The 56,217-nt window shown below is 68.5% G+C and carries 58 protein-coding genes and 1 tRNA gene (1 of these 59 only partly in view); 39 read left to right on the top strand and 20 right to left on the bottom strand.

The features are described 5' to 3' along the window. Together BQ8420_RS18275 and BQ8420_RS18280 are read left to right on the top strand one after the other, a co-directional pair. A partial coding sequence (locus tag BQ8420_RS18275) for a hypothetical protein (protein WP_235006345.1) occupies window positions 1-917 on the top strand: 917 nt, incomplete at its 5' end. A gap of 91 nt (window positions 918-1,008) precedes the next feature. Further along, window positions 1,009-1,668, top strand: coding sequence for a hypothetical protein (locus BQ8420_RS18280; RefSeq protein ID WP_087100350.1), 660 nt, complete (start codon window positions 1,009-1,011; stop codon window positions 1,666-1,668). Between the two features lie 31 nt (window positions 1,669-1,699). Here BQ8420_RS18280 and BQ8420_RS18285 read toward each other — a convergent pair whose 3' ends face one another. Next, on the bottom strand, window positions 1,700-3,364 hold the full coding sequence (locus tag BQ8420_RS18285; protein WP_369825516.1) for an FAD-binding oxidoreductase: 1,665 nt from the start codon (window positions 3,362-3,364) through the stop codon (window positions 1,700-1,702). Window positions 3,365-3,381: 17 nt separating this feature from the next. Between BQ8420_RS18285 and BQ8420_RS18290 the strand changes: the two genes are divergently transcribed. The 4 genes from BQ8420_RS18290 (at window position 3,382) to BQ8420_RS18305 (ending at window position 7,422) form a co-directional block, all read left to right on the top strand. Next, window positions 3,382-3,969 (top strand): TetR/AcrR family transcriptional regulator, encoded by a 588-nt coding sequence (locus tag BQ8420_RS18290; RefSeq protein ID WP_087100351.1) that lies wholly within the window; start codon window positions 3,382-3,384, stop codon window positions 3,967-3,969. Between the two features lie 82 nt (window positions 3,970-4,051). After that, window positions 4,052-5,575, top strand: a complete 1,524-nt coding sequence (locus BQ8420_RS18295) for a glycerol-3-phosphate dehydrogenase/oxidase (RefSeq protein WP_087100352.1) — start codon at window positions 4,052-4,054, stop codon at window positions 5,573-5,575. A 217-nt stretch (window positions 5,576-5,792) separates the two neighbouring features. Next, window positions 5,793-6,344, top strand: a complete 552-nt coding sequence (locus BQ8420_RS18300; RefSeq protein WP_087100353.1) for an ATP-binding protein — start codon at window positions 5,793-5,795, stop codon at window positions 6,342-6,344. Window positions 6,345-6,522: 178 nt separating this feature from the next. After that, entirely contained in the window at window positions 6,523-7,422 is a 900-nt protein-coding gene (locus BQ8420_RS18305; RefSeq protein WP_087100354.1) for a bile acid:sodium symporter family protein, read from the top strand. 4 nt (window positions 7,423-7,426) lie between these two features. Here the strand turns inward: BQ8420_RS18305 and BQ8420_RS18310 are convergent, their stop codons facing one another. Both BQ8420_RS18310 and BQ8420_RS18315 read right to left on the bottom strand, forming a co-directional pair. Then, entirely contained in the window at window positions 7,427-8,071 is a 645-nt protein-coding gene (locus BQ8420_RS18310; RefSeq protein ID WP_087100355.1) for a response regulator transcription factor, read from the bottom strand. After that, complete coding sequence (locus BQ8420_RS18315; RefSeq protein ID WP_087100356.1) at window positions 8,059-9,276, bottom strand: sensor histidine kinase; 1,218 nt, start codon at window positions 9,274-9,276, stop codon at window positions 8,059-8,061. Before BQ8420_RS18315 ends, BQ8420_RS18310 begins: the two co-directional genes overlap by 13 nt. A gap of 518 nt (window positions 9,277-9,794) precedes the next feature. Here BQ8420_RS18315 and BQ8420_RS18320 point away from each other — a divergent pair. From BQ8420_RS18320 to BQ8420_RS18330, 3 genes are read left to right on the top strand one after another with little or no spacing between them, the layout of a single operon-like run. Next, window positions 9,795-10,052: a hypothetical protein gene (locus BQ8420_RS18320; protein WP_087100357.1), complete on the top strand. Its 258-nt coding sequence runs from the start codon at window positions 9,795-9,797 to the stop codon at window positions 10,050-10,052. A gap of 8 nt (window positions 10,053-10,060) precedes the next feature. After that, window positions 10,061-11,653, top strand: coding sequence for an alpha/beta hydrolase (locus tag BQ8420_RS18325; RefSeq protein ID WP_087100358.1), 1,593 nt, complete (start codon window positions 10,061-10,063; stop codon window positions 11,651-11,653). A gap of 38 nt (window positions 11,654-11,691) precedes the next feature. Further along, on the top strand, window positions 11,692-12,420 hold the full coding sequence (locus BQ8420_RS18330; protein WP_087100359.1) for a hypothetical protein: 729 nt from the start codon (window positions 11,692-11,694) through the stop codon (window positions 12,418-12,420). 70 nt (window positions 12,421-12,490) lie between these two features. Here the strand turns inward: BQ8420_RS18330 and BQ8420_RS18335 are convergent, their stop codons facing one another. Together BQ8420_RS18335 and BQ8420_RS18340 are read right to left on the bottom strand one after the other, a co-directional pair. Next, the gene (locus BQ8420_RS18335; protein ID WP_087100360.1) at window positions 12,491-12,988 is read right to left on the bottom strand and encodes an LURP-one-related/scramblase family protein; all 498 of its coding nucleotides are present in this window, start codon (window positions 12,986-12,988) and stop codon (window positions 12,491-12,493) included. A 114-nt stretch (window positions 12,989-13,102) separates the two neighbouring features. Beyond that, window positions 13,103-13,561: a hypothetical protein gene (locus BQ8420_RS18340; protein ID WP_087100361.1), complete on the bottom strand. Its 459-nt coding sequence runs from the start codon at window positions 13,559-13,561 to the stop codon at window positions 13,103-13,105. Between the two features lie 158 nt (window positions 13,562-13,719). On the opposite strand from BQ8420_RS18340, the gene BQ8420_RS18345 reads away from it, so the two are divergent. The 3 genes from BQ8420_RS18345 (at window position 13,720) to BQ8420_RS18355 (ending at window position 16,166) form a co-directional block, all read left to right on the top strand. Then, window positions 13,720-14,421, top strand: coding sequence for an exonuclease domain-containing protein (locus BQ8420_RS18345; RefSeq protein WP_087100362.1), 702 nt, complete (start codon window positions 13,720-13,722; stop codon window positions 14,419-14,421). Between the two features lie 71 nt (window positions 14,422-14,492). Further along, window positions 14,493-15,284, top strand: coding sequence for a hypothetical protein (locus tag BQ8420_RS18350; RefSeq protein WP_087100363.1), 792 nt, complete (start codon window positions 14,493-14,495; stop codon window positions 15,282-15,284). 30 nt (window positions 15,285-15,314) lie between these two features. Further along, the gene (locus BQ8420_RS18355; RefSeq protein WP_087100364.1) at window positions 15,315-16,166 is read left to right on the top strand and encodes an ATP-binding cassette domain-containing protein; all 852 of its coding nucleotides are present in this window, start codon (window positions 15,315-15,317) and stop codon (window positions 16,164-16,166) included. A gap of 42 nt (window positions 16,167-16,208) precedes the next feature. Here BQ8420_RS18355 and BQ8420_RS18360 read toward each other — a convergent pair whose 3' ends face one another. The 7 genes from BQ8420_RS18360 to BQ8420_RS18390 form a co-directional block, all read right to left on the bottom strand. After that, a complete protein-coding gene (locus tag BQ8420_RS18360) occupies window positions 16,209-16,925 on the bottom strand; it encodes an ABC transporter ATP-binding protein (RefSeq protein WP_087100365.1) in 717 nt (238 codons plus the stop codon). Next, entirely contained in the window at window positions 16,926-17,729 is an 804-nt protein-coding gene (locus BQ8420_RS18365) for a hypothetical protein (protein WP_087100366.1), read from the bottom strand. 31 nt (window positions 17,730-17,760) lie between these two features. Beyond that, window positions 17,761-18,555 carry a hypothetical protein gene (locus BQ8420_RS18370; RefSeq protein ID WP_160049345.1) on the bottom strand — a complete coding sequence of 265 codons (795 nt, stop codon included), beginning with the start codon at window positions 18,553-18,555 and terminating at the stop codon, window positions 17,761-17,763. Between the two features lie 146 nt (window positions 18,556-18,701). Next, on the bottom strand, window positions 18,702-19,562 hold the full coding sequence (locus BQ8420_RS18375) for an ATP-binding cassette domain-containing protein (protein WP_087100368.1): 861 nt from the start codon (window positions 19,560-19,562) through the stop codon (window positions 18,702-18,704). A 30-nt stretch (window positions 19,563-19,592) separates the two neighbouring features. Then, window positions 19,593-20,537, bottom strand: a complete 945-nt coding sequence (locus BQ8420_RS18380; protein ID WP_235006346.1) for a hypothetical protein — start codon at window positions 20,535-20,537, stop codon at window positions 19,593-19,595. 1 nt (window position 20,538) lies between these two features. After that, window positions 20,539-21,105 carry an RNA polymerase sigma factor gene (locus tag BQ8420_RS18385; protein WP_235006347.1) on the bottom strand — a complete coding sequence of 189 codons (567 nt, stop codon included), beginning with the start codon at window positions 21,103-21,105 and terminating at the stop codon, window positions 20,539-20,541. Between the two features lie 174 nt (window positions 21,106-21,279). Further along, window positions 21,280-21,351, bottom strand: a tRNA-Arg gene (locus BQ8420_RS18390). A gap of 119 nt (window positions 21,352-21,470) precedes the next feature. Between BQ8420_RS18390 and BQ8420_RS18395 the strand changes: the two genes are divergently transcribed. The 25 genes from BQ8420_RS18395 (at window position 21,471) to BQ8420_RS18515 (ending at window position 46,386) form a co-directional block, all read left to right on the top strand. Continuing rightward, a complete protein-coding gene (locus BQ8420_RS18395) occupies window positions 21,471-21,869 on the top strand; it encodes a response regulator transcription factor (protein WP_087100436.1) in 399 nt (132 codons plus the stop codon). Beyond that, complete coding sequence (locus BQ8420_RS18400) at window positions 21,866-22,981, top strand: DALR anticodon-binding domain-containing protein (RefSeq protein ID WP_087100369.1); 1,116 nt, start codon at window positions 21,866-21,868, stop codon at window positions 22,979-22,981. Before BQ8420_RS18395 ends, BQ8420_RS18400 begins: the two co-directional genes overlap by 4 nt. A 122-nt stretch (window positions 22,982-23,103) precedes the next feature. After that, window positions 23,104-24,489, top strand: coding sequence for a diaminopimelate decarboxylase (gene lysA / locus BQ8420_RS18405; protein WP_087100370.1), 1,386 nt, complete (start codon window positions 23,104-23,106; stop codon window positions 24,487-24,489). A 71-nt stretch (window positions 24,490-24,560) separates the two neighbouring features. Then, window positions 24,561-25,847, top strand: coding sequence for a homoserine dehydrogenase (locus BQ8420_RS18410; RefSeq protein WP_087100371.1), 1,287 nt, complete (start codon window positions 24,561-24,563; stop codon window positions 25,845-25,847). 218 nt (window positions 25,848-26,065) lie between these two features. Then, window positions 26,066-27,124 carry a threonine synthase gene (gene thrC, locus BQ8420_RS18415; protein WP_200815980.1) on the top strand — a complete coding sequence of 353 codons (1,059 nt, stop codon included), beginning with the start codon at window positions 26,066-26,068 and terminating at the stop codon, window positions 27,122-27,124. 50 nt (window positions 27,125-27,174) lie between these two features. Beyond that, entirely contained in the window at window positions 27,175-28,113 is a 939-nt protein-coding gene (gene thrB, locus BQ8420_RS18420) for a homoserine kinase (protein ID WP_369825517.1), read from the top strand. A gap of 438 nt (window positions 28,114-28,551) precedes the next feature. Further along, complete coding sequence (gene rho / locus BQ8420_RS18425; RefSeq protein WP_087100374.1) at window positions 28,552-30,579, top strand: transcription termination factor Rho; 2,028 nt, start codon at window positions 28,552-28,554, stop codon at window positions 30,577-30,579. Between the two features lie 241 nt (window positions 30,580-30,820). After that, a complete protein-coding gene (locus BQ8420_RS18430; RefSeq protein WP_087100375.1) occupies window positions 30,821-32,641 on the top strand; it encodes an L-lactate permease in 1,821 nt (606 codons plus the stop codon). 198 nt (window positions 32,642-32,839) lie between these two features. After that, entirely contained in the window at window positions 32,840-33,049 is a 210-nt protein-coding gene (gene rpmE, locus BQ8420_RS18435; protein WP_087100376.1) for a 50S ribosomal protein L31, read from the top strand. Between the two features lie 109 nt (window positions 33,050-33,158). Then, window positions 33,159-34,229 carry a peptide chain release factor 1 gene (gene prfA / locus BQ8420_RS18440; RefSeq protein ID WP_087100377.1) on the top strand — a complete coding sequence of 357 codons (1,071 nt, stop codon included), beginning with the start codon at window positions 33,159-33,161 and terminating at the stop codon, window positions 34,227-34,229. Then, complete coding sequence (prmC, locus tag BQ8420_RS18445) at window positions 34,226-35,089, top strand: peptide chain release factor N(5)-glutamine methyltransferase (protein WP_087100378.1); 864 nt, start codon at window positions 34,226-34,228, stop codon at window positions 35,087-35,089. Before prfA ends, prmC begins: the two co-directional genes overlap by 4 nt. Window positions 35,090-35,171: 82 nt before the next feature. Then, complete coding sequence (locus tag BQ8420_RS18450; protein WP_087100379.1) at window positions 35,172-36,005, top strand: L-threonylcarbamoyladenylate synthase; 834 nt, start codon at window positions 35,172-35,174, stop codon at window positions 36,003-36,005. An 11-nt stretch (window positions 36,006-36,016) separates the two neighbouring features. Continuing rightward, window positions 36,017-37,183 (top strand): MraY family glycosyltransferase, encoded by a 1,167-nt coding sequence (locus BQ8420_RS18455; RefSeq protein ID WP_087100380.1) that lies wholly within the window; start codon window positions 36,017-36,019, stop codon window positions 37,181-37,183. 224 nt (window positions 37,184-37,407) lie between these two features. Continuing rightward, window positions 37,408-37,830, top strand: coding sequence for a hypothetical protein (locus BQ8420_RS18460; protein ID WP_087100381.1), 423 nt, complete (start codon window positions 37,408-37,410; stop codon window positions 37,828-37,830). A gap of 105 nt (window positions 37,831-37,935) precedes the next feature. Then, window positions 37,936-38,166 carry a hypothetical protein gene (locus BQ8420_RS32340; protein WP_200815981.1) on the top strand — a complete coding sequence of 77 codons (231 nt, stop codon included), beginning with the start codon at window positions 37,936-37,938 and terminating at the stop codon, window positions 38,164-38,166. Between the two features lie 106 nt (window positions 38,167-38,272). Beyond that, window positions 38,273-39,103 carry a F0F1 ATP synthase subunit A gene (gene atpB, locus BQ8420_RS18470; protein WP_087100382.1) on the top strand — a complete coding sequence of 277 codons (831 nt, stop codon included), beginning with the start codon at window positions 38,273-38,275 and terminating at the stop codon, window positions 39,101-39,103. Window positions 39,104-39,227: 124 nt separating this feature from the next. Next, the gene (gene atpE, locus BQ8420_RS18475) at window positions 39,228-39,455 is read left to right on the top strand and encodes an ATP synthase F0 subunit C (RefSeq protein WP_017546078.1); all 228 of its coding nucleotides are present in this window, start codon (window positions 39,228-39,230) and stop codon (window positions 39,453-39,455) included. A gap of 51 nt (window positions 39,456-39,506) precedes the next feature. Next, window positions 39,507-40,055: a F0F1 ATP synthase subunit B gene (atpF, locus tag BQ8420_RS18480; protein ID WP_087100383.1), complete on the top strand. Its 549-nt coding sequence runs from the start codon at window positions 39,507-39,509 to the stop codon at window positions 40,053-40,055. Further along, window positions 40,055-40,876 (top strand): F0F1 ATP synthase subunit delta, encoded by an 822-nt coding sequence (locus BQ8420_RS18485; protein ID WP_087100384.1) that lies wholly within the window; start codon window positions 40,055-40,057, stop codon window positions 40,874-40,876. Before atpF ends, BQ8420_RS18485 begins: the two co-directional genes overlap by 1 nt. A 74-nt stretch (window positions 40,877-40,950) precedes the next feature. Further along, the gene (gene atpA / locus BQ8420_RS18490; RefSeq protein WP_087100385.1) at window positions 40,951-42,591 is read left to right on the top strand and encodes a F0F1 ATP synthase subunit alpha; all 1,641 of its coding nucleotides are present in this window, start codon (window positions 40,951-40,953) and stop codon (window positions 42,589-42,591) included. Window positions 42,592-42,594: 3 nt separating this feature from the next. Next, window positions 42,595-43,515: a F0F1 ATP synthase subunit gamma gene (locus BQ8420_RS18495; RefSeq protein ID WP_087100386.1), complete on the top strand. Its 921-nt coding sequence runs from the start codon at window positions 42,595-42,597 to the stop codon at window positions 43,513-43,515. Between the two features lie 5 nt (window positions 43,516-43,520). Further along, window positions 43,521-44,966 carry a F0F1 ATP synthase subunit beta gene (atpD, locus tag BQ8420_RS18500; protein WP_087100387.1) on the top strand — a complete coding sequence of 482 codons (1,446 nt, stop codon included), beginning with the start codon at window positions 43,521-43,523 and terminating at the stop codon, window positions 44,964-44,966. Between the two features lie 124 nt (window positions 44,967-45,090). Continuing rightward, entirely contained in the window at window positions 45,091-45,480 is a 390-nt protein-coding gene (locus tag BQ8420_RS18505; RefSeq protein WP_087100388.1) for a F0F1 ATP synthase subunit epsilon, read from the top strand. A gap of 22 nt (window positions 45,481-45,502) precedes the next feature. Further along, window positions 45,503-46,015, top strand: a complete 513-nt coding sequence (locus tag BQ8420_RS18510) for a DUF2550 domain-containing protein (protein WP_087100389.1) — start codon at window positions 45,503-45,505, stop codon at window positions 46,013-46,015. Window positions 46,016-46,080: 65 nt separating this feature from the next. Next, complete coding sequence (locus BQ8420_RS18515) at window positions 46,081-46,386, top strand: MTH1187 family thiamine-binding protein (RefSeq protein WP_087100390.1); 306 nt, start codon at window positions 46,081-46,083, stop codon at window positions 46,384-46,386. A 1-nt stretch (window position 46,387) separates the two neighbouring features. Here BQ8420_RS18515 and BQ8420_RS18520 read toward each other — a convergent pair whose 3' ends face one another. From BQ8420_RS18520 to nucS, 8 genes are all read right to left on the bottom strand, one after another. Further along, entirely contained in the window at window positions 46,388-46,984 is a 597-nt protein-coding gene (locus tag BQ8420_RS18520) for a cob(I)yrinic acid a,c-diamide adenosyltransferase (RefSeq protein ID WP_087100391.1), read from the bottom strand. A gap of 340 nt (window positions 46,985-47,324) precedes the next feature. Beyond that, entirely contained in the window at window positions 47,325-48,707 is a 1,383-nt protein-coding gene (locus BQ8420_RS18525; RefSeq protein ID WP_235006350.1) for a M20/M25/M40 family metallo-hydrolase, read from the bottom strand. 355 nt (window positions 48,708-49,062) lie between these two features. Beyond that, on the bottom strand, window positions 49,063-49,728 hold the full coding sequence (locus BQ8420_RS18530; protein ID WP_087100392.1) for a DUF1707 domain-containing protein: 666 nt from the start codon (window positions 49,726-49,728) through the stop codon (window positions 49,063-49,065). 66 nt (window positions 49,729-49,794) lie between these two features. Continuing rightward, entirely contained in the window at window positions 49,795-50,433 is a 639-nt protein-coding gene (locus BQ8420_RS18535) for a response regulator transcription factor (protein ID WP_087100439.1), read from the bottom strand. 26 nt (window positions 50,434-50,459) lie between these two features. Further along, window positions 50,460-51,758: a sensor histidine kinase gene (locus tag BQ8420_RS18540; RefSeq protein WP_087100440.1), complete on the bottom strand. Its 1,299-nt coding sequence runs from the start codon at window positions 51,756-51,758 to the stop codon at window positions 50,460-50,462. 5 nt (window positions 51,759-51,763) lie between these two features. After that, entirely contained in the window at window positions 51,764-52,630 is an 867-nt protein-coding gene (locus BQ8420_RS18545) for an ABC transporter permease (RefSeq protein ID WP_087100393.1), read from the bottom strand. Then, entirely contained in the window at window positions 52,627-53,493 is an 867-nt protein-coding gene (locus BQ8420_RS18550) for an ABC transporter ATP-binding protein (RefSeq protein ID WP_087100394.1), read from the bottom strand. Before BQ8420_RS18550 ends, BQ8420_RS18545 begins: the two co-directional genes overlap by 4 nt. Window positions 53,494-53,612: 119 nt before the next feature. After that, window positions 53,613-54,290 carry an endonuclease NucS gene (gene nucS / locus BQ8420_RS18555; RefSeq protein ID WP_087100395.1) on the bottom strand — a complete coding sequence of 226 codons (678 nt, stop codon included), beginning with the start codon at window positions 54,288-54,290 and terminating at the stop codon, window positions 53,613-53,615. Window positions 54,291-54,396: 106 nt separating this feature from the next. Here nucS and BQ8420_RS18560 point away from each other — a divergent pair, with 106 nt between their 5' ends. After that, entirely contained in the window at window positions 54,397-55,608 is a 1,212-nt protein-coding gene (locus BQ8420_RS18560; RefSeq protein ID WP_087100396.1) for an MFS transporter, read from the top strand. Between the two features lie 56 nt (window positions 55,609-55,664). After that, window positions 55,665-56,217, top strand: partial view of a 3-hydroxybutyryl-CoA dehydrogenase gene (locus BQ8420_RS18565; protein ID WP_087100397.1) — the 5' portion only. The gene runs 659 nt beyond the window's last position; the window shows 553 of its 1,212 coding nt (coding positions 1-553); it begins with the start codon at window positions 55,665-55,667; its stop codon lies off the right edge, out of view.

Raw genomic sequence — 56,217 nt, forward strand, 5'->3', positions numbered from 1 at the left:
TCCCCGGACAGCCCGGACAGCCCGGGCAACCCCCGCAAGGCCCGCCGCCCGGGTACGGGCAACAGCCGCCCCAGGGGCCGCCCCCCGGCTACGGGCCGCAAGGGCCCGGTCCGCAGGGCCCGCCGCCCGGTTTCGCCCCTCAGGGTCCGCCTCCGCAGGGTCCGCCGCCCGGATACGGACAGCAGCCCCCGCAGTACCCGCCGCCCGGGTACGGGCCGCAAGGGCCCGGCGGCCCGGAGCAGCCCAAGAAGAAGACGGGGCTCATCATCGGTGGCGCCATCGGTGCGGTCGTGTTGATCGGCGGGATCGCCGGGATCGCGGTGTGGGCGTCCTCCGGCGGTGAGTACGTGTCCATGCCCGACGACTGCGCTCTCCTGTTCGAGGGCAACTCGCTGGAGGACTCCGACTTCGGTCCGATGCCCTCCTTCGACGGTGGCTTCGATCCGGAGGGCGGCTCGTCCGACGGTTCCTACGGGGAGATGTCGTGCGAGGGCGAGTCCGGTGACCTGATGGTCTCCTTCCACGTCGAGCTCTTCGACATGGAGCACCCCGACACCGAGGAACAGCTCCAGGAGATCCTGGAGGAGGAGTTCGACCCGGCGGAGGAGTTCGGAGCGGATGCCACCGAACCGGGTGTGGTCAGCGACCTCGACGTGGACTACGGCCCCGAGGGGCAGGTTCTGTGGGACGAGAGCAGCATCGGTGAACGCGGCATGACCGTCGTCTCGACCATGGACGGTGGCGAGTTCGGCGAGGGCGGCGGCTTCGGCGCGAGCGTGTTCCTGTCGGGCAACGCGGCCGGCGCGGTCGTGATCGGCACGAACAGTGGCGGTGCCGACATCGAGACCGTGTACGCCACGGTCGAGAGCAGCGCCTCCGACCTGGAGAGCCGCGTCTCCAGGGTCGCCGAGAAGTGACCCGTCCGTCCGGCGGGGTCCCGTGGTTCTCGAACCCGGTCCCGCCGGACGGACCCCCGACCCACCACCACGACAGACGGAAAGCCCGAGAGTGAACACGGAACCACCCGAGCGGAACCGCCGACGCCTCCCGCTCGCCCTCGCGGGTGTCGGCGCGGTGACGGCACTGGTTCTGGGTGGGCTGTACGTGTGGTCGGAGAACACCCACGAGGAGGGCGTCGCCTTGCCCGAGGGCTGCGCCGACCTGCTCCCCGCCGACCTGGCCGAACGTCTGCCCGGGGCCGACGCGATCGAGCCGAGCGGCGAGATCGTGGACGAGCCGGCGGAAGAGGGTGTGCTCCGGGTCGCCCACTGCGAGGCGGCCGACGACGTCGACGGCGGCACCGCCCACTTCAGTCTTCAAGTGGTGCTGTACGACCCCGGCGAGGAAGAGAGCGTGCGCCGCATGCGGGAGATGGTCGCCGAAGGACGGCTCGCCCGCGAGGCGGACGACTTCGAGATGGAGTACGGCGACCCGCCCATGCGCGCCGTGGAGTGGCGTTCGCTGTCGGTGGGGGACGGGGGATACGCCACGGCGTCGGCTCCGGTGGACGAGGAACGGCCCGACGAACTGTGGTCCTCCCTGGAGTACTCGTTCGACAACGCGCGGGTGAGCCTGTTCCACCGCACGGACGGCCCGGTGGAACCAGAAGAGGACCTGGACGTCCTGGAGGACCTGGCCGTCGAGGTCACCGAACGCCTGGGCGGGTAGGACCCGCGAGGCCCTACCCGCTCGAAACGCCTCAGGCGTCGGGGATGAGCTTGCCGGGGTTGAGCACGCCCTCCGGGTCCAGAGCGGACTTCACCGCGCGTAGTACCTCGGCGCCGAGCGGACCCAGCTCCGCCGTCATCCACGGCCGGTGATCGGTGCCCACCGCGTGGTGGTGGGTGATGGTGCCGCCGTTGGCGACGATCGCGTCCGAAGCCGCTCGCTTGGCCCCGGCCCAGCGTGCCGACGGGTCCTCGCCCGCACCCGTGGCCACCGTGAAGTACAGGGACGCCCCGGTCGGGTAGGTGTGCGAGACGTGGCACAGCACCACCACACCGCTCACGTCGTCGTCCAGCGCGTCCGTCAGGGCGCCCACCACGGCCCGGTACAGCGGCAGCAGGTCGCTCCAGGTCGCCGCGGTCTCCAGGGTCTCGGCGAGGATGCCCGCGGACAGCAGGGTGTCGCGCAGGTACGGGGCGCTGAACCGGTTCTCGCGCCAGTGCGCCACCGGGTCCGATCCCAGCGGGCTGCCGCCCGCCGTCACCATCACCTCGTGCACGGTGGCCGCGCGCGCCGCCACCTCGGCCTCGGTGCCCTCGAAGCCCAACACCGCCTGGCAGCCGGGCGTGGCCTCACGGCCGCCCAACGCGGCGTTCACGAACGTCTCGGTCTCGTCGGACAACCGCGCCATGGTGGGGCGCACGTCCGACTGGGCGAGTGCGCGCAGCGCCGTCACGCCGGTCGTGTAATCGGGGAAGGACCAGGCCTCGTCCAGGACGCGTTCGGGTCGGGGCCGCACGCGCACGGCGACCTCCGTGATCACCCCCAGGGTGCCCTCCGAACCCACCATGAGCCGACGCAGGTCGGGGCCGGCGGCGGAGGCGGGCGGCCCTCCCAGTTCCAAGGTGCCGCGCGGGGTGGCCACCCGCATGCCCATGACCATGTCCTCGAACCGGCCGTAACCGGAGGAGGCCTGACCACTGGAGCGGGTGGCGGCGTACCCACCGATGGTGGCGTACTCGAAGCTCTGCGGCATGTGCCCCAGAGTCAGGCCGTGCTCGGCCAGCATGGCCTCGGCGTGCGGGGTGCGCACGCCCGCGCCCAACACCGCGGTCAGGGAGGTGACGTCCAGGGACACCAACCGGTCGAGCCGCCGCAGGTCCAGGGAGACGACCACCGGGAAGTCCCCGCTGACCGGGGTGAGACCGCCGACCACACTGGTGCCGCCACCGAAGGGGACCACCGCCACGCGTTCGGCCGAGCACAGCGCCAGGAGCCGTTCCACCTGGTCGTGGTCGGCGGGGAACAGTACGGCGTCGGGTGCGAGGTCGGCCCGGCCGGAGCGGCGGGCGAGCAGGTCGGGCGTGCTCTTGCCGCCGCTGTGACGAAGACGGGTGGGTGCGTCGGTGCGCACGTGTTCGGCGCCGACGACCTCGGAGAGCGCGTCGCGGAGACGTTCGGCCAGGCGCGGGTCGGGCAGGGACACGTCCTCCTCCGCGACCGGGGGCATGTCCTCGGTGCGGGTGCGCAGGACCTGTGAGATGAGGTCACGCGTGGCGGGGTCGAGCTCGGCGGCCTGGTCGGGGTCGCCCCAGGCGAACCAGCTCATCTCCGGTGCGGTGTCCGAGGCCCCGCCGACCGGGCCGGTGACGGCGCTTGCGGTGTTCGGGGCGGGGGAGTCTTGCGCATCGTGGGTCATGCTCTACAGTTTTACACATGGCGTCAAAACGTAACGTAGAGGACGAGATCCTGGACGCGGCCCGCGCCAATGTCGAGGCGTTCGGTGTACGACGCACCACCCTGACCGACGTGGCCCGCCGAGCCGGGGTCAGCCGTCCCACCGTCTACCGTCGCTGGCCCGACGTCACCGCCCTCGTCGCGGACCTGCTCACCCGTGAACTTCGCCGCATCCTCATCGCCGAGGAGGTGGACGCCGAGAGCGACGACGTCGACGAGAGCGTCCGCGCGGGCCTGGTGCGACACGCCACCAGGGTCGCCTGGGCGATGCTCGCCCACCCCCTCGTCGGTCGGATCATCGACACCGAACCCGAACTCCTGGTCACCTATACCTTCCACCGGCTCGGCAGCAGTCACACGGCCGCGCTCGAACTGGTCCAGCCCGCCATCGTCGAAGGCCAAGCCGATGGTTCCATCCGGGACGGCGACCCCGCGGTCCTCGCCCACCTGTTCATGGTGACCGTGCAGAACACCGTCACCTCCCACCGCCTGTTCGCCGAGGTCATCGATACCGACGGGCTGGTCGGCGAACTGTCCACCCTCCTGGACGGCTACCTCCGGCCTTGAGCTCGGAAGCGAACGAACGCCAAGGCGAGCCTCTCGGCCCTCGTGCCGCAACGGTCGTCGCCGCTCCCAGAAAGGAACACGCATGAGCCGGTCCACCTCCCTGAACACGACCCGCCGCGCCGCCGACCTCGCCGATCTGGAGGCCCGCCCCGACGTGGACCTGCTGGTGGTCGGCGGTGGCGTCACCGGAGCCGGAGTGGCCCTGGACGCTGCGTCCCGCGGGCTGTCCACCGTCCTCGTCGAACGCGAGGACCTCGCCTTCGGCACCAGCCGATGGAGCTCCAAGCTCGTCCACGGCGGGCTGCGCTACCTCGCCAAGGGCCAGGTCGGCATCGCCTACGAGAGTGCCCGCGAACGCGACGTCCTCATGCGCGTCACCGCGCCCCATCTGGTCCGCCCCCTGCCCATGGTGATCCCCGTGCACCGGGACGCCGGCGTGGCCCGGGCCCTGGCCGTCCGCGCCGGGATGGGCGGCGGCGACCTCCTGCGCATACTGTCCGGCACCCCCTCCTCGGTCCTGCGCGGACCTCGACTGCTCAGCACCCGCCAGACCCTTCGCCTGCTCCCCACCGTCGACCCGGACGGGCTGCTCGGCGGCATCCTCTCCTTCGACGGCCAACTCGTCGACGACGCCCGCCTGGTCGTGGCGATCGCGCGCACCGCCGCCGGACAGGGCGCCCGCGTCATCACCCGCTGCTCCGCCGAGAGCATCACCGCCGACGGCGTCGTCCTCCGTGACGAGACCGACGGGCGGCTCATCCCGGTGCGTCCGCGCGCGGTCGTCAACGCCACCGGTGTGCACGCCGACACCCTCGATCCGAGGATCCGGCTGAGCCCCAGCCGCGGCACCCACCTGGTCCTGGACGGCGCGGCGCTGGGACACCCTCGCGCCGCGCTGACCGTGCCGTTGCCCGGCAGCGTCAGCCGGTTCGTGTTCGCGCTGCCCCAGCCGGACGGACGCGTCTTCGCGGGCCTCACCGACGAACCGCTCGACGGTCCCGTACCTCGGGTGCCCGAGGTCCCCGAGGCGGACGTCGACTTCCTCCTCGCCCAGTTCAACCGAGCCCTGTCCACCGAGCTGACCCGGGCCGACGTCATCGGCTCCTTCGCCGGACTGCGCCCGTTGCTGCACGGGGACGGCTCCACCGCCGAACTGTCCCGCGAGCATCTGGTGTCGGTGGCGCCGAACGGTTCCGTCACCGTGGTCGGCGGCAAGCTCACCACCTACCGCGCGATGGCGGAGGAGGCCGTGGACGCGGCCGTCGCCGAACACCGGCTCCCCGCGGGTTCCTGCCGGACCAGGGAACTGCCGCTGGTGGGCGCGGCCTCCCCCGAGGAACTGGACGCTCTCGAAGCCCCGCGCCACCTGGTCTCCCGGTACGGGACGGAGGCGTCCGCCGTGGTGGCCGAGGCGGAGGGCGACCCCGAACTGTTGGTCCCGGTGGCGTGCGGGATCACCCCGGCCGAACTGCGGTTCGCGGTGCGCCACGAGGGGGCCATGGACGAGGCCGACCTGTTGGAGCGGCGCACCCGTATCGCACTGGTGGACGCCGACCGTGACCGTGCCGAGGCCGCGGCCAAGGAGGCTTTGGCGGCCGCGGGATAGGGGAGCGGGGAGCGGGGGACGAACCGGCCGAAGTCGCAGCGGTGGCGCGATCGGACCGACGAATTCGGGTGACTCACCACACCCGGGACCTCTGGTCGGCGACGATGTGATCGCGTAAGGTCATACCGGTTCGAGCCCCTCCCCCCTCGAACCCTCCCGCAGCCGCCCCCGCTATGGTTCGCACGCCCGTCGAGCCACCCCGCCCAAGGAGTCAGTCATGCCCACGCTCGTTGCCGTGCCGAGCCTCACCACCACCGAGGAAGACGTCCTCACGGGGGTCCCGGGCGAATACCGGCACTACTTCAACGGGCGGGTGCCGGTGCCGTTCGCCAAACGCCGATGGGAGTTCGCCGGGGAACCGGTGAGCGTTCCCCTGGTCAGGGCCTTCCTGGAGACCTGTGCCGCCGGCCGGGACTCCGACTACCAGTACGTGTTCACCCTGTTGGGGGCCGAGCTGGCCACCAACGCGATCCGGCACAGCCGGTCGGGTGAGCCCGACGAGACCTTCGTGATCCGGGTGGACCGCGGCCCGAACGGGATGACCGTGACCTGCCGCGACAACGGAATGCCCACCAGTGCGGTGGAGGGCGAGGGCGGACACCTGTTCGCCGCCGTGCCGGAGGACCGGCTCACCGCGGAGGACGGCCGTGGGCTGGCCCTGATCGACAGCTTCGCCACCACCTGGGGCGACAACGGCCACCCGAGTATCCGCAAGGTGTGGTTCCACCTGGCCTACGACCTCACCGGAAGCTCCTGGCCGGCCGCCTGACCCGAGGTTGGGAACCCTTGCCAGGCGACATGACCCATGCCACCATCTCTACTTGCAGGTAACTTGTGGCGTGGGTCACTGATCGACGCTTTTCTTCGTGCGCACCACGACCGCGCCCACGGGACCTGCGTCCCGACAGCTCGGCCGCGTCGCCGGCCCATCCCCCAAGGAGTCCCTCATGGACTCGGCCCTCACCACGGTCGGCCTGCCGGCCGCCCTCGGCGTCATCATGCTCGGCCTCGGCCTCAGCCTGACGGTCCGGGACTTCACCCGACTGCTCTCCATGCCTTGGACGATCCTGATCATCCTCGGCTGCCAGATCATCCTGCTGCCGGTCTTCTGCTTCGGTCTGGTCCTGGTCTTCGTCGAGTACCTCGACCTGTCACCGCTGTTGGCGGTGGGCATGATGATGATGGCGGCCTCCCCCGGCGGCACCACCGCGAGCCTGTACAGCTATCTGTTCAAGGGCAACGTCGCGCTCAACATCTCGCTGACCGCGATCAACTCGGTCACCGCCATCGTCACCCTGCCGCTCATCACCGGGTTCTCGCTGGGCTACTTCACCGAGGGCGGCACCATCGGTCTCCAGCCCGGGAAGATGATCCAGGTGTTCGCGGTCATCCTCGTCCCCGTCGCGATCGGCATGGTCGTCCGGGCGAAGCTGACCTCCTTCGCCGAACGCATGGAGCGGCCGGTCAAGCTGGGCTCCAGCCTCGTGTTGGTCGCGGTGATCGTCGGCGCGATCGCCGCCGAGTGGGCGAACCTGCCGCAGTACATCGTCTCCGTGGGCCTCATGGTGTTGCTCTTCAACGTGGTGAGCCTGACCGTGGGCTACTGGGCGCCGCGCATCGTCGGTACGAAGCGCCCCGAAGCCATCGCCTCCTGCATGGAGATCGGCCTGCACAACACCACCCTGTCGATGACCATCGCCATCACCGTCCTGAACAGCACCGAGATCGCCATCCCGTCCGCGGTCTACGGGGTGCTGATGTTCTTCACCGCCGCCGTCGCCGGTGCCCTGCTCACCCGACGTGACGCCCGGGAGGCGAAGGCCGAGGCCGCCGCGGCCGGAAGCTGACCGTTCACCGGTGCCCGAGGTGGGCCAGGACGGCGCGGACCCGCCGGTGGCCACTGTCCGTCGGGGCCAACCCGAGCTTGGCGAAGATGTTGCCGATGTGCTTGTGCACGGCGTTCGCGGTCACGAACAGCAGCTCGGCGATCTCACCGTTGCCGCGCCCCTCCGCCATCAGCGCCAGCACCTCCAACTCCCGCGCGGTCAAGGATTCCAGGGGGTCCTGGGGGCGTCGGGTGAGCAGTTGGCGGACCACCTCCGGGTCCATCACGGTCCCGCCCTCGACCACCCGGTCCAAAGCGTCGACGAACTCGCTCACCCGCCCCACCCGGTCCTTGAGCAGGTAGCCCACCCCGCCGCGACCGTCGGAGAGCAGCTCACCGGCGTAGTCCTGTTCCACGTACTGCGACAGGACCAGGATCGGCAGGCCCGGGTGTTCGTCCCGCGCGGCGATGGCGGCGTGGACGCCCTCGTCGCGAAAGCCCGGTGGCAGCCGCACGTCCACGATGGCGAGGTCGGGGGAGTGCTCCCGCACCGCGGCGGCGAACCCCGCGGCGTCCTCGGCCACCGCCACCACCTCGTGGCCTCGGGTGCCCAACAGCAGCTTCAACCCTTCGGACAGCAGCACGTTGTCCTCGGCGATCACGATCCGCACGGCAGCTCCGCACCGATCACCGTGGGGCCGCCCACGGGGCTGTCCACGGTCACCCGTCCGTCCAGGGCGGCGACCCTGCGCCGCAGCCCGCTCACCCCGCTGCCCGAGGTCTCGTCGACCCCACCGCGGCCGTCGTCGAGCACCTCCACCCGAAGCAGGCCCGCTTCCCGGGTCAGCCGCACCGAGATCGACTCCGCGTCACCGTGTCGGACCGCGTTGGCGACCGCCTCGGTGACCACGTAGTAGGCGGCGGTCTCCACGGCCACCGGAAGCCCACCGGGATCGGCCACGTCCAACCGCACCGGAACGGAGGTGCGCGCCGCCAGGGAGGTCAGTGCCCCCGGGAGGCCGCGGTCGGCGAGGATCGGCGGGTACACGTGTCGGATGACCTCGCGCAGTTCCACCATCGCCTCCTCGGCGCCCTCGTGGGCCCGTTCCAACAGGGTCGCGACCTGGGGGTCCGATACCGCTTCCCTGGCCACGCCCAACTGCATGGCGATGGACACGAGCCGGGCCTGGGTGCCGTCGTGCAGGTCGCGTTCGATCCGGCGCAGTTCGGCTCCGTGGGTGTCCACCACGTCCGCACGGGTGCGGCTCAGTCGGTCCACCCGCTCCGCCAGCACCTCCGTCTCGGAGGGGGCCAGCATCCGCAGACACAGCCGGGCGTGCGCCGGGGCCAGGGGCCGGACCACCCACAGGGCGAGCACCACGAACAGCACCGCCTGTGCGACCACGCCGGCCAGCGCGATCGCCCACCCGTCGATGGGGAACCCGTACATGACCGGTTCGAGCCCGGCGGGGAAGACCCACCACAGCAGGGCCTGGAGCGTGTTGAGCACCAGACCGGGCAGGAGCAGACCCACCAAGCCCGCGCCCAGGCTCACCACGGTGAACACGGGCACCCACACCAGGACGCGTCTGACGACGGGGTCGCGCAGTGTCACCCGTAACCCTCGGGAGGCGGGAGCCGACAGCACGGGGACCTCCTCGCCGAGCAGCCGGGCGGCACGGTGGCGATGCAGGTCGGCCCAACCCACGAGGAAGCCCGCCCAGTGGGGGAGCAGCAACAACCCGAGCCCGGCCACCGCGATCAGCGTCACCACCACCAGGCTCAGTGGCAACAGGACCAACCCCACCAGACCGGCGGCCCCGGTCACCAGTAGGTATCCGCACGCCCGAAGCGGCCCCCGCCACACGTCCCTCATATTCGGCTCCTCGCCGGTCGTCTCCGCCGTTGACACCGACAGTCTGGCGGCCGCACGAGGGTCCGGACACTACAGCCCACTACCCGGTTCGGAGGGCGGTGGCGGCCACCGGACCGGATGTCGATGACCGACCCCGGGTGGTGGTCCGCACGCACCTGAGCGGTCCGCTTGGACAGGACCGACTCCGATTCGCCTGGTCGGGACCGAGGATCACCGTTGAAGGTGCCTCCTCTTGCCGCGGGTGTGGTCGAGGATCGCGCAAGGTGGCCGGATGTGGTCAGAGTCGCCGCGGCACCGGGTCTCCGCCGGTCTCCGGAAGAGCGAGAACGAGAGATCTCATGAACGCACGATTAAATCGTTCACGTTTCTGGGATCGGTGTCCCGGCCAGATATGGATAAGATCCTGGAGGTCATTATATTTCATTGGAATCTCCCTTTTTCGTTGCCTGGAGGTTGCTATCAACGATGCCGGTGTGAACCTTCCAGAGGCGATTTCTGCAGCCGGAGGAGCTGCGGAAATGGCTGAAGTCATGAACGATCTGTCGACGCGGTTCTCGGGTGACCTGGATCCCGCATATAAGGCCAAGGAACTGACCGCCCTCGTCGATTACGAGACCGAAGGTGTCGAACGTATCGTCGAGGCCGCGCGAAGCAGTAGGTCTCTGGCCGAGACCACACAGGGAGCGGGTGGCGAGATCGCCGCTACGGACGGTGAGAGCGGAGAGGACTTCGCCGCAGTCGATGTTCCTCTTCCCAGAGAAGTCAATCTCTTCTAGGAGGACCCATGTCCGTCGAGACGATGACCCTTGGGCTTCCGGAGGACGTTGACGCCGACCCGGCAGGGATCAGGGATTCGGCCGAAGATCTCATGGAGACCAGGAATGCCATGCTCGGGCACTCGGCCGATCTGGAGAGTGGGTTCTGGGCGGCTTCCGATGAATTCACCGATGCCATCGCCTGGGACATCAAGGGGGCTTCCGTTTCCGACATCGAGTCCTGGCAGGCGGTCGCCGAACTCCTGACAGGGGGATCCGGAACCCTGGACCTGTACGCGGAGGCGGTGGAGGCGTATCGGGAGGTTCGAGGGGACATCCAGGGAAGATGGGACACCTACAAGTCCAATGCGTTGCGGCGCATAGAGGAGAACGGCGCGGACACGCTCACCATCAACGGAGACACCCAAGAGGAGGCCGAACGTACCTATCTCGACACCGTGCGTACCTCCTTGCTGGGTGAACACACCGATGCCCGCAACGACCTCGACGACGAGACGGAAGACGCCAACAAGGCGCTCCGAGAAGGTCCATGTAAGGGTATGTGGCAGCGTTTCGTGGACGCGGGTCTGATGTCCGGAAAGGAGACTTACCTCTTTGGTGGGGAAGTGTACGACACCGTCGATTTTTCTCCCGCTGAGGACTGGACCCCCGAACAGGTTGCGCAATGGTGGCACGATCTCGCACCGAACCAGCAGGAATACGCCATGGAGGAGTACGGAGAGGAACTGAGGAACCAGAACGGGATTCCTTCCGTCGTTCGAGACGAACTGAACCGGGACCGCCTGCAACTGGAGATCGATCGGCTCTCCGGGTCCGGAACGGGGCATCTCTGGTACCAACTGGAGCAGATGAGGGAGATCGAGGAGAGCATCGAAGGGGATGGCGCGTTGTTGCTCCATTTCGATCCGTATGTGGATGGTGGCGGCCAAGTGGCGGTCTCCTATGGCGATCCTGACCACGCCCACAACGTCTCGACTCTGGTTCAGGGCATGTCCAATGACATGGGAGCCTTCGAGGATCCTGCGGCTCGAGGTCGGCAGATCCGGGAAGCTATGGAGAACAGCGAACCGGGCCAAGAAAACGCGAGCGTGGTGTGGACGGGTTATGACACGCCACCCGGGGGCGGATTCGATCCGACCGAGGGGGCTGAACAACTCATCGACTTCCAGGACGGGCTGCGCGCCTCCCATCGGGGCGACGAACCTTCGCACAACACGGTCATGGGCCACAGCTTCGGGGCGCTCGTGGTGGGCGCTGCGGACAGCCAGGAGGGTGGGGGAGGACTCGCCGCCGACGCTTTGGTCTTCATCGGCGGAGCCGGTGCGAGCGTGGACAACATCACGGATCTCTCCGTCGACCCGAATGACATCCATGTGGTGGAGGGGGACGAAGATTGGATCAGACATCGGGACAAGCTGGACTCCAGCGACGACCACTACGGTGAACCACTGGCGAATGGCGAGTTCTTCGAGGACCCGAACAACCCCGGAGAGAGTCTGGGACATCACCTCGACCCCGAGGAGGAGACGGGCCATGCCGACTACTTCGAGGATGAGGAGACACTCGACTACCTCGGTGACGTGGCCACCAGTGGAAGCTGACTCGGAAAAGGACGCGCGTGAACGGTACAGACGCGAACATGACCGGGAAACGGGGGCGTGGTCCCGTGGTGTTCCTGTCTCGGTGGCTTCTCGGGCCCGATGAGGATCCGGCGTCCCTGCCAGGAAGGGCGAGGAGGTTCCTGGGTCGTCGGACGTGGCTGTTCTTCCTCGCGGCGTTGACGGCCGGGTTCGTCCTCGGGGGGCTCGGAGGACTCCTCGTTTACCGGTGGGACGAGTGGCCGCATCCGACTTTCGGGCTCTTCGTGGTCCCGGCCGTGCTGTTCGGATACCTGGCGGTGGGTCCGACGCGAGCGATGTCGGTCGGGGCGGTGGTGCTGTCGGCCGCCACCCTGGGAAATCTCCTGGGCATGCTGTACGGGCCGGCCGACCTGGAGGTCCGGGAGTACCTGGGATGGACTCTGGTGTCCGTACTGGTCGGGCCGGTGCTGGGTTGGCTGGGTCATCTGGTGGGTGCCCAGTGGCGAATCGTTCGGGGCGTCGCGACCGGTGCCGCAGCGGCGGTGGTCCTGCTGCCCCTCTATTACGGATTCGTCGATGGCGACCCCTACTACGCGGATTTCATGCCGCGGGTGACGGTCGTGTTCGACCTGATGGCGGTCGCCGTCCTCGTATTCCTGTGTCGGGGGATCGTGCCTCGTCTGGTGGCCGTCGGTACGGCTTGGGCTCTGGTGTGGCCGCTCCCGTTGCTCCACGCCGCGATGCTGTTGGTGCACGTCCTCGTGTGGTGGTCCAAAGGGCAGTGGTGATCCGTGGTCAGTGCCGGGCGCAGGCCGTCTCCGGTCCGGGGCGGTGGGGGCCGTCCCGGACCGGGACCGATCAGTCGTCGTCGGAGGTCAGGGCGTCCACGGCCACGGCGACGCTGACCACCAGCGCCGGGTCACCGGCGAGGTCCCGGCGGTGGGTGTTGACGTCGACCGCGTAGGTGTCCCGCACGCGGAACCACTTGCGGGAGACCACCGCGACGGTGCCCTCCTTGTCGCTGATGGAGTACTCCTTGTCCAGGAAGCTCCCCACGACCTCCCAGTCCGGTGCGCCCTCCAGTTCGACGTTGAGCTTGTCGCGGATGGGGTTGAACAGGCGCTTGCGGACGGTCGCCACCGTCTTGCCGTCGTGCTCCACCCGCATCTGGTCGCGGACCTTGAAGAGCTTCTTGCGGATCACCATCAGCTCGTTGCCCTGGGGGTCCTTGAGCTCGAAGGTGGTGCGGATCTTCAGGGCCTTGCCGTCGACCCAGAACACCTTGTTGCCCTGTTCGTCGGTCACCCAGAAATCATCGCCGATGTCGAAAACGCGTTCACGTACCAGGAACTTCATGCGATGACGTTATTGCACCGTGTCCCCATCCCACCACAAGCGCAGGTCGGAGCCCCGCCCGGGGACCGAGGCGGGGCCGTTGGAAGGGGGTGGCCTCACCCCCGGCCGGTGTCCTCAGCCCTTGGTGTCGCGGGTCAGGTCACCGACCAGCCGTGTCCCCAACCAGCGGTGCTGTAGCAGCCCGATCCAGACCGTCAACGCTCCGGAGACCACGAAGCCCAACGCCGCCAGGACCTGCCACTCCGGTGGTAGGTACCGGGCCAGGAGCCACAGGCGCAGGGAATCGTCCGCGCCCACCAGGTTCATCCCCAACGGGATCAGCCCCTGGGGGACCAGAGCGACCATGCCGACGGTGACCAGGACCACGCGGACCAGCGAGAGAACGATGTGGACCAGCCACCCGCGAACGGTGTCCGAGACGGAGACGGTGGCGTCCCGACCCCTCCCACCCGCGATCTGGGCGGATGACCCGCGTTCGGCGAGCCCGTTCATCTCAGGGGGGACACCGAGTCCGAGAGGGTCGCCCGCGACGGCCTCTCGTTCTCGCGTCTTCTCATGGTCGTTTCGTTCCATCACCGCTCCACCCGTCTCGATTGAAGAGATCCTGGCACTCGGAGCAATGCCGGGCAAGGCGGATTCCCACAGAGGACGGTTCGGCGCCGCTTGTCACCGGTGATCTGTAATGTCACTAGCGTGTTCGGAATCGGACGACCGGAACGGTGAGGAACGACGTGAACACCTCCTGGCATACCCAGCCCATGGCCGCCTTCGACATCGAGAGCACCGGCCTCGACGTCGAGAACGAACGGATCGTCACCGCCGCTCTGTGGCGGATCGATCCCGCGCGCGGCACCAAGGAGGTCACCGCCTGGCTGGCCGACCCGGGGATCGAGATCCCCGTGGAGGCCGCCGAGATCCACGGAATCACCACCGAACGGGCCCGGGCCGAAGGCCGCCCGACCGCCGAGGTCGTCACCGAGATCGCCGCCGCGATGGAGGCCGCCGTCGCCGACGGGCTGCCCCTGGTGGTCTACAACGCCCCCTACGACCTCACCCTGCTCGACCGCGAGATCGCCCGCCACCGCTCACCCTTGGCCGGCCTGCCCCTGGTCGTGGACCCGCTGGTACTGGACAAGAGGGTCGATACCTTCCGACGGGGCTCGCGCAAGCTCGTCGACGTGTGCGCCCACTACCAGGTGCCCCTCGCCCAGGAGGAGGCCCACGGGGCGGCCGCCGACGCCTTGGCCGCGGCCCGCCTGGCCTGGCAGATCGCCGCCCGGTACCCGGAGGTCGCCGAACTGCCGATCGCCGACCTGCACTCCTCCCAGGTCAAGTGGAAGGCCGAACAGGCGGCGAGTTTCCAGGAATACCTGCGCCGCCGCAACCCCGACGCCGTGGTCGACGGGACCTGGCCCTTCACCCCCGCCCCCTGACCGTGCACGGTCGCCCGATGTGAGGACACGGGACATGTCGAGCAACGCGAGGAGACGAGGAAACGGCGAGGATGACGGTTCTTTCCCTCCCCCCGGCCCTCATCGGCACACTGCGTTACCAGGCACGTATAGCGATGCGTCGGCGCACCCTCTGGTACGTGGTGGTGCCGACGGCGCTGCTGGCGTTGGTGATCGGTTGGCGTTCGCCCGCGGAGATCACCGACGGTGTTCGACATGTCGCCGGTGCCACCCTGGTCACCGGCATTCTGTGCACCCTGGGAATCGGTGTGGCACTGGCCGATCGGAAGTCGTGGGAGCAGAGCGCCGGTATGGGCGACCTCATCGCCACCACCCCCTGCGGTGTCCACACCCGAATGCCCGCGACGTGGGCCGCGTCCCTGGGGGTGGCTTTGATGCCGCCGTTCCTGGTGGTGATGGTGTGCGCGGTGCCGGCGGCCGTGGCCGAGGGGGGAGTGCGCCCGCTGGTCGCCGCGCCGGCGGCCTTCGTCACCATGGTGGTGCCCGGGGCGGCGGCGTTGACCGCATTGGCCTGCCTGTTGGGTCTGCTGCTGCCCGTCACCGTGGCGCGGGTCTGCACGGCCGGGTTCTGGCTCTGGTCCACCATCGCCTCCCCGCCGCTCCTTCCGTTCGCCACACCGACCGGGACGCTTCTGTCCCCGGTCGGGGGATATCCGGCGGCGGCTTGGTTCGGTGAGCGTACGGTGTGGGCGCATCGTGACCTGACCGGAGTCCTCAGCCCCGACGTGGGGACGGGATCGGCCCTGGTGAACCTTGTGGTCCTGGCGGTGTTCACCACCCTGTTCCTCCTCCTGGCCGGGCTGGTCGCGGTGCGGCGCGGGTGACCGGAGGATGAGCGGACGGGTACGGAGCACATGGAAATCGAGATCGGTGGGTTGACCAAGGTCTTCAAGAGCGATGTACGGGCCCTGGACGGCATCGATCTTCTGGTTCCCGGCGGCATGGTCGGTCTGCTCGGCGCCAACGGGGCCGGGAAGAGCACCCTCATGCGTATCCTCGCCGGTGCGCTGCGTCCCACCGCGGGACGGGTCGTCGTCGGTGGCCACGACCTCACCACCGCGGGTGGCCGCCGTGCCGTCCAACGCGCCACCGGCTATCTGCCACAGGAGTTGGCTCCCCACCCCGAGCTGAGCGGCCGAGAGTTCTTGGACTACGTGGCGCTGCTCAAGGGGATTGGTGACCGCTGGACACGTCGTTCGCAGGTCGAGGATCTCCTGGCCCGGGTCGGGTTGGCCGATGACGGGGATCGTCGGATCTCGGAGTACTCCGGGGGGATGCGACGGCGTATCGGTATCGCGCAGAGCCTGCTGGGCGATCCGCGGTTGCTCCTCGTCGACGAACCCGCCTCCGGATTGGACCCGGAGGAACGGATGCGCTTTCGGTCGCTGTTGACGGACCTGGGCCGGGAACGCACGGTCGTTTCGAGCACCCACATCCTGGACGACGTCGCCTGGAGCTGCCCACAGGTGGCCGTTCTGGCCGCAGGCCGTCTGGTCTTCCACGGTGCGGTCGGTGACCTGACCGCCGTGGCGCGAGGACGTACCTACGAGGTACCCGCCGACATGCCCTTGGGGGCAGAGGCCACGGTGGTGAGTACGTCGCCTGAGAAGTACCGGGTCGTCACCACGGAAGCGCCCCCGAGAGGACGGCTCGTCCCGCCGACCCTGGAGGACGGCTACATCATGCTGATGCGCTCGGCCCGTTGAGTCTCGGCCGCACCTTCCGTTTCCGGTCTTGGACCCCTCCGATCAGCGGACGCCGTCGGAGGCCTGCTCCACCAGGGAGAAGAACCCCGCTTCCAGGTCACCGTCGTCCGCCAGCCCGGACAGGGCGCCCTCGTAGTACGTACGACCGTGTACGAGCACGCCCACCCGATCACAGGTACGGGCGATCTGGTCGAGTTGGTGGCTGGAAACGAACACGGTCGCGCCCGACTCGGCCAACCGGCGCAGCAGGGTTCGTACCTCGCGCATGCCGATGGGGTCCAGGCCGTTGGTCGGCTCGTCCAGCACCAACAGACGTGGTGAGCCGATCAAGGCGATGGCGATACCGAGACGCCAGCGCATACCCAGGGAATAGGCCGATACGCGACGGTCGGCCACTCGTTCCATCCCCACCAACGGCAACAGTCGCGCCACGGCCTGTTCGGGGTCGACCCCGCGCAACCGGGCGTGCGCCCGCACATGCTGTCGGGCGTTCAACCGCGGCCACAATCCCGGCCCGTCGATGAGCGCGCCGATACCGCGCAGGGAGTCACGGGTGAAGGGTCGGCCCGCCACCTCCAGCGTTCCGGAGTCGGGGCGCAGCAAGCCCACCACCGCCTTCATCAGGGTAGTCTTACCCGCACCGTTGGGTCCCAACAACCCGTAGACCTCGCCCTCGGCGACGTCGAGGTCCACCCCCGAGAGCGCCGGGTGGGGACCGAAGTGTTTGGTGAGCGCACCGATGCGCAGTGCCGATGACATTCACAGCTCCTTGTGATCGACGTGACGGGATCCCGCGACGAGCAGCAGGGCGGACAGGGCCAGGGACAGGGCGACGACCGCGGGCAGTGGCGCGAGTGAGAACAATGGGTCACCGGGCTCCAGCGGTACTCCGCTGGCCTCGATCCCGGCGAGCGGAACCACGGCGCGCATGGGCCAGACCACGGGGACGAACCACCAGGCGGAAGTGTCCGCGACGACCCCGCTCAGCAGCGTCCCGAGTACCCCGATGACGGTGGTGGCCCCTGTGCCCCAGCGCTCGGCCACCACCAGGCACAGAGCCAGGGTCGCGGCACCACCGATCCAAGGCACCAGTACCCCCGCCACGACCGGTGGTGCGGCCTGTGGGCCCACGAGCACGGAGCCGACAGTCGCCAGCAGCAGGATCAGCAGCAACGCGCTGCCCGACCAGATCAGCAGCAGCGCCAGGAATCTGCCGATCAGCAGCCGGTGACGGGGAAAGGCATAGGTGTACAGCACCCGTCGGGACGCCAGATCGGCGCGGACCGACATGGCCGCGTACAGCGCCGCCCCCATGGGCAGGAACATCCCCCAGAACAGGAGGGTGACACCGAACCAGATCCCCCACACGTCCCCGCCGCGCCCTTCGGGGGAGAGGGCGGCGATCGCCCCGAGGGGCAGGACCAACACGAACGGCAGGACGAGGGAGAACCAGAAACCGAAACCGTGTCGCAGCCTGTTCAGCTCCACGACGACGATGGTCGCGAGTGAGGGGTCGTCGCGGATCGTCGGCGGCGAGTCACGGTCGAACCCGGTGATGGTCATCGGTCTTCCTCATTTCGTTGGGCGGTCGGGCTCAGAGGTCGCGCTTGTCCACGTACCAGGCGCTCACGATCAGGAGGACGCCGGTGAGCAGGAGCGTGGCGATCGTGATCACCGGTAGTACCGAGAGCGAAAGCAGTGGGTCGGTGGGGTGGAAGTCGGAGACCGCGCGGGTTTCGGCGAAAGGTATGACCACGCGTGTGGGCCACGCCGGTGGGAAGACCCACCAGTAGGTTTTGTCGCCGACCAAGGCTCCGAAGAGCATCCCGGCCACGCCGATGCATATAGGTCCGGCGACCCCCCATACCTCGGCGGCGAGCACACAGAGCACCATGGTGGGCAGGGCGGCGAGAACCGGTAGGAGCGCGCCGGCGAACGCTCGCACGATCAGGTCGGGGGTGCCGTTGGCGAGACAGATCAGGGCGACCAGGGCCGCGAACAGGAGCGCCGCCCCCGTCCACAGGATCGTGAGTGCCAAGACCTCGGCGAACAGAAGTCTGCGGCGGGGGAAGGCATAGCAGTACAGGACACGCTTGGCGTCCTCGTCGGCCTGGAAGGAACCGAGCGCGTAGAGCCCGGTGGCCATGGGCGTCAGGATGGCCCACAGGTACAGCGAGAGGCCGAACCAGTGGTCCCACACCTCTCCCCGCCCGCCCTCCGCGCCGTTGAAGACCGCGATCACGAGAAGCACCGCCATCGCCAGGGGCGTGGCCAGGGCAGTCCACAGAGGGAGCCCGTGGAGTCGCCTGTTCAGGGCCAGGGAGCACAGGAGGGCGAGGGAGGGATCGTCCCGTACGGACACGGTGCTCTGATCAGGGGGCTCTGCCATGGACATCGCCGTCTCACTTCCGACACGTTCCGGTTGTCGGGAAGTACGTAGCGCTCTTCAGGACAGAGGTTCATGGTTCGGTGGAGTTTTCGGCCGAGGCGGGCCCGCGACGACGAAAGCACGGCCGACCACGTCGCACCCGGGGACTATCCCTGCGCGGTTCCCTCGCGCAGATCGCGCATCAAGGCGGTGTAGCCCTCCTCCAGAGTCGGGTGGACGGGGCGGCCGCCGGGGGGAGGGAGGTCGGTCGACACACGTTCCCGAAGAGGAGCGGAGGGAACCCCGAGGTCCGTGCCGACCGGGTCCCGTGTCAGTTCGAAAACGCGGTCGGCCGCGATCTCGGCGAGGTCGGAGGTCGGACCGGAGAAAGCGACCCTGCCCTGGTGCAGGACGGCGACCTCGGGGCAGACGGCCTTCACATCGCTCAGGAGGTGCGTGGATATGACCACTGTGCGTCCCTCACCGAGTGTTCCGAGCATCGCGCGCAAGCGGATCCGCTCTTCGGGGTCCAGACCGACGGTCGGCTCGTCGAGGAGGACCAGACTCGGTCGACCCATGAGCGCCTGGGCGACCCCCGCGCGGCGTCGGGTGCCCGCGGAGAGCGACCCCACATCACGGTCGGCCTCCAGAACCAATCCCAAGCGCTCGATCAGTTCGTCGGCCTGACGCCGACGCCGGCGCGGATCGGCCATCCCCTTCAACAGCCCGGCGTAGTCCAAAAGCTCACGCGGGGACAGGTTCGGTGGCAGCACCGCGTCCTGGGGAAGGTAGCCGAGTTCGTGCCGGAGCATGCGACGACCCTCGCGTGTGCCCAGGTCGTGGCCGCCCGCCTCGATCCGTCCCGTGCGTGGCCGTAGAACACCCGCTGACAGCCGAAGCAGAGTCGTCTTTCCCGCACCGTTGGGACCCAACAGTCCCAGGACACCGGGGCCGAACTCCATGTCGACGCCGTCCAGGGCCTTGCGGCGTCGATAGGCGTGGGACAACCCGGAGATCACCATCCGCATACCGTCGATCCTCCTCGTCTCCTCGGGGCGTCATCCGAGCCGGCCCTCACCCAGGGACCGCTCGGGGCGTGAGACCAACCAGGTCGCCGCGGCCAACAACACCGCCGCGACCACCAGGCTCAGTGGCGTGGTCGCCCACAAGGCGACGATGACATGGCGGATTCCAGAGGGCAGCGGGCCCAACAGCAAGGCGCCGTGGGAACCGGCCACGCTCATCGACCAAGACCCGGTCCCGAGTGCGGTGCCGACCGTCGGGGACCGCCAGACGGTACCGAACACGGTGAATCCCGCGCCCAACACGGCGGGTCCCAACCATGAGCCGATCAGCGTCGCGGGGGACTGCGGGGATGAGGAGACCGCGGCCACGGCCACCGAGACCGCGACCGACGCGGCCAACACCACGCCCATCACGAGCATCAGACGCGTCAGCCATACCACCGGGGGAGGCACGCGCATGGTGTGGAACAACTCGGATCCGGGGTCCCGTCGGGGAGAGCACACGGCGAGAGCGGCTCCCACGGTCAGCAGGATGACTCCGGGACCGAAGAGAACCGTGCCGAGGGACGGATCGGGGACCCGCCAGGCGAAGACGAACAGTGCCACGAGAGCCACGGCGGTCATCGGCCACAGGGAGGCCGGAACGAGTCGTGCCTGCCACCACACCAGGGACGCGACCAGCCGGGCCGTGTCCCAAGCGGACAGGGACGGCGTGCGGGGGGAGGTCCGTGCGGTGGGCTCGGCACGTTCCGTGGTGAGGGCGGGGGAGATCAGCGCGTCGAAGGAAGGTGGTCGCACCTCTGGTTCGGTGCTCCTCAGCGCGGAGGCGAGTTTCCTCATTCCGGAGATGCGGATGGAGCAGGTGGCGCACGCGGTCAGGTGGGAACGCCGGTCCTCCGCCAGGTCGTGTCCGGGCGCCACCGACGCTCGATCCACACGGGCGCTCCGCAGGATCTCTTCCTCGGTCAGATGGGGCATGTCAGCTCACCTGTCCCTCGATGAGTAGGGCGCTCAAGCGCGTTCGCACCTTGGCCATTCGACTCTTGACCGTGCCCACGGGGATACCGAGGACTTCGGCGATGTCGGTGTACGGAAGTTCCTCCACCAGCGCCAGGACCGCCACGTCACGGTGACGCCGGGGCAGGGCCTCGAACGCGGCCAGGATTCGACGTCGTCCGGCGGCGGCGAGTACATCGGCCTCCACGTCCACACCGGGGTCCGCCGGCTCGGATACCTCCTCGGCGTCCAAGGCGAGCAGAATCGGCCGCTTCCCTCTCAGCCGATTGTGCGCCTGGCGACGGGTGACTCCGAGCAGCCATCCGCGCACCGAGGAGTCTCCGCGAAAGCTCGCGGATGAGCGCCAGACCGCGAGCCAGCTCTCCTGCAACAGCTCCTCGGCGGTGCCGATGTCGGAGGTCAGCCGGCGCAGCAGACGCAGCATCGCCGAAGAGTGCCGGTCGTAGAGGGTGCGTAGGGCGGACTGGTCTCCCGTGGCCACGGCGGCGAGCAGGTCGCGATCGGTTTCCACGTCGGTGTCGATCTCCACTCCCGGTATGTAGCGTCCAGGGTCGGAGGGGTTCATTCCCGGTGTTCGTGAAAGGTTGTTCCAGGCCGGGGAAGCCGGTGACATGACCGGTCGGCGCGCTCGCGGTGCTCGGTCGGGCAACGATGCCCGGGCATGAAAACAGGGGAACACGAAAACGTGTTCCCCTCTTGTGGGTGCCCCCTGCAGGATTCGAACCTGCGCCACCGGCTCCGGAGGCCGGTGCTCTATCCCCTGAGCTAAGGGGGCGCTGCCGCGTGGACAACTCTAGCAGGGGTTGTGGGAGGTTCGTCCATTCGTTTCGCGGAGCCGTCCGAATGCTCCGATCCGGTGGTGTCGTCGCGCTCGGCGGCGGTAGTGTCACGATCGTGAACGCCCTCCCCGTACGGGTTCTCGTCGTCGAGGACGACGAAGTGATCCGTGAACTGATCCGCCTCAACCTCGAATTGGAGGGGTTCGAGGTGTTCACGGCCACGGACGGACAGGACTGTCTGGACCAGGTCGGTCACGTCCGACCCGCCGTCATCACCATGGACGTGATGATGCCCCGTCTCGACGGCTGGAGCACCGTCGAACGCCTGCGCGCCGACGGTTACGACCGGCGCATCGTCATGGTGACCGCGCGTGCCCAGGCCGACGATCGAAGACGCGGCGAACGGATCGGCGTCGACGACTACATCACCAAGCCCTTCGACCCCGACGAGCTCGTCGACCTCATCCGCGCCCTGCACGGTGAGGCCGGCGGCGGCATGGGGGGAGCCGGGTGACCCCGCGCGCCCTGGAGGCCGTGGTGCGCCGCGCCGCGCTGCGGGCCTTCGACCTGGACGACGCCGACATCCCCTTCGTGTGGCCGCGCGCGGGCCAGGCGGCGGGTTCGGCCGACGCGTCGGTGGCACTGCCGCCGCGGCTGGTGGGCCGGGTCCGCGACCGGCTTCCCGAAGGGCGCGACGACGCCCACCTCCTCATGGTGGCCGGGCGCATCGTCGCCCAGGTCGGCTCCATGTCCGACCTGTCCGACGATGGTTGCGCCGAGGCCGGGTTCGCCGAGGTGCTGGGCGACGAACGCGGCTTCGTCAACATCACCTTCACCTGCCGCCAGCGCGAGAGTCTGTTGAAGTCGGCGGCCGACGGGCCCCGGTTCCTCACCGGACGTTCCTGGACCGGGTCGGGGGAGTGGCCCCGAACCGACCTGCACGAAGCCGGTCCCGTGGCGCAGGCGCGTCGCTTCGCGCGCGGTGACGCCCGCGCCCGCATCGCCATGGCCGTGGGCGCCGAGGAACCTCCGCCCGGCCCGACCGGCGAGACGTCGTGGCGCGACCGCTACCTGGACACCGCTCGCTCCGACCTGTACACACCCGCGGGCCGGACCCTGGGGCGCATCGGCGAGGACAGCGCCCGGGTCGCGTTCTGCCGCTCGGTGCCCGACAGACCCAGGGAGAACGAGACCACCGGTCGCGATCTGCCGGTGTTGCCCTCGGCCGAACATCCCGGCGCCTGGGTCCGCCTCACCGACGCCAACCCGGCGTTCCGGTTGCGCTACGCCCACGCGCACGCGTCGACCAGCCTGCGCTGGGCCCACGACACCGGACTGGCGGCGGCCGAGTGCGGCCATGGCGAGAACACCAAGGTGCGCGCACTGCTCTTCGACGGCCCCGGTGTCCTGGACACCGCCGCGCGTCGAGAGGAACCCCATATCCTGGTCAGATACCTGGAAGCCCTGACCAGTGCCTACGATGAGTGGCGGACGGGTTCCACCGTCGGCGCCGGCGGGGACGAACCCACGCGGGCCGCCCTCGACCCGGCCCTGCCCGCGGCCGTCGCCGGTGTGCTCCACACCGGTCTCTTCCTGCTCGGGGTGTCGGCGCCCACAAGGCTGTAGACACTTCGTCCGCCGCGGAGCCCGTGGGGGTGATCCCAACCCATGTGTTCCGATCTTCTTAGTGGACAATGAGCAGGGTCCCCCCTTGAACAGCAATACGAAGGCCCAGCCGAAAGACCGCCATGAGTCGCTACGCCCACCCCGCCGGATCCCGCCACGCGGAGATCCTGCCGGAGGACAATCCGCCGCTGCCGCCCGAGGACCTCAACAGCCTCGACGAACGCGTGTGGCCCGCCACCTCGCGCCGTCTGGACGGAGAACTGACCGTCGGCGGTGTCGGCGTGCGCGCCCTCGCCGCCGAGTACGGGACTCCGCTCTTCGTCATGGACGAGGAGGACTTCCGCTCCCGTGCCCGCGACTACTCCACCGCCTTCACCGACGCCGACGTGTACTACGCGGGCAAGGCCCTGCTGACCAAGGCCGTCGCCCGCTGGGTGATCGAGGAGGGGCTCAAGCTCGACGTGTGCTCCGGCGGTGAGCTGGCCGTGGCCCTGGCCGCCGGCGTCCCCACCGACCGCATCGGCATGCACGGCAACAACAAGTCGGTGGCCGAACTGCGCCGCGCCGTCGAGGTCGGAGTCGGCCGCGTCATCGTGGACTCCCTCGACGAGATCGACCGTCTGGAGGCCGTGGCCGCCGAGGCCGGCGCCCACCCCAAGGTCCTGATCCGCGTCACCACCGGTGTGGAGGCGCACACCCACGAGTTCGTCGCCACCGCCCACGACGACCAGAAGTTCGGGTTCGCGCTGAGCACCGGCGCCGCCGCCGAGGCGGTCCGCCGGGTCCTGGCCGCCGACCACCTGGAACTGGTCGGCCTGCACTCGCACATCGGTTCGCAGATCTTCGACACCTCCGGGTTCGAGGTCGCGGCCCGCCGCGTCACCCGTTTCCTCACCCTGATCCACGAGGAACTCGACGTCACCCTCGCCGAACTCGACCTCGGCGGCGGCCTGGGCATCGCCTACACCTCGGACGACGACCCCCTCGACCCCAAGACCATCGCCGAGAGCCTCACCGCCATCGTGCGCCGCGAATGCACCGAGGCGGGGCTTCCCATGCCGCGCATCGCGGTGGAGCCCGGCCGTGCCATCGCCGGCCCCGCCGGTGTCACCCTCTACGAGGTCGGCACCATCAAGGACGTAGAGGGCATCCGCACCTACGTGAGCGTCGACGGCGGCATGAGCGACAACATCCGCACCGCCTTGTACGGCTCGGAGTACACCGGCCGACTGGTCTCCCGCGAGAGCGACGCCGAAGCGATGCTGTCCCGCCTGGTCGGCAAGCACTGCGAGAGCGGTGACATCATCGTGCACGACCTGTACCTGCCCGCCGACCTGCGGCCGGGCGACCTGGTGGCGGTCGCCGCCACCGGCGCCTACTGCTATTCCATGGCGAGCAACTACAACCACCTGCCCCGCCCCGCCATGGTGGCGGTCCGGGACGCGAACGCGCGGGTCATCGTGCGAAGGGAGAACGAGGAGGACCTCCTCCGCCTCGACGTAGGCTGAAACGTTCGTCCCACGGGCGTCGACCGGCGTCCCGAAAGGTCGGACACGAGAGAAGTGGGAGTCACGCCCAAATGGCGATGAAGGTGGCGCTGCTCGGATGCGGCGTTGTGGGTTCGGAAGTCGTCCGCCTGGTCAACGAACAGTCCGAGGAACTGGCCGCGCGGATCGGCACGCCGATCGAGATCGGCGGGATCGCGGTACGCAGACTCGACCGCGATCGCGGGGTCGACCCGGCGCTGCTGACCACCGACTCCATGGCGCTGGTCACCCGCCCGGACATCGACGTCGTGGTGGAGGTCATCGGCGGGATCGAGCCGGCCCGTTCGCTGATCCTCACGGCGCTCAAGTCCGGCAAGTCCGTGGTGACGGCCAACAAGGCACTGCTCGCGGAGGACGGGCAGACCCTGCACACCGCGGCCCGCGAGGCCGGGGTGGACCTGTACTACGAGGCGTCCGTGGCGGGGGCCATTCCGCTGTTGCGCCCGCTGCGCGACTCCCTGGCCGGTGACCGGGTCAACCGGGTCCTGGGGATCGTCAACGGCACCACCAACTACGTGCTGGACCGCATGGACTCCGCGGGGTCGACCTTCACCGAGGCCTTGGACGAGGCACAGACCCTGGGGTACGCGGAGGCCGACCCCACCGCCGACGTGGAGGGCTTCGACGCCGCCGCCAAGGCCGCGATCCTGGCCCGGCTCGCCTTCCACACCCAGCGGGTCACCGCCGCGGACGTGCACCGCGAGGGCATCACCTCGGTGTCCGCCGGCGACATCGCCAGCGCCCGCGACATGGGGTGCGTGGTCAAGCTTCTCGCGATCTGCCAGCGTTCCGAGGACGGCGAGTCCGTGGGCGTGCGCGTCCACCCGGTCATGCTGCCGTTGGAACACCCGCTGGCGAGCGTCAAGGAGGCCTACAACGCGGTCTTCGTGGAAGCCGAGTCGGCCGGACGGCTGATGTTCTACGGGGCCGGGGCGGGTGGCACCCCCACCGCGGCCGCGGTCCTGGGCGACATCGTGGGCGTGACCCGCAACCGGATGGCCCGGACCTCCGTGGCCGAGGGCGGGCACGACACCGGCCTGCCGGTGCACGACATGGGCCGCACCATCACCAGCTACCACGTGGCGCTGGACGTGGCCGACCGTCCGGGCGTGCTCTCCCAGGTCGCCGAGGTCTTCGCCGACCACGGGGTGTCCATCAGGAACGTGCGCCAGGAGGGCAGCGGGGACGATGCCCAGCTCGTGCTGGTCAGCCACCCCGCGCCCGACTCCGCGCTCAGCAGCACGGTCGAGCGGCTCAGCGCGCACCCGATGGTTCGTGAGGTGGCCAGCGTGATGCGCGTGGAGACCTTCCAGGACTGAGGAGGACACCGGGGGTCGTCCCGGAACCGACGGCCCCCGGTATCCGCATACTGAGATCACAGTGTCCGCGACGCAAGACGGCGCAGGCCGGGTCGTACACTCGTGACCAGTGGGGACGCTCCGCCGCGGAGACACCCCGCACCCGTTTTTCCCCGCGCGCCCCACGAGAGCGCGCGTCCAGCGAACAGCAACCACCCGAAAGGGACACCGTCGTGAGCATGGCACGGGCGTGGCGAGGCCTCGTCGAGGAGTACCGCGACCGCCTTCCCGTCAACGAGAACACCCCCGTCGTCACCCTCCAGGAGGGCAACACCCCGCTGCTGCCCGCCACGCGTGTGTCCGAGCTCACGGGTTGCGAGGTCTTCCTCAAGGTCGAGGGCCTCAACCCCACCGGCTCCTTCAAGGACCGTGGCATGACCATGGCCATCTCCAAGGCGGCCGAGGACGGCGCCAAGGCCGTCATCTGCGCCTCCACCGGTAACACCAGCGCCAGCGCCGCCGCCTACGCCATCCGTGCCGGCATGACCTGCGCCGTCCTGGTGCCCCAGGGCAAGATCGCCATGGGCAAGCTCGCCCAGGCCCTCGTGCACGGCGCCCGCCTGCTCCAGGTCGACGGCAACTTCGACGACTGCCTGGAACTCGCCCGCAAGCTCAGCGTCGACTACCCGGTCGCCCTCGTGAACTCGGTCAACCCCTACCGCCTCCAAGGCCAGAAGACCGCCGCCTTCGAGATCGTCGACACCCTCGGAGACGCCCCCGACGTCCACTGCATCCCGGTCGGCAACGCGGGCAACATCACCGCCTATTGGATGGGCTACACCGAGTACGCCAAGGACGGGGTCTCCACCAAGTCCCCCCGCATGCTCGGCTTCCAGGCCAGCGGCTCCTCGCCCATCGTCGACGGCGCACCCGTGACGAACCCCAGCACCATCGCCACCGCCATCCGCATCGGGAACCCGGCCTCCTGGAAGCTCGCCGAACAGGCTCGCGACGAGTCCGGCGGCGCCATCGACAAGGTCACCGATCGCCAGATCATGGCCGCCTACAAGCTGCTCGCCTCCCAAGAGGGGGTCTTCGTCGAACTGGCCTCCGCCGCGAGCGTCGCCGGCCTCCTTCAGGCCGTCGAGGCCGGTGAGGTCGCCAAGGGCAGCCGTGTGGTGTGCACCGTCACCGGCAACGGCCTCAAGGACCCCGACTGGGCCCTGGCCGGCGCCTCCTCCGCCACCACCGTCCCCGTCGACGCCCAGGCCGCCGCCGAGGCCCTGGAACTGATCTGAGCTCCGACCCGACCTAAGTAGCCACAGTGACCTCACCACGTCCGCGCCGGGTGTCCGTCGACGCCCCGGCCACCAGCGCCAATCTCGGGCCCGGATTCGACGCCCTCGGATTGGCCGTCCAGCTGTACAACCGCTTCGACGTCTCCCTGCGCGAGGACGACGAACTCCACGTCTCCGTGACGGGAGAGGGCGCCGGAGACGTACCGCTCGACCGGCGGCACCTCGTCGTGCGGGCCATGACCGAGGCCTTCGACCGTGTCGGGGAGAAACTCCCGGGCCTGGATCTGCGCTGCGACAACGACATCCCGCACGCACGGGGGCTCGGCTCCTCGTCCTCGGCGATCGTCGGTGGGGTCACCGTGGCGGCGGCGTTGCTCGGTCGCGCCGGGCCCGACGGCGGCCCGGACCGCGACTGGATCTACCAGATCGCCGCGGACATGGAGGGCCACCCCGACAACGTGGCCCCCTGCGTCTATGGCGGGTACACCGTCGCCTACCGCGACGACGACACCTGGGGCGTCGCCCGGCTCACCCCGGACGAGCGGATCCTGCCGGTGCTGTGCGTGCCGGGGTGGAAACTGTCCACCGAACGCGCCCGCGGGCTGCTGCCGGAGACCGTCTCCCACACCGACGCGGCCTTCAACGCCGGACGTGCCGCGTTGATGACCGCGGCCGTATGTGGCCAACCCGAATCCCTTTATTCGGCGACCCGGGATCGACTGCACGAGTCCTACCGGTCACCGGCCATGCCGCGTACCCTCTCCCTCATCGGCGACCTGCGAGAACACGAGAAACTCGCCGCGGTGGTCTCCGGTGCGGGGCCCACGGTGCTGGTGCTGTGCGCGATCGACGAGGGACACGCCGACACTGATTCGCCGGAAATCGCCCGACAGGTTGATTCGATCACTCGGTGGGCGGGTAATGATTGGGACATACGCCCCCTGCACGTAGAGCCGGCGGGGGTGCGGACCCCATCTCCCCATCCGTAGCATCTGTGTCGAGGAATAGCCGTGGCCTCTGGTGATGTTAGGCTTGGTGAAGCACCAGATGCCCCGTCACGGGGCGTGTGCTCATCCGCCACAGCGGCTTCCGCATCCCATACTCCGGCAATCCGATCTCACGATCTGTCGGAAGCGGTGGCCAACGTGTCGAGTTCGCGGTCTCCCCGCGATTGTGCCCACGTCTTCGAAGTCCGCTCCTCCTCGGATGAGCGTGTCGCGACGGTTGACGGGCATCACCTCCGAGTCAACCGCCCCGACGTCTGGCTGTACCCAGAGCCCGCCGCGATTGGGTAGGGGACTGACAACGCCGGTTTCCGACATCCACGTGGGGCATGCCCTACCCGGCCCCTGCCGGTTCGCACCATCGGGCCGGCCGATCAAGCACAATGCTGACGGCCGAAGCCCGCTCCTTGGGAAGGACCCTTAGTGAGCGACACCACCGAACTCCGAACGGACGCGGCGGTCGACAGCAAGAACGGCGCCGACGCCTCCACGGAGGCCGGCGAAGCCGCACCATCGGGCGCGTCACGGTCGCGTGCGGCCTCGCGCGGCACCGGTCTTGGCGCCCAAAAGCTCCCCGAGCTCCAAAAGCTCGCGTCGAGCATGGGCATTACCGGTACGGGGCGCATGCGCAAGAGCGACGTGATCGCGGCGATCGAAGCCAAGCAGGGCGGTCCCGTGGCCCCGGCCAAGTCGAAGTCGGTAAAGAAGTCCGACGCCGCCCCTGAGGCCGGTAAGGTCGAAGGAACCGACGGCCAGACCGAACCCGCCTCGTCCGCCCCGTCGGGTTCCGACGAGGCCGAGAACAAGGGTTCGGATGATCGGTCGTCGGACCAGGCCGTGACCGAGTCCCAGGGTGGGAAGGCAGACAAGCCCTCCCGCAACCGCCGCTCGTCCCGCAAGCGCGGTGACGAATCCGGTGACCAGCCCCGTTCGGTGGACGGCACCGACTCCTCAACCTCCGCGAGCAGCGTGACCAAGACATCCAGCACCCCCCAGAAGAACGGCCCCGACTCCGAGGACCGTGACACCAGGTCCGGGCAGGGTCGCGAGCGCCAGCGCAACCGTCGCAACCGCAACCGTGGCGGTGACGACCAGAACACCAACAACACCGACCGTCAGCAGGGCGGCGGCGACGGCCAGAACAAGGGTCGCAGCAGCAACAGCGGTAGCAATAGCAGCAGCAACAGCGGCAACAACCACCACAACGACGACGACGATTTCGGTAGCGGTCGCCGGCGCGGTCGGCGTCGGGATCGACGGGATCGTCGAGGTCGCGGCGGTACCCAGGACACCGAGCCGGTCATCGGCGAGGACGACGTGCTGCTGCCGGTCGCGGGCATCCTGGACATCCTGGACAACTACGCGTTCGTCCGCACCACGGGCTACCTGCCCGGGCAGAGCGACGTGTACGTGTCCCTGGCCCAGGTCCGCAAGTACGGCCTGCGCAAGGGCGACCACATCATCGGTGCGGTTCGTCAGCCCCGCGACGGTGAGCGGCGCGAGAAGTTCAACGCCCTGGTGCGTCTGGACTCGGTCAACAACATGTCCTCGGACCAGGCCAAGGGGCGCCAGGAGTTCTCCAAGCTCGTCCCGCTCTACCCGCAGGAGCGCCTGCGGCTGGAGACCGAGTCGAACGTGCTGACCACGCGGATCATAGATCTGGTCGCCCCGATCGGTAAGGGCCAGCGTGGTCTGATCGTCTCTCCGCCCAAGGCCGGTAAGACGATGGTGATGCAGTCGATCGCCAACGCCATCTCCGAGAACAACCCGGAGTGCTACCTGATGGTGATCCTCGTGGACGAACGTCCCGAGGAGGTCACCGACATGCAGCGCACGGTCAAGGGCGAGGTCATCCACTCGACCTTCGACCGCCCGGCCGAGGACCACACGGTCGTCGCGGACCTGGCGATCGAGCGGGCCAAGCGTCTCGTGGAGATGGGCATGGACGTGGTCGTCCTGCTCGACTCCATCACCCGTCTGGGCCGCGCCTACAACCTGGCCGCTCCCGCCAGCGGGCGCATCATGTCCGGTGGTGTGGACTCCACCGCCCTGTACCCGCCGAAGCGTTTCTTCGGTGCGGCGCGCAACATCGAGGGCGGCGGTTCGCTGACCATCCTGGCCACCGCGTTGGTCGAGACGGGTTCGCGCGCCGACGAGGTGATCTTCGAGGAGTTCAAGGGCACCGGCAACATGGAGCTCAAGCTCAACCGGTCTCTGGCGGACAAGCGGATCTTCCCGGCCGTGGACGTGGACGCCTCCAGCACCCGTAAGGAGGAGATCCTGATGTCGGCCGAGGAGCTGAGCGTCGTGTGGAAGCTCCGTCGGGTGCTGCACGCCCTGGACACGCAACAGGCGATCGAGTTGCTCCTGGACAAGATGAAGGAGTCCAAGAGCAACGCGGAGTTCCTCATGCAGATCCAGAAGACCACGGTGGGGCCCGAGCGCTCCTGACACATGCGGCGCCCATCCTCCACGGGTGGGTCGCCGGGATCGATCGGCAGGCCCCCTCCCCGGGTTCGGGGAGGGGGCCTTTCGCGTGTCTGGGGGAGGCCGTTCGGGTTCTTCTTTCGATATGCGGAACCCGAATATCACTACTGTGTTGCAGATCACAGAGGGGGGATGGTGGGGGCGCTCCGGCGGATTTAGTGTCGCGCCACCCGAGTGCACATCTCGTATCAGGGAGCCGTCTGGAATGGACAACCTCGCCCTGCTCAGTCTCCTCGCGCTCACCCCGATCCTCGTGGTCGGCGTCCTGCTCGTCGGGTTCCGTCTGCCCGCCATGTACGCGATGCCCGCCGGGTACGTCGTCGTGGTCGGCATCGCGGTCCTGTTCTGGCAGACCGACTGGATGGCCGTCGCCGCCTCCACCCTCCAAGGCCTGATCCTCGCCGCGGGCCTGCTCTACATCATCTTCGGCGCGTTGCTCCTGCTCTCCACCCTCACCAAGAGCGGCGCCGTGGCCACCATCCGCGCCACCTTCACCGACATCACCCCCGATCGGCGCGTCCAAGCGGTCATCATCGGCTGGCTGTTCGGCAGTTTCATCGAGGGCGCCTCCGGGTTCGGTACCCCCGCCGCGGTGGTCGCCCCGCTCCTGCTCGCCCTCGGCTTCCCCGCCATGGCCGCCGTCATGGTCGGGTTGGTCATCCAGAGCACACCGGTCAGCTTCGGAGCGGTCGGCACCCCGATCCTCGTGGGTGTCACCGGTGGCCTGGAAGGCTCGGAACAGGTCGCGGAGCGCGCCTCCGTACTCGGCCTCACCCTTCCCGAGTTCGTCACCACCATCGGCTTCCAGACCGTGCTCCTGCACGCCGTCGCGGGAACCCTCATCCCCCTCTTTCTCTGCTGCATGCTCTGCGGCTTCTACGGGGAGAACCGGCGCTTCTCCGACGGTTTCGGCGTCTGGAAGTTCGCCCTGTTCAGCGCCTTCGCGATGACGATTCCGTCGGTCCTGTACAACTACTTCCTCGGGGTCGAGTTCACCAGCCTGCTGGGCGGCCTCACCGGCCTGATCATCGTCGTGCTCGCCGCCCGCAAGGGCTTCCTGATGCCGAAGAAGATCTGGGACTTCCCGCCACGGGAGGACTGGCTCGCCCGCTGGACCGGCAAGCTGGAGGCCGACAACGGCGAGGAGGTGGTCGGGCGCCGGATGGGTCTGCTCCAGGCCTGGGCGCCCTACCTGTTGGTCGCCGCCATCCTGGTGGGCTCCCGCACGATCGCCCCCGTCCAGGAGTGGTTGGCCGGCATCACCATCGGTTCCGACGACATCCTCGGCACCTCCATCGCCCAGGCCGTCGAACCCCTCTACTCGCCCGGGGCGACCTTCATCCTGGTCTGCCTCATCACCTACGGACTGCACCGAATGAAGGGCGCGGAGATCCTCGCCTCCTGGAAGATGGCCGGTTCCCAGCTCGCCGGCGCCGCCGTCGCCCTGCTGTTCGCCGTGCCGCTCGTCCGGGTCTTCATCAACACCGGAGCGGGCTTCGGGGACACCACCCTGGACAGCATGCCGTTGACCCTGGCGTTCGGCGCCGCGGAACTCGGTGGAAGCGCGTGGCCGCTCTACGCCCCGTGGATCGGCGCCCTGGGCGCCTTCGTCGCCGGTTCCAACACCGTCTCCAACCTGATGTTCTCCCTCTTCCAGTTCTCCACCGCCGAACACATCGGGGTCCCACCGGAGACCGTCGTGGCCACCCAGGCCGTCGGCGGCGCGGCCGGAAACATGATCACGGTGCACAACATCGTGGCCGCGTCCGCCGTGGTCGGTCTGGTCGGCCGTGAGGGCGACCTCATCCGCCAGACGATCATCCCGCTGACCTATTACGCGCTCCTGGCCGGATCGGTGAGCTATGTGTTCATCTACGGGTTCGGAACCAACGCGGGCACGGCCGTACTCGCCCTGCTCCTGGCCACTCTGGCCGGCCTGGTCCTGCTCCTGCGCCGGGTGGACGCGAACAAACCATTGCCCAGTACGATGCGCGACGCCGAGCGCCCGAAGGGAGGTCGGGAATAGGTACTGGTCCCGGCATGGTTATCGGTCTGGCAAACTGGTAGTGAGGGCAGGTCCGTCCTCCCGTCATCGGGAGAGCACGCCACCCGATCACCTGGATCGCCACGGCACCGGTTCGCGCATGGTTTCGACACCGCTCCACCTCTGACGGTGGCGCTGTGCTCATGCGTCCGGCGGCCGCGCACTGACAAGGAGACACACATGCAGGCAGACATCCACCCGGAATACGCTGCGACCGAGGTGACCTGCACCTGCGGCGCCCACTTCATCACCCGCAGCACGCTGCCCGAGGGCAAGCTGCGCGCCGACGTGTGCTCCGAGTGCCACCCCTTCTACACCGGCAAGCAGAAGATCCTCGACACCGGTGGTCGGGTCGCCCGCTTCGAGAAGCGCTTCGGCAAGCGCAAGTAGCGCTGCCCTTCGGCCCGGTGGCGTCGCCCTGTTCGTGGGGCGCCACCGGGCCGGACGCACCCCCGCGCGGGGGAACAGCCAGGGCGGACGAGAAGACGGGAATGGGAAAGTGAAGCTGGACGACCTACTAGGGGAGTACTACGAGCTGGAACAACAGCTCGCCGACCCCGAGGTGCACGCGGACCCGGCCGAGGCGCGCAGGCTGGGCAAGCGCTACTCCCAGCTCACCCCGATCATCGAGGCCTACCGTCAGCTCAAATCGGTCGAGAGCGACATCGACGCCGCCCGTGAGCTGGCCGTGGAGGACTCCTCCTTCGCCGAGGAGGCCGACCGGCTGACCGAAGAGGCCGAGCAGCTCACCGAGCGTCTGCGCTTCCTCCTCGTCCCGCGCGACCCCGCCGACGACAAGAACCTCATCATGGAGGTCAAGGCCGGTGAGGGCGGTGAGGAGTCCGCCCTGTTCGCCGGCGACCTGGTCCGCATGTACCTGCGCTACGCCGAGAGCCAGGGCTTCAAGACCGAGGTCATCGACGCCACCCACTCCGGCCTGGGCGGTTACAAGGACATCACGATCGCCTTCAAGAACAAGGGCAACCCCGAGCCCGGCTCGGGCGTGTGGCCCATGCTCAAGTTCGAGGGCGGTGTCCACCGGGTGCAGCGCGTGCCCGTCACCGAGTCCCAGGGCCGTATCCACACCTCCGCCGCCGGTGTCCTGGTCGTGCCCGAGGCCGAGGACATCGAGATCCAGATCCACGAGAAGGATCTGCGCATCGATGTCTACCGCTCCTCCGGCCCCGGCGGACAGAGCGTCAACACCACCGACTCCGCGGTCCGCATCACCCACCTGCCGACCGGCATCGTCGCCTCCTGCCAGAACGAGAAGAGCCAGCTCCAGAACAAGGAGCAGGCCCTGCGTATCCTGCGCGCCCGCATCTACGCCGAGGCCCAGGCCAGCGCGGACGCCGAGGCCAGCGCCGAACGCAAGAGCCAGGTTCGTACCGTCGACCGCTCCGAGCGCGTGCGCACCTACAATTTCCCCGAGAACCGCATCTCCGACCACCGGGTCGGTTACAAGGCCTACAACCTCGACCAGGTCCTCGACGGGGAACTCGGCGGGGTCATCAAGGCCCTGGTCGACGCGGACACCAAGGAGAGGCTCGAAGCCGCCCAGTCATCATGAACTTCCTACTCGACGAGGTCGCCCGCGCCACTCTTCGGCTGGCCGAGGCGGGCGTGGCCTCACCCCGCACCGACGCCGAGGAACTCGCGGCGTTCGTGCACGGTGTCCGTCGAGGGGAACTCCACCTGGTCGCCGACTCCGACTTCGACGCCCGCTACTGGGAGTGCGTCGCCCGCCGAGAGGCCCGCGAACCCCTCCAGCACATCACCGGACGCGCCTACTTCCGCTACCTCGAACTCCAGGTCGGGCCGGGTGTCTTCGTGCCCCGACCCGAGACCGAGATCATGGTGGACTGGGCGATCGAGACGCTGCGCTCCATGGACGTGGCCGACCCGCTGGTCGTGGACCTCGGTTCCGGTTCCGGGGCCATCGCCATCTCCATCGCCCAGGAGGTGCCGCGTTCGCGGGTGCACACCGTGGAACTCGACCCCGAGGCGCTGCGCTGGACCCGTCGCAACGTCGAGTCCAGCGGTCACGCCGATCGGGTGACGGCCCACGAAGGCGACATGCGCATCGCCCTGCCCGAGCTCAACGGCCGGGTGGACCTGCTCATCAGCAACCCGCCCTACGTACCGACCCGGGAGGCGCACGTCATCCCGCCGGAGGTGCGCGACTACGACCCGGCCCCCGCGCTGTGGTCAGGCGAGGACGGTCTGGACATGATCCGCGACCTGGAGGCGATCGGCCGTAGGCTGTTGCGTCCGGACGGGGCCATGGCCATCGAACACCATGACGGTCAGGGCATCGACATCCCCCGGCTGTTCCCCGAGGACAAGGGCTGGCGCGACGTCCTCAATCGCAAGGACATGGCGAGGCGTGACCGCTTCGTGGTCATGCGCCGAGCGAACGAGGACGATTAGCCGCCCTTCGCCCCCACCCCCAACCCCACCGTCGGACCGACATCTGGCCGGTCGACCCGTACGAGATCGAGGTGAACGCAGGGTGAGCCGCATCTACGACTGCGCGGACGAGACCGCCCGCAAGGACGGCATCGCCGACGCCGCGTCCGCGGTACGCCGAGGCGACCTGGTGGTACTGCCCACCGACACCGTGTACGGCATCGGTACCGACGCCTTCAGCCCGAAGGCGGTCGCCCGGCTGCTGGAGACCAAGGGGCGCGGACGGGACATGCCGCCGCCCGTGCTGGTCGGTTCGATCCGAGCCGCCACGGCTCTGGTCGACGACCTGGGCAACCACGGCCGTGACCTCATGGAGGAGTTCTGGCCGGGTCCGCTCACCCTCGTGTGCACCGCCACCCCCAGCCTGTCCTGGGACCTGGGCGACACCAAGGGCACCGTGGCCGTGCGCATGCCGATGGACCCGGTGGCCCTGGAGCTGCTGAAGGAGACCGGGCCCATGGCGGTCAGCAGCGCCAACAAGTCCGGGCAACCGGCCGCCGCCACGGCGGGGGAGGCCATCGAACAGCTCGGTGACGAGGACGTGGCCGTCTACCTGGACGGTGGCGAGAGTGACAGCCCGGTGGCCTCCACCATCGTCGACCTGACCTACGCGGTGCCACGGGTGCTGCGGGCGGGCGCCATCTCCATCGAGGAGCTGCGGGCGGTGTGCGGAACCGTCATCGGTGAGCTGCGCAAGGGTCGCGCCAAGCCGAAGACGGAGGAAGCGGCCGAGACGGCGGAGACGGGCACCGAGGCCGCCGAGGCCGAAACGGACCCCGGGACCGACACGTCCGAGAGTGCCGACGACACCGAGAACACCGCCGAGGCACCGTCCGCCGGCACCGAGTCCGACACGTCCGGTAGCGACAAGAACTAGAGGGGCCGGCCGTGCGGGAGTACGCGCTCACCTTCGTCATCGCCGTCGCGGTGACCTACCTACTCGTGCCGTTGGTGCGTCGGCTGGCGATCGCCTTCGGTGCCGCGCCACCCGTGCGCGACCGTGACGTGCACACGGAACCCATTCCACGGCTGGGCGGGATCGCCATCTACGGCGGGTTCGCCGCCGCGCTGTTGATCTCCGCGCAGCTGCCGCACCTACAGAACGTGTTCGTGGCCAAGACCTGGATCGGTCTGTTGTTGGCGGGCGGACTCATCACCATCATCGGCGTCATCGACGACCGGTGGGGGATGGACGCGCTGAGCAAGCTGGCCGGGCAGACCGCCGCCGCGGGCATCCTGGTCTGGCAGGGCGTGCAGCTGCTGTGGCTGCCGTTGCCCGGCACCCAGCTGTCCCTGGGGCCCTGGCTCGGGGCGATGGTGTCGATCCTGCTCATCGTGGCGACCATCAACGCGATCAACTTCGCGGACGGGCTGGACGGCTTGGCCGCCGGCATCGTCGCGATCTCCTCGCTGGCGTTCTTCGCCTACTACTACGTGGTCGCGGTGGACCAAGGGTTCGAGCGTCAGTCCTACCCGGCGATGATCGCGATCATCCTGGCGGGCACCTGCCTGGGGTTCCTCTGTCACAACTTCCACCCGGCCCGGGTGTTCATGGGCGACACCGGGTCGATGCTGTTGGGTCTGCTGCTCACCTCGATCACCATCACGGTGACGGGACAGTTCGACGCCAACACCGCTCGGGAGGAGTTCAATTCCTCCGGTCTGGTCGTCTTCCTGCCGATCCTGCTGCCGCTGTTGGTGATCGCGCTGCCCTTGGCGGACATGGTGTTGGCGATCGTGCGCCGCACCCTGGCGGGCAAGTCGCCGTTCGCCCCGGACCGGGGACACCTGCACCACCGTCTGTTGGACATGGGGCACACCCACACCCGTGCGGTGCTCCTGATGTACCTGTGGGCGGGAATCGTCGCGTTCGCCGCGGTGTCGCTGTCGATCTTCGACTCCGCGTTCATCGTCCTGTCGGTCACCGTGCTGGTGGCCACTTGTGCGGTCGGTCTCATCGCCCTTCCGCGTCTGCATCGTCGCGGACTGTTGCCTCGGATCGGACGGAAGGGTCCCCGAACGCCAACAGATCACCATCCGTCAACCGATGGATAAAAGGGCGGTCACGTTCGGGACGGAGGTCCTGTCCGGGGGGTCGAATGTGCTCGGGCGTGAAGGTCGAGACGAGTGTGTTCAAGGTGACACAAGGCCCGAAGGCGCCGTGGAACGGGGCTTTCTCGGGGCGTTAAGGAGTCGTTAAGGCTCCCCTGTATTTCGTACTGAAAACCTTGTGATAGCTTTCACGAGCAGGTAACCACTGAACCCCACGGAGCTTCGTCATGCAGGGACACGACGCCCGGATCCTCCGAGGCGCCGCGCTTCCGAGCGCCGCGTGCGGAGCCCTGGCCATTGCGATCTCGGCTCTGCTCGCAGGTACTGCGGGAGCTCTCGGTTCGGCCCTGGCGGTGGTCATCGTCATCGCCTGTTTCGGGCTGGGGCAGTGGGCGGTCATCCTGGTCACCCGGCGTAACAAGGACCTGTTCCTTGCCGCGAACCTCATCGGCTTCGTGGTCAAGATGGGACTGCTGGGCATCCTGTTGGTGACCCTCGGAGGAAGCCCCCTCATCGCCGACCTCAGCAGTAACGCCTTCGTCTACAGCGCGCTGGCAGTGGTGCTGTCCTGGCTGGGCGGGCAGACCTGGGCCATCTCCCAGGCGAAGATCCTCCACGTTGACCCCAGTGAGAGTTCGGAGAACTCGTGATGGGGTGCCCCGCCGTGTTTCCTCGGAGCGGGCGTTATAACCTGTTCCACGGCAGGCGGAAGGCCACCTTCAAGCCGAGCCCCACATGCTATATTCCGGAGCGAGATGAGCAGCGAACCAGCCGAGAAGAAGGGCCCCGAAGCGCTACCCGCGCCACGCGAGGCCGATGGTTGGGCGCTCTTCTCCACTCTGCTTTCGGGTGTTCTCGTGTGGAGCGCGATCGGCTGGGGTGCGGACAGGCTCCTGGGTTTCCAGGCTCTCTTCCTGCCCATCGGGGCGATTCTCGGTATGGCCGTCGCGATCTATCTGATCGTCGCCAAGACGCGTCACATCTGAGCACCCCCGCAGTCCCGCGTCGCCCGTTCCGCGACGACGCTAGCGGTAACAACCATCAACGAGGCTTTCTTGCGTCACGACGAAAGGATTCGCCGTGAGTGCTGACGTGCGCATTCTCGCGGCCGAACCGGGTTGCCATCTCTTCGGTGACAACGGGTGCGGGTTCGAGGCCCCCACCATCGGGATGTTCTTCCCCGAACCGTGGTTCGCCAATATCCCCGGCAGCACGGGCATCGACCTGTACCTGGTTCTGTTGCTCGTCGCGGTCGGTGCCGTCCTGCTCCTGTGGTCGTGGTTCAGCAAGAAGCTGAGCCTCGTCCCCGGCCGCAGGCAGAGCGCCGGGGAGATGCTGGTCCTGTTCATCAGGGACAACATCACCCGTCCCACCATGGGTGCCAAGGGCGACAACTTCATCCCGTTCATGACGGGCGTCTTCACCCTCATCCTGGCCATGAACTTCACCGGGCTGATCCCCGGCATGCTGCCGGTCAACAGCAACCTCGCCTTCACCGCGATGTTCGCACTGGTCATCTACGTGATGACCATCGTGATCGGTGTCAAACACCAGGGCGGTTGGGGATACTTCCACAACAAGATCTTCCCGCCCGGGATGCCGAAGTGGATCTACGTCCTGGTCACCCCGATCGAGATTCTCTCGGTCTTCCTCATCCGCCCGGTGACGCACGCCCTGCGTCTGTTCGCGACCATGTTCGCGGGCAGCCTGCTGTTGGCCGTGTTCGCCTACGGCGGCTGGTACATGCTGAACCTTTCGGCCGAGCCGCTCCTCGCCGCGGTCTCCGTGGCCTACTCCGGTGCCGCGCTGCTCGGTTACATCGCCTTCTTCGTCTTCGAGATCGCGATCATGTTGATCCAGGCCTTCGTGTTCACTCTGCTCGCGAGCCTGTACATCAACGAGTCGCTCGAATCGGCTCACTAAGACCCCCTCCGAGTCCCCCGGTCCCCTGGTCGGAACAGGGACGAGGAGTGCTTCAGACCCGTACAAACCGGCGAACTGACCTATTGCGTACCGCAACGCCGGACGTCGAGTAAAGGGAAACACAATGGACATCGCTGCGATCACCGGCAACATCAACACCATCGGCTACGGCATCAGCGTCATCGGCGCCGGTATCGGTGTCGGTATCGTGTTCGGTCTCGGTATGCAGGCCATCGCTCGCCAGCCCGAGGCCCGCGGCCCGCTGCAGACCAACATCTACCTCGGCTTCGCGCTGATCGAGGCCCTCGCCATCCTGGGCTTCGTTCTCGCCTTCGCCGCCCCCGGCGCCTAAGGCGTTTTGCCAACCGTTTCTGATGGCAACTGACGCGAAGGAGGGCTGACCATGTTGGTGGAGTTGGCAGCCGATTACAACATTCTGCGAATCGACTGGGTGAAGTTCACCTTCGGTGCGATCGCGCTCGCCGTGGTCTACTTCTTTGTGGCCCGCAAGGCGGTCCCCAAGGTCATGAAGGTCCTCGACGAGCGTCACGACGCCATCGAGGGCGGCATCGAGCGAGCCAAGCGCGCCGAGGCCGAGGCCGAGGAGATTCGCCGGCAGTACCGCGAGAAGCTCGAAGAGTCGCATCGCGAGTACGCGCAGGAGCTTGAGAAGGCCAAGGAGCAGCGCACGGCGATCATCGCCGAGGCGCGCGAGGAGGCCCAGGTCGAGGCCCAGCGGATCATCGAGACCGCCAAGGCCCAGATCGAGGCCGACCGGCAGCAGGCCATGGCCCAGCTCCGCGGTGAGATCGGTTCCCTGTCCACTGAGCTCGCGACCCGCATCGTCGGGGAGTCGCTCAGTGACGGCGCGGCTCAGACCCGCGTGGTGGACCGGTTCCTGGAGGAACTGGAGCAGCAGGACGAGAGCGCGAAGCAAGCCGAGGTGCGCTGATGCGTGGTATCAGCCGTAACTCACTGGCTGAGGCGACCCGGCGCCTGGACGAGAACGTCCTGGCGTCGGCGGACGCCGCCCAGCACGCGGTCTCACTCGGCGGCGAGCTCTTCGAGGTCGTCGCCGTGCTCGGAGAAGAGCACTCCCTGCGCCGCTGGCTCGCGGACCAGGCCAACCCGGCTGAGAAGAAGACCGGCCTGATCGGTCAGATCCTCGATGGCAAGGTGTCGCCGTCCACGGTCATCGTGGTCAACGACGTCGTGTCCCAGCCGTGGGCGGGCCCCCGTGACATGGTGGACGCCCTGGAGCGCCTGGCGGTCTACGCGACCGTCGCCTCCGTCGAGGGCACCCGCCTGGACGAGCTTGAGGACGAACTGTTCCGTTTCGAGCGGATCGTCGTCGCGGAGCCGGACCTGCGTGCGGCTCTCACCCGTGAGGGCGTGGACGTTTCGCACCTGCATACCCTGGTCGAGAACCTGCTTTCGGGCAAGGTGAACTCCGCGACGCTGGCTCTGGTCAGCGAAGCCGTCACCCGCCCGCGGGGACGTACCCTGGAGCGGGCCCTCGACAACTTCGGGCAGTTGGTCGCCGAGCGCGCACAGCGCTACATCGCGGTGGTGCGCAGTGCGGTCGCGCTGAGCGAAGCACATCAGGAGCGTCTTCGGACGATCCTCCAGCGCAAGTACGGCCGTGAGATCCACCTGAACACCGAGGTCGTCCCCGAGATCGTGGGTGGGCTTTCCATCCAGGTGGGCGACGAGGTCATCGACGGCACCATCGCCGGGCGAATCGCTGAGGTCCAGCGCCGTCTGGCCGGCTGACACACGCGAATGAACGCAAGGCAAGCACGCACGGCGCCGGCCCGGCGCCATTTGAGAGCAAGGACAACGCAGAGATGGCGGAGCTGACGATCCGGCCGGATGAGATCCGGGACGCACTACAGCGCTTCGTCCAGTCGTACGAGCCTGACACCACCCGCGCGGAAGAGGTCGGAACCGTCACCTACTCCGGTGACGGCATCGCCCGCGTCGGTGGCCTTCCCTCGGCGATGGCGAACGAGCTGCTGCAGTTCGAGGACGGCACCCTGGGCATGGCCCAGAACCTTGAGATCGGTGAGATCGGTGTCGTCGTGCTGGGTGACTTCACCGGTATCGAAGAGGGGCAGAAGGTGCGTCGCACCGGCAAGCTTCTCTCGGTCCCGGTGGGCGACAACTTCCTCGGCCGCGTGGTGGACCCCCTGGGTAGCCCCATCGACGGCAAGGGCGAGATCGAGACGACTGAGACCCGTGAGCTTGAGCTTCAGGCCGCGACGGTCATGGAGCGCCAGCCGGTGGGGGAGCCCCTCCAGACCGGCATCAAGTCGATCGACACCATGACCCCGGTCGGCCGGGGCCAGCGCCAGCTGGTCATCGGTGACCGACAGACCGGTAAGACCGCGATCGGTATCGACGCGATCATCAACCAGAAGGCGAACTGGGAGACCGGCGACCCCTCCAAGCAGGTGCGCTGCATCTACGTCGCGATCGGTCAGAAGGGTTCGACCATCGCCAGCGTGCGCGGCGCCCTCGAAGAGGCCGGCGCGATGGAGTACACCACCATCGTCGCCTCCCCGGCGTCCGACCCGGCCGGCTTCAAGTACCTCTCCCCGTACACCGGTTCGGCCCTGGGCCAGCACTGGATGTACGAGGGCAAGCACGTCCTCATCGTCTTCGACGACCTGACCAAGCAGGCCGAGGCCTACCGGTCGGTCTCCCTCCTGCTGCGCCGCCCGCCGGGGCGTGAGGCCTACCCGGGTGACGTCTTCTACCTCCACTCCAGGCTGCTGGAGCGCTGCGCGAAGCTCTCCGACGAGCTGGGCGCCGGTTCGATGACGGCCCTCCCGATCATCGAGACCAAGGCGGGTGACGTCTCGGCGTACATCCCCACCAACGTCATCTCCATCACCGACGGTCAGGTCTTCCTGAACTCGGACCTGTTCAACCAGGGCCAGCGTCCGGCGATCGACGTCGGTGTCTCCGTCTCCCGTGTCGGTGGCGCCGCCCAGACCAAGGCCACGAAGAAGGTCTCCGGCACGCTGCGTCTGAGCCTGGCCCAGTACCGCGAGCTGGAGGCGTTCTCCGCCTTCGGTTCGGACCTGGACGCCGTCTCCAAGCAGCAGCTGGAGCGCGGTGCCCGGATGATGGAGCTCCTCAAGCAGGGCCAGTACACGCCCTTCTCCATGGAGAAGACGGTCGTCTCGATCTGGATGGGCAACACCGGCCTGATCGACGAGGTCCCGGTCGAGGACGTCCGTCGCTTCGAGGACGACTTCCTGTCCTACCTGGACCGCGAGCACAAGGCCGTTCTCGACACCATCCGGGACACCGGCAAGTTCGAGGACGACAGCCAGAAGACGCTCCAGGCCGCCATCGAGAAGTTCAAGCAGGGCTTCCAGACCTCGGCCGGCAGCCTCCTCGGCACCGAGGCCGAGACCGAGGCGCTCACCGAGGAGAAGGTCGGCCAGGAGACCATCAAGGTCGCCAAGGGCGGGAAGTAACCCATGGGTGCACAGCTTCGCGTCTATCGCCGGAGGATCCGTGCGACGAAGGCGACGGCGAAGATCACCCGTGCGATGGAGCTGATCGCCGCCACGCGCATCACCAAGGCGCAGCGCGCGGCCGAGGCTGCGGGCCCCTACGCACGGGAGCTCACGCGGGCGGTCTCCGCCCTCGCCAGCCGGGTGACCGATCACCCGCTGCTGAACGAGGTCGAGAACCCCACCCGCGCGGCCGTCCTGGTCATCACCAGTGACAAGGGTCTGGCCGGCGCCTTCTCGACCAACGTCATCAAGGAGACGGAGGCCCTCACCCAGCTCCTGCGGGATCAGGGTAAGGAAGTCCTCACCTACATGGTGGGTCGCAAGGGTGCGGCCTTCTACAAGTTCCGCGACCGTGAGGTCGAGCAGGCTTGGGAAGGCATCACCGAGCGTCCGACCTACGCGCACGCCCAGGAGATCGGCTCCACTCTCATGGAGAGGTTCTCCCAGGACACCGCCGAGGGTGGTGTCGACGAGATCCACGTGGTCACCACGGAGTTCGTGTCGATGCTGACCCAGCGGGCGGGGGCGGTCCGCGCCCTTCCGCTGGAGGTGGAAGAGGTCGAGGCCGAGGAACTCGAAGCGAGCCACGGGGGCCAGGCGCTGCCGCTCTACGAGTTCGAGCCCTCCGCGGAGGAGGTCTTGGACCAGTTGCTGCCGCAGTACGTGGTCAACCGGATCTACGCCTCTCTCCTTGAGTCGGCGGCCTCCCAACAGGCGTCCCGTCGTGCGGCCATGAAGGCCGCGACCGACAACGCGGAAGAACTCGTCAAGAACCTGACGAGCCTGGCCAACCAGGCACGTCAGGCCGAGATCACCAATGAGATCAGTGAGATTGTCGGCGGTGCCGATGCACTCTCTGGGTCCAGCGCGGGAAGTGAGTAAGAGAAGTGTCAACGACATTTGAAGAGACGACCGGCGCCGGCACCGCCACCGGTCGGATCGCCCGGGTCACCGGCCCGGTCATCGACGTGGAGTTCCCCGTCGGCTCCTTGCCCGGCATCTACAACGCCCTGCACACCGATGTGAGCATCGGCGGCACGGAGAAGGTCGTCACCCTGGAGGTCGCCCAGCACCTGGGTGACAACCTGGTGCGCGCCATCTCCCTCGCCCCGCAGGACGGCATGGTCCGTGGAGCCGAGGTCCGTGACACCGGCGCGCCCATCAGCGTGCCCGTCGGCGACGTCGTCAAGGGCCACGTGTTCAACACCCTGGGCGAGCCCATGGACGTGCCCAAGGCCGAGCTCGGCGCGACCGAGCACTGGCCGATCCACCGCAAGGCGCCGCCCTTCGACCAGCTTGAGTCCAAGACCGAGATGATGGTCACGGGCATCAAGGTGATCGACCTCCTCACCCCGTACGTTCGCGGTGGGAAGATCGGCCTCTTCGGTGGCGCGGGTGTGGGCAAGACGGTGCTCATCCAGGAGATGATCACCCGTATCGCCCGTAACTTCGGTGGTGTGTCCGTGTTCGCCGGTGTCGGTGAGCGCACCCGTGAGGGTACGGACCTCTTCCTGGAGATGGACGAGATGGGCGTCCTCCCGGACACCGCGCTCGTCTTCGGTCAGATGGACGAGCCCCCGGGCACCCGTCTGCGCGTGGCACTCTCGGCTCTGACGATGGCGGAGTACTTCCGTGACGTCCAGGGCCAGGACGTGCTGCTCTTCATCGACAACATCTTCCGTTTCACCCAGGCGGGTATGGAGGTCTCCACGCTGCTGGGCCGTATGCCCTCGGCCGTGGGCTACCAGCCCAACCTGGCGGACGAGATGGGTCAGCTCCAGGAGCGGATCACCTCCACGCGTGGTCACTCGATCACCTCGATGCAGGCGATCTACGTCCCCGCGGACGACTACACCGACCCCGCTCCGGCGACCACCTTCGCCCACCTGGACGCGACGACCGAGCTCTCCCGGCCGATCTCGCAGAAGGGCATCTACCCGGCGGTGGACCCGCTGGCCTCGTCCTCCCGCATCTTGGACCCGCAGTACGTGGGTCAGGAGCACTACGACGTGGCCCAGCGAGTGAAGGAGATCCTGCAGCGCAACAACGACCTGCAGGACCAGATCGCCATCCTCGGTATGGACGAGCTGTCCGAAGAGGACAAGATCATCGTCAACCGTGCTCGTCGCCTGGAGCGCTTCCTCTCCCAGAACATGTTCGTGGCGGAGAAGTTCACCGGCAACCCCGGCGTGTTCGTGCCGCTGGAGGAGACCATCGCCTCCTTCAAGGGTCTGTGCGACGGCGAGTACGACCACCTTCCCGAGCAGGCCTTCCTCGACGTCGGCAACATCGACATGGTCGTGGAGAAGGCCAAGAAGCTTCAGGAGGGCTAGGACTGCACGTCAGTGCCCTTGGTCGCGTGGCCGGGGGTGACGGGCGGGGCCAGCCAGGCGGGGTCGGGTATCGATTCGTACTCGGCCCCGCCGAACCCACCCGCTAGCCGAGGAGTTTGTGGCAGTGTCGAAGAAGCTTTTCGTCGAGATCGTCTCTCCCGACCGTGAGGTTTGGGCAGGCGAGGGCGACATGGTCATCGCGAAGACCGTCGAGGGCGAGATCGGCGTCATGCCCGGCCACGTGCCGGTGCTGTCGCTGCTCGCCGAGGACGCGGTCGTTCGCGTCCTGGGGGCCCGTGAGACCGGTGAGGTCAAGGCCGCCGCCCACGGCGGGTACGTCTCGGTGTCGGGTGAGGGTCGGGTGTCCATCCTCGCCGAGACCGCCGAGCTCGCCGAGGACATCGATGTGAACCGTGCGCGTCAGGCTCTGACGAGCGCGTCCGAGGGCGGCGACAACGCCGCCGCTGGCCGTGCCCGCAGCCGTCTGCGCGCCGCGGGCGAGGAAGTCGCCTAGCGAAGTGAAAGAGGCGGGACGAGTGGTGGAGCAGCTGCCCGGAACACCGTGGTCGGAGTCCCTTTGGTGGGTGCTCCTGATCCTCGTCGCCGTCGTCTCGTTGGCGTTCCTCGCCGGTGCCCTGCGACGTTTCGTCCTGGTGCGCAGCGGTGGTGCCATCGAGTGCTATCTGCGTGTATGTGGGGGTAAGGGGCGCCGAGGTACCTGGCGTGTCGGTTTCGGCCGGTACGGCACGGAGAGCTTCGGCTGGTTCCCCGTCCTCTCGCTCAGACCGCGGCCGACAGTTCGACTGTCGCGCCGCGGTCTTCTCGTTGTGGGGCGGCGTTCCCAGGAGACCGGCGACGTGAATACCGGTGGGGAGCGTCGGGACGCGTCGCTACCGGGGGATGTGACGGTCCTGGAGATCGGCTGGATCCATCCGGACGGAAGCGACCCCGAGGAGGCGGTCTACGAGGTGGCGATGGGAGAGCGTCAGCTCACCGGCTTCCTGTCGTGGATCGAGTCGATGCCCCCGGGCACCCGCTGGCAGTCCTGAACCGCTCACGTACACGCGGCCCCGCATGGTTCACACCGGCGGGGCCGGTGTGTTTCCATGGCCGCATGAGTACCATCGTCGCTTTCTCCGTGTCCCCGCTCGGTACCGGTGAGTCCGTCGCGCCCGCGGTGGCGCGCGCGGTCCGGGTCGTTCGTGAGAGCGGGCTGCCCAACGAGACCTCCGCGATGTTCACCACCGTCGAAGGTGAGTGGGACGAGGTCATGGACGTGGTCAAGAGGGCCGTGGAGGCCGCCGGAGAGGGCGCGTCCCGGGTGAGCCTGACGATCAAGGCCGACATCCGCAACGGTGTCAGCGACGGCCTGCACGAAAAGGTCGCGGCCGTCGAGCGCGAACTCGACGGCCAGGGCTGACTTACCGTTCCCCACCGGGCTTCCACAGGACCTCGTCGCCCTCCGCGGCCACGTACCGGCCGAGGATGAACAGGAGGTCGGAGAGGCGATTGAGGTACTGGGCGGTGAGCGGGTTGACGCTGTCGCCGTGTTCCTCGATGGCGGCCCATACCGAACGTTCCGCCCGCCGCACCACGATCCGTGCCGTGTGCACCAACGCCACGGTGGGGGAGCCGCCCGGCAGGATGAAGCTGCGCAGCGTGGGCAGGTCCGCGTTGTAGGTGTCGCAGGCCTCCTCCAGGCGCTCCACGTACTCGGGGAGGACGCGCAGCGGAGGGTACTCGGGGTCGGAGACGATGGGTGTGGACAGGTCCGCGCCCAGGTCGAAGAGTTCGTTCTGTACCCGGACCAGCAGCGTCCGTACCTCCTCGGGGAGTTCGCCCATGGCCAGCGCGACCCCGATGGCGGCGTTGGCCTCCTCCGCGTCGGCGTACCCGGTGAGTCGGGTGTCGTTCTTGGAGGTCCTGCTCATGTCGCCGAGCGACGTCGTCCCGGCGTCGCCGGTCCGGGTGTAGATCTTCGACAGTACGACCGGCTTGTCCGTGTCCCGTTTGGTCATGGGCCTCAGCCTAGGGGAGCGCCTTCCGCGGGGCCTCCGTCGGTCCGGGGTGGGAGAGGTGTTCGGGGGAGCCCTGAGCACAGTAATGTCACGGAGAATAACTGTTCGATATCGGGGGGTGATATCGGCGCGTCCCGCTGATACCTTGGGGCACAAGGGAGCTACAGACAGTAGTTTCCGGTAGTGTTCGCGCACAACGTCCCCGGGCGGGACAGAGGGGGACTGCCCGGACGGATGGCGCGGGGGGAGACACCACTGAGAGCGGGTGGCGTGGAACCGGGGGGTTCACGCCACCCGCCCTTTCATTTGTCAGGGCAGGCCACTGGAGCCGGCCGGCCTGCTAACGGACCCAGGCCTCGCCCAGGCGCGGCAGGTCCACCGGGGCTGGGGCGCTGAAGGGCAGCACACCGTTGACCGGCAACGTGTTGTCGGCGAGGAACTCCACGCCGTGCGCGCCCGCCGCCGACAGTTCGGCCACCGAGTCCCAGTTGATGTTCTCCATCGTGTCGTCCGGCGTGTGGTAATACGGGTCGAACATCTCGCCCTCGTCACCGCCGTACCACTCGACCTGCTCTTCGGACTTGATGCCGTCGGCGCCGGAGAACAGACCACCGGACGGGATCCCCGCCTGCATGAAGGCCGAGTAGTCGCTGCGCCCGCTCAGCACGCCGGGCTCGCTGACCTGGTCCTGACCCTCGAAGTAGTCCTCGAAGACCTTGGAGATCGCACCGGAGCCGGACGGGGCACCGCCGGATTCGGGCAGGTCCATACGGCCGTCCAGCACGAAGCGGCCGTAGTTGTGTGAGCCGATCATGTCGAAGTTCAGGTAGAGGGCGACGTCGTCGACCTCCTGCTCGGACAGGCTCGCGACGTACTCGTTGGAGCCGACCAGGCCGGACTCCTCGGTGCCCCAGAAGGCGAAGCGGACCTTGTTGTTCGGGTCCTCCTTCTCGGCCAGGCGCAGGGCGGTCTCCAGGACGAAGGCGACGCCGCTGCCGTTGTCGTTGATGCCCGGGCCCTCTTCGACGCTGTCCAGGTGGCCGCCGACGACCACCACGTTGTCGTCCTTGCCACCGGGGGTCTCGGCCAGAACGTTGTAGGAGCTCTCCTGGCTGACCTCCGAGTCCACGGTGACCTGGAGTTCCAGGTCCGAGGCCGCCAACAGGTCCGCGCCGACCAGGCCGGAGACACCGATGGCCGGGATGCCGGACGACTCCCCGACGGTGCCGAGGAAGACCTCGTCCTCGTTGTTGACGACCACGGCCGCGGCGGCCCCGGCGTCGGCGGAGTTCTGCACCTTGTCACCGAACGGGCAGGAGCCGCGGACCGTGATGGCGATGGCGCCCTCGGGGAAGTCGGCGAAGTCGTCGGGGGAGCAGCCGCTCTCCTCGCTGTCGGGGTTGACCGCGATGGCCGGGGCGGTCACGTCACCGGGGCCGGAGTAGCTCATGGTGACGTAGTCCTCGTCGAGCTCGTACCGGCGCTCGTCCGGGGCGTTCTGGGCGAGCACCGCGGGGGTGTTCTCCCGCCAGGCCTCGTATTCGTACTCGTGGCGGTAGGGCTCGTAGCCGGCGCGTTCGAGCTGGTCCTCGATGTAGAGGGCCGCGACGTCGTAGCCGGGGGTGCCACTGGCCCGGTTTCCGCCGTTGTACTCGGCGATGGTGTCGAGGTTGGTCAGGTGGGCCTCGATCGCCTCGGCGGTCACCGACTCGGAGAGGGGCATTTCGTTGGCGTGGGCCGGGCCGCTCGCCAGGGTGCCCGCGGTGAGGCACAGGGCGGCCAGACCCGCGGTGGCGGCTCTGTGCCGTTGATGGTTCGGACGCACGATGCTTCCTCCGGTGTACGGGGGTCCATCGAACCGTGGTGTGGGGGATGGACTCTTGGGGCGGGCGAGGTACCGGAGAAGCCTCGCACCGCTGGGGTCCGGCGGCAAGGGTGGGCACACGACATTGCCACAATCAGCCACAGGCCTGACACGTTGATGGACACTGTGGTTGGATGGTCGACCCGTTTCGACCGGATCGTCTTGATCGCTGAGCCAGGATGATGGCAGGGGCGAGCGCCTACCAGAGCGCCTGCTACCGGCCCTCGTCCTGGTGTTTGCGCTGCCGATACTCGACGCCGACGCCGCCCATCACCGCGATCCCGCGGATGTGCACGATCGGGGCGCCCGGCTCCACCACGCTGGGGGTGTTCCCCTCGATCCCGAAGCCGCCCATGATCGGAAGGCCGTGCACGCGCACCTGGATGTCGTCGGGAACGATGATCCCGATGCCGCCCATGGCCGTGCCGATCCAGATGGTCGTCTCGCGTTGGGTGAACCTGGCCTCGCGCAGGTCGAGTTCGATACCGCCCATCACCGCCACGGCGGTGAACGAGCCCGGGACGATCCAGCTCCCGGACCGGTCGGCCCCGCCCATGAGGACCAGCGCGGCGCGGCTGCTGGGCGGCATGTCCACGATCCGGCCCGCACCGTAGACGGGACGGGGCGAACGGAAGTCGCTGGGGGCCGGCATCGGCGCCGCGCCGGTGTCCGGCAGGTCCCGGGTGATGGGGACGAGTTCGCCGAGGGTCTTGGCGCGGTAGACCGCGTCCAGACGATCCCCGTGCTCGTCGGGGTCCAGGCGGCCCTCGGCCAGGGCCTCCCGGAGACGGTGTGCGACGGAGTCACGGTCGGCGTCCGACGCCCGCATCCGTGCGTTGTCGTTCTCGTGGGGGGTGAGTTCGCTCATCTTGTCCACCATAGTTCGATTGTTCCGCTGGTACGCGGATCCGGTATCCGGGAAAGCCCCTGAGGGGGCCCTGAGATCTCACTTTTCGGGGAGCAACCCGCGACGCAGCGCCTGCGAGACCGCCGCGGTCCGGTCGCCTACCCCCAGTTTCTCGTACGCCCGCATCAAGTGGGTTTTGACGGTGGTGGCGCTGATGTGCAGGGCCCGTCCGATCGCTGCGTTGGTGCGCCCCTCCGCCGCCAACCGCAGCACCTCCACCTCGCGTGGTGAGAGCACCGCCGGCTTCTCCGGTTCGGGTTTCCGCCGTACCCGGGAGAGCAGCTTCCCGGCCAGGCGTCCACTGAGCACCGTCTCGCCGCGGGCCGCGGACCGCACCGCGTCGGCCAGTTCCGCGCTCGGGGTGTCCTTGAGCAGGTAGCCGGTGGCACCCGCTTCGACCGCGCGCAGGATGTCGGAGTCGGTGTCATAGGTGGTGAGCACCAGCACGTGGACGCCGGGGTGGTCGGCACGGATCCGTTCGGTGGCCTCCGCCCCGTCGCCGCCGGGCATGCGCAGGTCCATCAGGACCACGTCGGGTTCCAGGGCGGCCACCCGGGCGACCGCCTCGGGTCCCGAACCGGCCTCGCCGACGATGTCCAGGTCGGGTTCGGAACTGAGCATGCCGCGAATGCCCTCGCGGACCACGGGGTGGTCGTCCACCAGCAGGACACGGATCATGGTGCGGCCCTTCTCCTTCGGTCCGGTCACGCGCCCGGACCATCGTTCGTATCGTCGTTCGCGTCGTCCCGGGGGTCGTCGCGAGGGATGGTGAGACGGACGGTGGTGCCCCTGCCCGGCTCACTGTCCAGGTCCAGGATCCCGCCGACCGCCTCGGCCCGATTGCGCATGTTCGCCAACCCGTTGCCATCGGAGGAGCGCGAGGTGTCGAAACCTGCACCGTCGTCGGCAACGGTCAGGGCGACACCGACGTCGGTGTAGGCGAGGGTGACCCGGGCGCTCCCGGCCCCGGCGTGCTTGCGGACGTTGGCCAGGGCCTCCTGAGCGGTGCGCAGCAGACACACCCGCAGGTCGTTGGAGAGTTCCTCGGGGACGCCCGTGACCGTCGCGGTCACCTCGATGCCCAGCTCCCGACCGAGCCGTTCCCCGATCCGGGCGAGCGCCCCGTCCAGATCGTCCTCCACCGTGACCGCCTGTCGGGCGGCGACCATCGCGCGCGCCTCGGCCAGGTTCTCGGCGGCGGTCTCGCGCATCAACGCCAGGTGGCGACGGGCGGTCGCGGGGTCGGTGTCCAGCTCCGACTCCACCGCCTGGGTCAGGGTGATGATGCTGGTGAAGCCCTGGGCGAGGGTGTCGTGCAGTTCCCGGGCCAACCGTTCGCGTTCGGTCATCGCCCCCGCCTCCTCGGACAGCCGGGCGGCCTCCCGGCGGCTGCTGCTCAGTTGTTCGATGAGCTCGAATCGTTCGGCGCTCTGGAAGATGATGCGTTCGATCCAGCCGCTGAACCACAGGGCGTACCCCAGGATCGCCCCGTTGATCAGCAGGGAGATTCCGACGAACTCCCAGTCCTTCCGACCCAGCAGACCCGCCAACAGAGAGGGACACAGCAACAGCACGGCCAGGGTGGGCACGGCGTACGTGCTGCCCACGGTCATGAACAACGCCGGGGCGATCGCGACCAGCGAGATCATCAGGGTGGGGTTGAGGATGACCGCGGGCAGGGCCGGAAGCAGGAACAGCAGCATCAGACCCAGCGACCGCCGGTTTCCGGGCAGGTCGCTGTCGACGCTGAGCACGGGGCGGGCGAACACGAAGTACACCACGAGGACCGTGGCCATCAGTGCCGCCGTCGCCCATCGCCACCGCTCCGGCCCACTGATCAGCGCGAGCGCGATCATGGCGAGCATCGCGACGGTGAAGGTGAGATGCCACCATCGGCCCAGATCCCACGCGTGCCACTCGACCGAGGGGCGGGTCTTGCGGCGCCGGGATCCGGACCCCGGGGCGGCGGTGCCCTCGACGTCCTCCGGGCCCGGATCCGTCATCACGTTCACCCGTCCTTGCGCGTCTTCCAACGAAACGTCGTCAGTGTCACGGCCAAGCCCACCACACACCAGATCCCCAGTGCCAGGGCGACCATGGGCAGGTCCCAGGCCCCCGAGGGTTCGAGAGCGGCCATGGCCTCGGGGAAGAACGCGGCGCGCATGCCCTGGGCCATCCACAGCAACGGGAAGAGGGAGGCGAGGTTCAGCAGCCATTCCGGCAGGGCCATCACCGGCACGAAGATGCCCGAGACGAACTGCAGGATGAGGAACGGGAAGGTGACCACGGCCGACGCCGCCTGCGGGGTGCGGGCCATCGAGCTCACCGCGATACCGAGCAGCGAACAGGCGACGGTGCCCAGGACGAACACCCACGCCATGGTCGCCCACGCCCCCACGGTGGTGGGCAGGGTGGCGTCGAAGAACAGGCGGGCCACCCCCAGGAGCAGCACCACCTGTCCCAGGGCGAGGAACAGCACCAGGATGGTCTTGCCGACGAAGTAGGCGCTGGCCGGCATCGGGGTGCCGCGCAGTCGCCGCAGCATTCCGTAATCGCGTTCGGTGGCGATCGAGACGCCCAGGGTCTGGAAGCTGACCGACATCAGACCCATGGCCATGAGGCCGGGCAGGAAGTAGTCGACGGCGGGCATCCCCATGTCGAACATCCCGCCCATGACCGTCGCGAACAGGGTCAGGATGACCGCGGGCAGGGCGAAGGTGAACAGGACCCCCTCCCACTCGCGGGAGAAGGTGCGGATCTCCACCCATCCCTGGGACAGACCCAGGCGCAGCGCGCCGGGCGGGCGCCCCCGGGAAGGCGGTGAAGGAAGGGCGGTCGCGGTCGTGGTGGTCGGATCGGTCGTCCAGGTGTTCATACCGGGGCCTCCTCGGCCACGTGGTCGTCGTTGATCATGCCGAGGTAGACCTCTTCCAGGGTGGGGCGGTGCACGCTCAGTTCCGGGATCTCACCGACGAAACGGCCGGCCATTTCCGCGACCGCCCGGGTGGGTTCGTCGGTGCGGACCTCCCGACGTTCGCCCTCCTCTCGCCAGCTCACGGTGGCCTGGCGCGAGGCGCGCCCGTCGAGAGCGGCGGGGGTGTCGATCGCCCGGATACGGCCGTGCGCGATCACGCACACCCGGTCGGCCAGCGCCTCGGCCTCCTCCAGGTAGTGGGTGGTGAGCACGATGGTGGTCCCACCGGCGGCCAGGGACCGGATCAGCTCCCAGAACTCCCGTCGCGCCTTGGGATCGAAACCGGTGGTGGGCTCGTCCAAGAAGAGGAGTTCGGGGCGGCCGACGATGCCCAGGGCCACGTCCAGGCGGCGCAGTTGCCCGCCGGAGAGGGACTCGGCGAGTTCCTTGGACTTGTGCGTCAACCCGACCCGTTCGATGACCTCGTCGGGGTCGTCGGCCAGGGGGTAGTAGCCGGCGAAGTGCCGCACGACATCGCGTACCGGCAGCTTCGGGACCAGGGTCTCCTTCTGCCAGACGACACCGACCCGTGCGCGCCACGCGCGCCCCGCCCGGCCGGGGTCCTCGCCCAGCACCCGGACCTCGCCGCCGTCACGCCCGCGGAACCCCTCCAGGATCTCGACGGTGGTGGACTTGCCCGCGCCGTTGGGGCCCAACAGCGCGAAGATCTCGCCGCGCTCGATGTCCAGGTCGATGCCGGCGACGGCGTCGGTGGCGCCATATCGCTTTCGGAGGTCGGTGACCTCGATGACCGTGTCTCTCATGCCCCGAGCTTCCCCCGGCGCCGGGCGACGAGGTATCCACCACGAAGACGAGCCCGTGTCCTCCGGTGGGAGGACAACGGGCTCAGGGTCTCAAGGCCGCCCCTCAGGGACGGGACGGTTCAGAACAGGCGGAGGGTGTCGGGTTCGATGCCGCGTAGTTCGTCGTAGTCCAGGACCACGCACGAGATCCCGCGGTCCTCGGCCAGCACCTTGGCCTGGGGCTTGATCTCCTGGGCGGCGAACACACCGGTGACCGGGGCCAGGGACGGGTCCCGATTGAGCAGCTCCAGGTAGCGGGTGAGCTGTTCGACCCCGTCGATGTCGCCGCGTCGCTTCAGCTCCACCGCGACGGTCCTGCTCGCGCCGTCGCGGCACAGGATGTCCACCGGACCGATCGCGGTGGGGTACTCGCGGCGGATGAGCGTGTAGCCCTCGCCGAGCGTGGTGATGTGCTCGGCCAGCAGCTCCTGAAGGTGCGCCTCGACCCCGTCCTTCTGCAATCCGGGGTCCTTGCCGAGTTCGTGTGAGGAGTCGTGCATGATCTCCTCCATCGTCAGCACGAGCTTCTCACCGGACTTGTCGTGAGTCACCGTCCAAACGTCCGGGCCGTCCTCGACGGTCTCCTCCCGCAGCTTGCACGGTGGATTCATCCAGTTCAGCGGCTTGAACGCCCGATCGTCGGCGTGAATGGACACGCTCCCGTCCGCCTTGATGAGGATCAGGCGGGGAGCCATGGGCAGGTGGGCGGTGAGCCGGCCGGCATAGTCGACGCTGCACCGCGCGATGACGAGACGCACGGGACGTCACGTTACCGCTTCCGGTGGGCTCTCGGGACGGTTCGGGGCGTTCCGGTACGGAACCGAAGGCCCCCTGTCCCCGGCACCGGAGGTCTAGGCTGACCGGATGCTCGTGCGCAATCGTTGGGTCATCCTGTCCATCAGCATGGTCGCGCAGGTGGCGAGTGTCTCGGCGATCTTCGGGATCCCGGTGGTCCTACCACGGTTGCGCGAGGACTTCGGGGTGAGCACCGCCCAGGCCGGCGTGCTGGCGGGCCTGCCGTCCTTCGGGCTGCTGCTCACCCTGCTGATCTGGGGCTTGGTCATCGACCGGGTGGGGGAGCGCGGCACCATGGCGCTCAGCCTGACCCTGACCGCGGGCGCGCTCGGACTGTTGTGGGTGGCGCCCGGGCTGTGGTCCGTGGCGGCCGTGTTCCTGCTGTTGGGCGCGGTCGGCGGCCCCGTCAACGCCGCCAGTGGTCGACTGGTGCTCACCTGGTTCGCGGCGAACGAACGTGGACTGGCGATGGGCATCCGACAGTCGGGGCTGCCCGTGGGGGTGGGGCTGTCCGCGCTGGTGCTGCCCGCCGCGGCGGAGGCCTGGGGGTTCGTGGGGGCCATGACCCTGCCGGCGCTGCTCGCCCTGGCGGCCGTGCCCCTGGTCCTGGCCATGCCGACGGAACCACCCCGGACCGAACCATCGCGACGCACCCCCGCACCCGGGCAGAAGGGTGCCGGCGCCCCGCCTCGTTCGCCCTACCGTGAGTGGACGATCTGGCGGGTGCACGGCGTGAGCATGCTCCTGGGCGTCCCCCAGGTCACGTTGATGACCTACGCCGTTCTCTACCTCGTGCAGGAACAGGGCTGGGGTCCGCCCGCCGCGGGCGCCGTGATCGCCGCCGCGCAGGTGCCGGGCGCGGTGGGCCGTCTGGTCCTGGGCGCGGTATCCGATCGCAGCGGTGCACGCATGCGGCCCGTCCGGGCCCTGGCGGTCTCCGGCTCCCTCGTCCTCCTCCTGCTCACGCTGCTGCCGGCGGCCTGGCCGTGGAGCGCGGTGCCGCTGGTGCTCGTCTGCCTGGTCCTCACCATGTGGCACAACGGACTGACCTTCACCGCGGTGGCGGAGATCGCCGGGACCGCGTGGGCGGGTCGGGCGCTCGCGGTGCAGAACTGGCTCCAGGCGATCAGCACCACGCTCACGCCGCTGCTCATGGCCGCGGTCATCACGGTGGCCGGCCTGCCCTGGGTGTTCGCGGTGAGCGCGGTGTTCGCGGCGGCGGCGATCGCGGTGGTTCCGTCCGAGCGCCGTCCCGACCCCGGCGGTGCTACCAGCGGGTAGCAAAGAACGGGTCCCGGTGCGCGGGGTGAGGCGCCAGGGCGTCTAAAGTGGGGCCCATGGTGCAGGAATTCAAGAAGGTCGGCGTCGTTGGACTGGGCACGATGGGTGCGGGCATCGCTGAGGTGTTCGCCCGTGCGGGCTTCAACGTCGTCGGAGTCGAGATCGACCAGGCCGCCCTCGACCGCGGCCGAGGCCATGTGGACAAGTCCCTCTCGCGCGCGGTCGACAAGGGCAAACTCACCGAGGAGGAACGCGCTGGGATCGATGCGCGCTTCACGTTCAGCGCCTCTCGCGAGGACCTCTCCGACGCGGACTTCGTCGTCGAGGCCGTCCCCGAGCGCATGGACATCAAGCGTGACGTGTTCGGCGACCTCGACCGGATCTGCGCGCCCGGCACGATCCTGGCGACCAACACGTCCTCGTTGTCCGTCACCGAGATCGCCGCGCTGACCGACCGTCCCGAGAAGGTCGTCGGTCTGCACTTCTTCAACCCGGCCCCGGTCATGAAGCTGGCCGAGGTCATCACCACGGTCTCCACCGCCGACGAGACCGTCGACGTCGTCACCGAGGTCGCCAAGCGCATCGGCAAGACCCCGATCACCGTCGGCG

This window comes from Nocardiopsis sp. JB363 (assembly GCF_900143625.1).
Taxonomy (GTDB): domain Bacteria; phylum Actinomycetota; class Actinomycetes; order Streptosporangiales; family Streptosporangiaceae; genus Nocardiopsis.

Excerpts from the sequence above, each read along its gene's own strand:
- BQ8420_RS18285 (WP_369825516.1), bottom strand. The coding sequence starts at position 3,364 with ATGACCCACGATGCGCAAGACTCCCCCGCCCCGAACACCGCAAGCGCC.
- BQ8420_RS18290 (WP_087100351.1), top strand. The coding sequence starts at position 3,382 with ATGGCGTCAAAACGTAACGTAGAGGACGAGATCCTGGACGCGGCCCGC.
- BQ8420_RS18295 (WP_087100352.1), top strand. The coding sequence starts at position 4,052 with ATGAGCCGGTCCACCTCCCTGAACACGACCCGCCGCGCCGCCGACCTC.
- BQ8420_RS18300 (WP_087100353.1), top strand. The coding sequence starts at position 5,793 with ATGCCCACGCTCGTTGCCGTGCCGAGCCTCACCACCACCGAGGAAGAC.
- BQ8420_RS18305 (WP_087100354.1), top strand. The coding sequence starts at position 6,523 with ATGGACTCGGCCCTCACCACGGTCGGCCTGCCGGCCGCCCTCGGCGTC.
- BQ8420_RS18315 (WP_087100356.1), bottom strand. The coding sequence starts at position 9,276 with ATGAGGGACGTGTGGCGGGGGCCGCTTCGGGCGTGCGGATACCTACTG.
- BQ8420_RS18320 (WP_087100357.1), top strand. The coding sequence starts at position 9,795 with ATGGCTGAAGTCATGAACGATCTGTCGACGCGGTTCTCGGGTGACCTG.
- BQ8420_RS18325 (WP_087100358.1), top strand. The coding sequence starts at position 10,061 with ATGTCCGTCGAGACGATGACCCTTGGGCTTCCGGAGGACGTTGACGCC.
- BQ8420_RS18330 (WP_087100359.1), top strand. The coding sequence starts at position 11,692 with ATGACCGGGAAACGGGGGCGTGGTCCCGTGGTGTTCCTGTCTCGGTGG.
- BQ8420_RS18335 (WP_087100360.1), bottom strand. The coding sequence starts at position 12,988 with ATGAAGTTCCTGGTACGTGAACGCGTTTTCGACATCGGCGATGATTTC.
- BQ8420_RS18340 (WP_087100361.1), bottom strand. The coding sequence starts at position 13,561 with ATGGAACGAAACGACCATGAGAAGACGCGAGAACGAGAGGCCGTCGCG.
- BQ8420_RS18350 (WP_087100363.1), top strand. The coding sequence starts at position 14,493 with ATGACGGTTCTTTCCCTCCCCCCGGCCCTCATCGGCACACTGCGTTAC.
- BQ8420_RS18355 (WP_087100364.1), top strand. The coding sequence starts at position 15,315 with ATGGAAATCGAGATCGGTGGGTTGACCAAGGTCTTCAAGAGCGATGTA.
- BQ8420_RS18360 (WP_087100365.1), bottom strand. The coding sequence starts at position 16,925 with ATGTCATCGGCACTGCGCATCGGTGCGCTCACCAAACACTTCGGTCCC.
- BQ8420_RS18365 (WP_087100366.1), bottom strand. The coding sequence starts at position 17,729 with ATGACCATCACCGGGTTCGACCGTGACTCGCCGCCGACGATCCGCGAC.
- BQ8420_RS18370 (WP_160049345.1), bottom strand. The coding sequence starts at position 18,555 with ATGGCAGAGCCCCCTGATCAGAGCACCGTGTCCGTACGGGACGATCCC.
- BQ8420_RS18375 (WP_087100368.1), bottom strand. The coding sequence starts at position 19,562 with ATGCGGATGGTGATCTCCGGGTTGTCCCACGCCTATCGACGCCGCAAG.
- BQ8420_RS18380 (WP_235006346.1), bottom strand. The coding sequence starts at position 20,537 with ATGCCCCATCTGACCGAGGAAGAGATCCTGCGGAGCGCCCGTGTGGAT.
- lysA (WP_087100370.1), top strand. The coding sequence starts at position 23,104 with ATGAGTCGCTACGCCCACCCCGCCGGATCCCGCCACGCGGAGATCCTG.
- BQ8420_RS18410 (WP_087100371.1), top strand. The coding sequence starts at position 24,561 with ATGGCGATGAAGGTGGCGCTGCTCGGATGCGGCGTTGTGGGTTCGGAA.
- thrC (WP_200815980.1), top strand. The coding sequence starts at position 26,066 with ATGGCACGGGCGTGGCGAGGCCTCGTCGAGGAGTACCGCGACCGCCTT.
- BQ8420_RS18430 (WP_087100375.1), top strand. The coding sequence starts at position 30,821 with ATGGACAACCTCGCCCTGCTCAGTCTCCTCGCGCTCACCCCGATCCTC.
- rpmE (WP_087100376.1), top strand. The coding sequence starts at position 32,840 with ATGCAGGCAGACATCCACCCGGAATACGCTGCGACCGAGGTGACCTGC.
- prmC (WP_087100378.1), top strand. The coding sequence starts at position 34,226 with ATGAACTTCCTACTCGACGAGGTCGCCCGCGCCACTCTTCGGCTGGCC.
- BQ8420_RS18460 (WP_087100381.1), top strand. The coding sequence starts at position 37,408 with ATGCAGGGACACGACGCCCGGATCCTCCGAGGCGCCGCGCTTCCGAGC.
- BQ8420_RS32340 (WP_200815981.1), top strand. The coding sequence starts at position 37,936 with ATGAGCAGCGAACCAGCCGAGAAGAAGGGCCCCGAAGCGCTACCCGCG.
- atpE (WP_017546078.1), top strand. The coding sequence starts at position 39,228 with ATGGACATCGCTGCGATCACCGGCAACATCAACACCATCGGCTACGGC.
- atpF (WP_087100383.1), top strand. The coding sequence starts at position 39,507 with ATGTTGGTGGAGTTGGCAGCCGATTACAACATTCTGCGAATCGACTGG.
- BQ8420_RS18485 (WP_087100384.1), top strand. The coding sequence starts at position 40,055 with ATGCGTGGTATCAGCCGTAACTCACTGGCTGAGGCGACCCGGCGCCTG.
- atpA (WP_087100385.1), top strand. The coding sequence starts at position 40,951 with ATGGCGGAGCTGACGATCCGGCCGGATGAGATCCGGGACGCACTACAG.
- BQ8420_RS18495 (WP_087100386.1), top strand. The coding sequence starts at position 42,595 with ATGGGTGCACAGCTTCGCGTCTATCGCCGGAGGATCCGTGCGACGAAG.
- BQ8420_RS18515 (WP_087100390.1), top strand. The coding sequence starts at position 46,081 with ATGAGTACCATCGTCGCTTTCTCCGTGTCCCCGCTCGGTACCGGTGAG.
- BQ8420_RS18520 (WP_087100391.1), bottom strand. The coding sequence starts at position 46,984 with ATGACCAAACGGGACACGGACAAGCCGGTCGTACTGTCGAAGATCTAC.
- BQ8420_RS18525 (WP_235006350.1), bottom strand. The coding sequence starts at position 48,707 with ATGCCCCTCTCCGAGTCGGTGACCGCCGAGGCGATCGAGGCCCACCTG.
- BQ8420_RS18530 (WP_087100392.1), bottom strand. The coding sequence starts at position 49,728 with ATGGTGGACAAGATGAGCGAACTCACCCCCCACGAGAACGACAACGCA.
- BQ8420_RS18535 (WP_087100439.1), bottom strand. The coding sequence starts at position 50,433 with ATGATCCGTGTCCTGCTGGTGGACGACCACCCCGTGGTCCGCGAGGGC.
- BQ8420_RS18540 (WP_087100440.1), bottom strand. The coding sequence starts at position 51,758 with ATGACGGATCCGGGCCCGGAGGACGTCGAGGGCACCGCCGCCCCGGGG.
- BQ8420_RS18545 (WP_087100393.1), bottom strand. The coding sequence starts at position 52,630 with ATGAACACCTGGACGACCGATCCGACCACCACGACCGCGACCGCCCTT.
- BQ8420_RS18550 (WP_087100394.1), bottom strand. The coding sequence starts at position 53,493 with ATGAGAGACACGGTCATCGAGGTCACCGACCTCCGAAAGCGATATGGC.
- BQ8420_RS18560 (WP_087100396.1), top strand. The coding sequence starts at position 54,397 with ATGCTCGTGCGCAATCGTTGGGTCATCCTGTCCATCAGCATGGTCGCG.